Origin of the sequence: Pseudomonas nitroreducens NBRC 12694, assembly GCF_002091755.1 — a bacterium.
GTDB lineage: Bacteria > Pseudomonadota > Gammaproteobacteria > Pseudomonadales > Pseudomonadaceae > Pseudomonas > Pseudomonas nitroreducens.
The window spans coordinates 280,475-336,654 of sequence record NZ_BDAI01000002.1; the positions used below are offsets into that span (position 1 = coordinate 280,475).

Consider the following 56,180-nt stretch of genomic DNA (forward strand, 5'->3'; position numbering starts at 1 on the left):
CCTGCTGGAGCGCCTGGTGTTCAACCACCGTGCGCTGTTCATCGCCCTGATTGCCCTGGTCACCCTGGTGCTGGGCTACATGGCCGTGACCCGCCTGGAGATGCGCCCGGCCTTCGAGAAGATGATCCCCCACGGCGATCCCTACATCCGCAACTACCTGGACAACCGCGCCGCGCTGCGCGGCCTGGGCAACTCGGTGCGGGTGGTGGTGGAGAACCCCAACGGCGACATCTTCGACCCGGCCTACCTCTCCAGCCTGCGGCAGATCAGTGACCAGCTGTTCCTCAGCCACGGCGTCGACCGCGCCTGGATGAAGTCGCTGTGGTCGCCGGCGGTGCGCTGGACCGAGGTCACCGAGGAAGGCTTCCAGGGCGGCCCGGTGATGCCCGACGGCTACGACGGCAAGCCCGAGGCCATCGGCCAGTTGCGCCAGAACATCGCCCGCGCCGCCATCGTCGGTAGCCTGGTGGGCAACGACTTCCGCTCCAGCATGCTGGTGGTGCCGCTGCTGGACCGCGACTCGGCCACCGGCAAGGGCATCGACTACCGCGAATTCTCCCGTGCCCTCGACGAGCTGCGCCTGAAGTACGAATACCTGGGCGATGCCCGGGCCTTCGCCGCAGGCGAAGAGGGCAAGGGCGCAGTACGCCTGCACGTGATCGGCTTCGCCAAGCTGGTGGGCGACCTGATCGATGGTCTGCTGCGGGTGATGCTGTTCTTCGGCCTGGCGGTGGTCACCGCCTTCGTCATCATCGTCCTCTACACCCGCTGCCTGCGCAGCAGCCTGCTGGTGATCGGCTGCTCGCTACTGGCGGTGGTCTGGCAGCTCGGCCTGGTGGCCTGGTTGGGTTACGCGCTGGACCCGTACTCGATCCTGGTGCCGTTCCTGATCTTCGCCATCGGCGTGTCCCACGCCACCCAGAAGATGAACGGGATCATGCAGGACATCGGCCGTGGCACCCACAAGCAGGTGGCCGCGCGCAACACCTTCCGCCGCCTGTTCCTGGCCGGCGTCACCGCGCTGCTGTCGGATGCGGTGGGCTTCGCCGTGCTGATGCTGATCGACATCCCGGTGATCCAGGACCTGGCCATCGCCGCCAGCATCGGTGTGGCAGTGCTGATCTTCACGTCGCTGCTGATGATGCCGGTGGCGCTGTCCTATGTCGGTGTCAGCCAGCGTGCCGCCGAGCGCGCCCTGCGCGAGGAACGTCAGGTGGATCGCCGGCAGGGCCTCGGCAAGCTGTGGGCGCTACTGGATCACTTCACCGAGCGGCGCTGGGCGACTATCGCCCTGGCCGTGGCGGCGCTGCTCGGCGCGGGAGGGCTGCTGGTCAGCCAGCACCTGCAGATCGGCGACCTCGACGCCGGCGCGCCGGAGCTGCGCGCCGACTCGCGCTACAACCGCGACAACGCCTACATCACCAGCCATTACGCGCTCTCCAGCGACCTCTTCGCGGTAATGGTGAAGACCGCGCCGGAAGGCTGCCTGAACTACCGCACGCTGATCCTCGCCGACCGCCTCGGCTGGGCGCTGCAACAGCACGACGGTGTGCAGGCGACGACCTCGCTGGTCAACGCGGTGCGCCAGATCACCGCCGGCACCTACGAGGGCAACCCCAAGTTCGCCAGCCTGCAGCGCAACCAGGACGTGCTCAACTACGCCGCCCAGCAGGCCTCGGTGAACACCCCGGAGCTGTTCAATACCGAATGCTCGCTGATGCCGGTGATCGCCTTCCTCAAGGACCACAAGGCGCAAACCCTGGACGAAGTGGCCGGCATCGCCGAGAACTTCGCCCGCGCCAACAGCACCCCGGACCGCCAGTTCCTCCTCGCCGCCGGCAGCGCCGGCATCGAGGCGGCGACCAACCGCGTGGTGCGCGAGGCCAACCACCGCATGCTGTTCTACGTCTATGCGGCGGTCGGCATCTTCTGCCTGATCACCTTCCGCAGCTGGCGCGCAACCCTGGTCGCGCTGCTGCCGCTGGTGCTCACCTCGATTCTCTGCGAGGCGCTGATGGTGATGATGGGCATCGGCGTGAAGGTCGCCACGCTGCCGGTGATCGCCCTGGGCGTGGGGATTGGAGTGGATTACGCGCTCTACCTGCTCAGCGTGCAGCTGCAGTTGCAGCGGGCCGGGCTGCCACTGTCGGTGGCGTATCAGCAGGCGGTCGCCTTCACCGGCAAGGTGGTCGCGCTGGTTGGCGTGACCCTGGCAGCGGGTGTGATCACCTGGGCCTGGTCGCCGATCAAGTTCCAGGCGGACATGGGCATCCTGCTGACCTTCATGTTCCTCTGGAACATGCTCGGGGCGCTGATCCTGATTCCGGCGTTGTCGCATTTCCTGCTCGGTGGGCGGAAGCTCTGAGGACATAGCCGCCCGCCACAGCGGGTCTTTGTTCGCGAGCAAGCTCGCTCCTACAGGGTGCGCCATGGTGCTCTTTGTAGGAGCGAGCTTGCTCGCGAACGCCCAACGCGGGCCCTGCCGGATAGCCTCCACCCATCCTACAAGAGCATTTCGCTCCTCAATCAAACGCCGGAATCGCCTCCAGCTCGTGCAGCAACCAATCTGCGAACTCTCGCGCCAGGGCCTGGTTGCCGTGGGGCGGGATGATCAGGAAGTAGGGGTGGGGCGCTGGGAAGTCGATGTCGAACAGGCGCACCAGGCGGCCCTCGGCCAGCTCCTCGCCGGCCAGGATGTGGTCGCTGATGGTCACGCCGCCGCCGGCCAGCGCGGCGCGGATGGTCAGGTAGGCGTCGGGCAGGAAGACGTTCTGCCGCGCCTGCAGGCCGGGTACGCCGGCGGCGAGGAAGTAGCGGCTCCAGTCGAAACCATCGTCCTCGTGCAATAGCACCTGGCGCGCCAGGTCGCGCGGTTTGCGCAGGTGTTCCTGGGTGTTGAGCAGGCGGGGGCTGCATACCGGGAAGTAGCGGATGTCACCCAGCGCGGCGAAGCGCTGGCCTTCGATGTGCGTCTCGCCGAAGGAAATCACCATGTCCACCTGGCCCAGGTCGCTGCTCATCGGCAGCAGGTGCAGGGCGACTTCCTGGTAGTTGCGCAGGAATTTCTCCAGCAGCGACGACACCCGTGCCAGCAGCGCCGGGGCGCAGGCGATGCGCAGTTCGCCGGCGGGTTCCTCGCTGGGCAGGGCACGGCGGATGTCGCGCAACTGGTCGAAGGCGCTGCTGATCTGCTGGCTCAGCTGGCGCCCGGCGGCGGTCAGTTTCACGCCCTTGCCCTGGCGCTCCACCAGCGCCATGCCCAGCTCTTCTTCGAGCTTCTTCACCTGGTGGCTGACCGCCCCGTGGGTGACGTGCAGCTCCAGCGCCGCACGGCTGATGCTGCCTTGCCGGACCAGCGCCTCGAAAGCGCGCAGGGCGATGAGGGAAGGCATTCGGAACGCACTGTTCTGACGCATGGAAGACCTTTTTGTGTGAATTTGACTAACGATTCAGGTGGAAATCTATTGAATTGTCGTTAGTTAAATTTGCACAGAAGATGGCCCCAAGCCAATCCAAAAAAAGCACCAAGCCAACACCGATCAACAAGAAAAACGGCTGGAGACCCGCCATGCAGCATTTCGTCGACTTGCTCGGCCTGGGCAAGCGCTACGGCAACCTGCAGGTCCTGAGCGACCTCAGCCTGAGCATTCGCCAGGGCGAATTCCTCACGCTGCTCGGCCCTTCGGGCTCGGGCAAGAGCACCACGCTGATGATGCTCGCCGGCTTCGTCGAGCCCAGCGAAGGGCATATCGAGATGGACGGCCGCGATATCACCCAGCTGTCGCCGGACCAGCGCGATTTCGGCGTGGTGTTCCAGGGCTACGCGCTGTTCCCGCACATGAGCGTGGCGCAGAACGTCGCCTACCCGCTGCGCATCCGCAAGGTGCCGGGCGCGGAGATCGAGCGCCGGGTGGCCGAGGTGCTGGAGCGCGTCGGCCTGGCCGGCATGGGCAATCGCGGCATCGCCCAGCTCTCCGGCGGCCAGCAGCAGCGCGTGGCGCTGGCCCGTGCGCTGGTGTTCAAACCCAGGCTCTTGCTGCTCGACGAACCGCTGTCCGCCCTCGACCGTCGCCTGCGCCAGGAAATGCAGGGCGAGCTGGCGCGCATGCACAAGGATTTCGGCACCACCTTCGTCTTCGTCACCCACGACCAGGAAGAAGCCCTGGCGCTGTCCGACCGTATCGCCGTGTTCAACAAGGGCCGCCTGGAGCAGGTCGGCACCCCGCGCGAAGTCTACGAACGCCCGGCCAGCCGTTTCGTCGCCAATTTCCTCGGTGACACCAACCTGCTGGAGGTCGGTGTGGTACGACGCGAAGCCGAGGCCACGCTCTGCGATTTCCGTGGCCAGCACCTGCGCGTGGCCCATTCGGCCCAGGCGAGCCAGGGCGGCAAGAGCTGGCTGGCCGTGCGCCCGGAGCATATCGACCTGCGCCCGCTGCAGGACGCCGGCCGCGACAACTGCCTGTGCGCCACCGTCGGCAATGCCACTTACCAGGGGGCCCACGTCAACCTCGAACTGACCCTGGAGCAGGGCGAGCGCCTCGACCTGCGCCTGCCGGTCGCGCACCCGCTGCTGGCCGATCTGCGCAGCGGCCAGCGCTACTGGTGCAGCTGGTCGCCGCAGCACTGCCACCTGTTGTCCGCCTGACAACCACATAACGAAAACAACGATCGGGGAGCAATCACCATGAAAGAACGCCAAGGCTTCATCGAAGACGCCATCGAAATCGCTGCCCAGAAGGGCGAGCGCGCCGGCATCAGCCGCCGTGATTTCAACCGCAGCCTGCTGCTGCTCGCCGCCGCCAGCGCGCTGCCGTTCGGCACCGGCGGCCGCGCCTTTGCTGCCGGCGGCAACCTGGTGGTGGCCAACTGGGGGGGTGATGCGGTGCCGGCCTTCGAGAAGAGCTTCGGTGGCTTCAACGAGGTGGCAGGGCTGGCGCTGAAGATCGATGGCAGCGGCCCCACCGAGGGTGCGCTGAAGACCCAGGTCAGCAGCGGCGCGGTGCGCTGGGACGTGTGCGACGGCGAGATGTATTCGTCCTATCGCCTGGGCAAGGACAAGTTCCTCGCGCCCATCGATTTCGGCATCGTCGACAAGTCGCTGATCGGCTACGGCGACGTGCATGATTTCGGCCTCGCCAACTACACCTACAGCTACGTGATCGGCTACGACCACGAGCAGTTCGGCAAGAACCCGCCCAAGTCCTGGGCCGACTTCTGGGACGTGAAGAAGTACCCGGGCAAACGCACCCTCTACAAATGGATGAGCGCCAACCTCGAATGCGCGCTGCTGGCCGATGGCGTGCCGCCGGAGCAGCTCTACCCGCTGGATGTGGACCGCGCCCTGCGCAAGATCGAGGAACTGCTGCCGCACATCGCCACCCACTGGTCCACCGGAGCCGAGTCGCAGCAGCTGATCCGCGATGGCGAAGTGAGCATGGCACAGATGTGGCACACCCGCGCCGAGCTGGTGAAGAACGACACCGGCGGCAAGATCGACTGGAGCTTCGACGGCGGCATCGTCTCGCCTTCGGTGTGGATGGTGCCCAAGGGCAACCCGGCCGGCGCCAAGGCGGCCATGGAGTTCATCGCCTACGCGCTGCGGCCGGAAGTGCAGGCCAAGCTCATGGAGGTCTACAACATGGGCGCGGTGAACCTTGCGGCCAACGACCTGCTCAGCGCCCAGCTGCAGGCGATCAACCCCACCGCGCCGGACAACCTGAAGAAGCAGGTGTCGCTGAACAACAAGTGGCATGCCGAACACTACGGCGAAACCCTGGAGCGCTACCTCGCGCTGATCGGTGGCTGAGATGCGACGTTTCGCACCGGGCGTGCTGCCGGTCTACGGCCTGCTGATCCTGCCGCTGCCATTGCTGGTGGTGGTCGGCTACCTGCTGCCGACCCTCGGCGTGCTGGGCTGGAGCTTCAGCCTGCCGGAGTGGGGCACGCAGAACTACGCGGCGATTGCCGACAACGCCAACCTGCAGGCCGTGATCTGGCGCACCCTGCGCATCTGCCTGCTGACCACCGCGATCAGCGTCGCCATCGCCTACCTGATCGCCTACCGCTGGCGGTTCGCGACGCCGCGCGGCCGGCAACTGATCGAGCTGTTCGTGCTGCTGCCGTTCTGGCTGTCGATGCTGATCCGCGCCTTTGCCTGGCTGGTGCTGCTGCGCAACGGTGGGCTGGTCAGCCAGGGGCTGATGGCCACCGGCTGGTTCGACGCGCCGCCGCCGCTGGTGCGCAACGAACTGGGCGCGCTGATCGGCATGGTGCACTTCATGGTGCCCTATGCGGTGCTGCCACTGCTGTCGTCGCTCAAGCAGGTGGACGACAGCCTGCTGCGCGCATCCAGCAGCCTGGGCGCCAGCCACTGGCAGACGCTGAAGGACATCTTCATCCCGCTGACGCTGCCCGGTGTGGTCGCCGCATCGGCCATCGTCTTCGTCTTCAGCCTCGGCTGCTTCGTCACCCCGGCGCTGCTGGGCGGCGGCAAGGCGGCAATGCTCGCGGAGTACATCTACGTGCAGATGTTCCAGCTGTCCAACTGGGGCCTGGGCGCCGCGCTGAGCATCGTGCTGATGCTGCTGGTGGTCGGTTGCGCGCTGCTGTTCGGACAACTCATCGGCTACCGCCGCCTGCTTGGGAGGGCTGAGCTGTGACTCCGCAGGGAACCTATCTCTCCGCCATGCCCAAGGGCGTGAAAAAGCCGCAACTGCCACGCCCGCAGGTCGGCCGCTGGCTGTCCTGGGCCGCCCTGGCGCTGTCCGCGCTGTTCCTGCTGCTGCCGATCCTGGTGATCGTCCCGCTGTCGTTCGGCAACCAGCGCTACCTGGCCTTCCCGGACGGCGGCTGGTCGTTGCGTCACTATGCGACGCTGTTCGACGGCGCCTGGCTGGTGTCGATCCTGCAGAGCCTGGGCCTGGCCCTGGTGGTCGGTGCGCTCTCCACGGCGCTGGCTTTCCTGTTCGCCACCGGCATCTGGCTGCAGCGCCGGCACCGCACGCTGCTGACCGCCATCGTGCTGCTGCCGATGATCGTGCCGCAGGTGGTCTCGGCCATGTCGATCTACTACCTCGATGCGCGCCTGGGCGTGCTCGACAGTCTGCTGGGCGTCGGTTTCGGCCACCTGCTGATGGCGCTGCCGTACTCGGTGATCGCCATGCTGGTGGCCTACGCGCGGCTCGACCAGAGCCTGTACAAGGCCTCGCGCTCCCTCGGTGCCGGGCTCTGGCCGACGCTGTGGAACGTGCTGCTGCCCAACGTGCGCGGCGGTGTGCTCGGCAGCTTCTTCATGGGCTTCGTGATGAGCTGGGAAGAAGTGGTGGTGACCCTGTTCACCAGCGGCCTGAACGTGGTGACGCTGCCCAAGCGCATCTGGGACGGCCTGCGCTACAACCTCGACCCGGCGATTGCCGCCGTGTCCACCCTGATGATCGTCCTCACCCTGGTGGTGATGCTGGTACGCCTGTACCTGGCGCGACAGCAACCACCCAGCTGACTGTTTCAACCCCGCATACGGCCGCTGGATGGCGGCCCCAAACAACAACACCTGTGTCGCTTGCACCTTGTCCCTGAGGAGGGAATCCCCATGCTTACTGCTTTCCCCGCTCGCACCTACCGTCAACGCGTCGAAGCCGTCAAACGCCGCATGGCCGACCGTGGCCTGGATGCCCTGGTGGTCAACTACCCGGACAACATCAACTACCTGAGCGGCTTCGACAGCCTGGGCTTCCTCTGGTACCAGGCGCTGATCATCTCGCCGAAGCTGGCCGAGCCTGTGTTCCTCACCCGCACCAGCGAAGAGCCCTGCACCTGGGAGCTGTCGTGCATCAACGAGGCGATCTTCTATGACATCGCCAAGCAGGACCCGCTGAAGATCGTTGCCGACGTGCTGGCCCAGGCGGGTTTGAGCCAGGCGCGCATCGGCCTGGAGATGACCGCTTCGACCTTCTCTCCGGCACAATACAACGCGCTGCTCGGTTATATGCCAGAAGCCCGTTTCGAAGACGCCGGCCCGCTGGTCGCCGAGAACCGCCTGATCAAGACTGCCGAGGAAATCGAGTACCAGCGCAGCGCCGCACGCATGGCCGACCAGGGCATGCTGGCCGCCTTCGAGGCACTGCGGCCGGGCATCTCCGAGGTGGAAGTAGCGGGCATCGTCGCCAACGCCCTGGGCCGCGCCGGCAGCGAGTACTCGGCGATCAGCCCGATGTGCGCCACCGGCCGTCGCAGCACCATGACCCACGCCATGCCGCACCGCCAGACCATCAGCCATGGCGACGTGGTGATCCTCGAACACGCCGGCGTGTGCAACCGCTATCACGCCATCCTCATGCGCACCGCAGTGATCGGCAAACCCAGCCCGCGCGTGAAGGAAGTCGCGACCCTGCTCACCGAGGCGTTCAACGCCGCCATCGAGATCGCCAAGCCGGGCACCCCGGTGGGCGAGGCCAACCGCGTGTGCAACCAGATCCTCGACCGCATCGACCTCTCGCGTACCCGCGTGCACCGCATCGGCTACAGCCTGGGCCTGGCCTACCCGCCGACCTGGCTGGAAGCGATGATGGTGGACGAGGCCGACGACCACGTGTTCCAGCCGAACATGTCGTTCTCCATCGAGCCCAACCTGTCCTTGTACAACGAAGGCTTCGGTATCAAGCTCGGCGACACCGTGCTGTGCGGCGAGAAGGGCTCGGCGAGCCTTTCCGAGCTGGCGCCGGAACTCACCATCATCGATTGATGGGCGTTCGCCCCCGGTCTGGCCGGGGGCGAACTTGTGTCAGTTGTCTGCGCCTGCGCGCGCAGTGATGGAAACCGAGGGCTTCTGATGAGTCACACGATGGATGTTTTCTGGCACGACGACGTGCTGCGCCACGACACCGCCGCCGGCGTGTTCGAGGCGCCGCCCAGCGACCTGCTGGCCGAACAGCTGCTGCACCCGGAGAGCAATCCCCGGCTGCTCAACATGCGCGCCATCCTCCAGCGCGGGCCGGTGGCCGGCTCGCTGCGTTGGCACGAAGGCCGCCACGCCAGCGAAGAGGATCTGCTGAGCTTCCACGATGCCGACTACCTGAGCGGCATCTTCGAGGCGGACGCCGCCGGCAAGCGCTTCAGCAGCACCACGCTGATGTCCGCCGGCAGTCTCGCCGGGCTGCTGGCCGCTGCCGGCACCAGCCTGGCGGCGCTGGAAAGCGTATTGGCCAGCGGCCATCCGGCCATGGCCCTGGTGCGCCCGCCGGGTCACCACGCCGCGCCGGCCATGGCGGACGGCTACTGCTTCTTCAACCACGCCGGGATTGCCGCGCGCGCCGCACAGGCGGCTGGCCTGGAACGCGTCGCCATCGTCGACTGGGACGTGCACCACGGCAACGGTACGCAGGAAGGCTTCTACGACGATCCCTCGGTGTTCACCGTCTCGCTGCACATGGACCACGGCGCCTGGGGCCCGAGCCACCCGCAGACCGGCGCGGTGGACGAGCGCGGCTTTGGCGCGGGACTGGGCAGCAACCTCAACCTGCCGCTGCCGATGGGCTCTGGCGACCAGCTCTACGAGATGGTCTTCAGCCGCTTTGTCGAGCCGGCGTTGCGCGCGTTCAAGCCCGATCTGCTGATCATCGCCAATGGCCTGGACGCCTCGCAGTTCGATCCCAACGGCCGCCAACTGGTGACCATGCAGGGCTTCAACCGCCTGGCCCGCCGTGCCCGTGCGCTGGCCGACGAGCTGTGCGCCGGGCGGCTGCTGGTGGTGCAGGAGGGCGGCTACAACCCGGCGTATAGCGCTTACTGCCTGCACGCGGCGACCGAAGGCTTCCTCGGCCAGCCGTCCTCGCTGCCCGATCCGCTGGCCTACATGCCGGAACCGGCAGCGCGGGTGGAGGCCGACCTCGCCACGCTGGATGCGCGGCTGGCGGCGGCGGGGTGGAAGTTCGGCTGAAGCCTTGGCGCCCTTCGTAGGGCGCATAACGCGTCAGCGTTATCCGCCGAAAAGCCGGCGGACAACCTGTTCCAGGTTATGCGCCCTACATGCTTGCTCGCGAGCCGCCTCCGTCCCCGGCGCCCTACGGATGGTTGCGATAGCGCTCGGTCAGGGACTGCACGCGGGCGACGTAGGTTTGCGTCTCGGCGTAGGGGGGTATCCCGTTGTACTTGTCGACCGTCATTTCACCCGCGTTGTAACTGGCCAGCGCCAGCCGCTGATTGCCGTTGAAGCGCTTGAGCAGCCACGCCAGGTAGCGCACGCCGCCTCGGATGTTCTGCCGCGCGTCGAACGGATCGCTCACGTTGAAGCGCTCGGCGGTGTCGGGCATCAACTGCATCAGGCCCTGGGCGCCGGCGATGGAAATGGCATTGGGCTGGAATGCCGATTCGGCATGGATGACGGCGCGCACCAGCGCCCTGTCGACACCGTAGCGCACCGATGCGGCCTCGATCTCCCGGCGATAGGAGCGGGTGTCCAGGCGCAGTGTGGCGACGTTGAAATCCTTCGGCGCCATGCACAGATAGCAGCCCTTGATGTAATACACCTCGATCACATCGACTCGCGCTGAAATGCCGACCGGGCGTCGGCTCACATACTGGCGGACGCCCTTGTGAACGAAGGTGTACACGCGAATCCGATCTGCCCCCTGGCTGGTGCCCCGCTCCAGCGTGGATGCGGTCCTTGCCCGGGTGCTGCCAGCGGTGCTCGCCGGGTCTTTCTGGCGAGTGCAGTGCGCGCCGGCGATGGCCTGGCTGCTGAGGCTGACGGTTCCGTCCCGTGCGTGGCACTTGAACAGGGCGTTGGCGTAAAGCGGCGCGACCAGCAATGCCAGTCCGATGCAGCCAGGAAGGCTCCTGCGAGCCCATCGCCAGGTTCTGGAACTCATCACACCGCTCCGCGCCGCGGGCGCCGATCAGGCTGGGGCGCCTGATCCGGGCAAATGGGAAATGCCAATAGGGGCTGCCGTTGCAGGGTTCATCCCCGGCAGCCCGCCGTTTCGGTTCGCTAGTTATAGCCCTTTCAAACGGCAGTGGAACTTTGGGGGACGTACGGCCTGCGGGGAATGTGGGGCAAGGCGTACGTCTGCGCGGAGGAGGCAGGTTCGGGGGCGCAGTAGAGGCAGGTCGGAATCGTCAACGGCGATGCCAGTGTGCAGGCTGTTCGCGAGCAAGCCCGCACCTGCCGGCAAGCTCCGAAGCTGGCCGCACCGGTAGGACCGAGGGAACGTCTGGGCCTTGCTCGCGAACAATAGGCAAACGCTGAAGCTACCCGAGAATGAAATACACCTTGCGCACCGGCGTGAGGTTTTCCCAGGTGCCCTTGAAGCCCGCTGCCACGACGAACGAGTCCCCCGGGCCGAAGGTCTTCGCCACGCCGTCGGCGTCGGTCAGGCGCACGGTGCCTTCGAGGATGTGGCACAGCTCGTCGTAGTCGCACTCGCAGCGCTCCAGGTGCACGCCGGCTTCCCAGATGCCGGCGATGGCGTTCTTTTCGGGGGCGCTGAAGTGCCGCCAGCTGCGGCTCTGGTAGGGCGCATCGACGATGGCCGGGTCGTTGATCTCGCGCTCCTGCGGGGCGAGGGCGGGGTTGGCGAAGTCGATGACGTGGCGGGGCAGGGTGGACATGAAGTTCTCCATCAGGAATCGAAACCGATGCCAAAGGCATCGCAGGTCTTGAGCAGCAGGTCGCGGCGGCCGGTGCGGTCTTCCTTGGCCAGCGAGCGTTGGGCGAGCTTCACGCCGAGGTAGCGCAGCGGCTCGGGCGGGAAGGGGAAGGGCTTCTGCGAGGTCATGCGCAGCTGGGTGCGTTCGGTGCGCTCGCCACCCAGCTGGTCGAGCATGTTCAGCGCGGCGAAACGGCTGGCCGACACGCCCTGGCCGGTGAAGCCCAGCGCATAGGCGACGCGGCCGCCCAGCACGCAGCCGGTGAACAGCGTGGTGCGCGCCGAGGTGTCGATGATGCCGCCCCAGGCATGGCTGAACTCGACCGGGCCGAGCTGCGGGAAAGCCTCGCGGAACTGTCCGGCCAGGCGCTCGAAGCTTTCCGGGCGCTGGGTCAGGGACTCGTCGCGGCGGTTGCCGAAGTGGTAGATGGCGTCGAAGCCTGCCCAGAGGATGCGGTTATCAGCGGTCTTGCGCAGGTAATGGAACTGGTTGCCGGCGTCGGCGATACCGTAGCGGTCGACCCAGCCGATGGCACGCAGCTGCTCGTCAGTGAGCGGCTGGGTGACCAGCGAATAGTCGTACACCGGGATCACGCTGGAATTCAGGTGGCCGAGCAGCGGCGGTGCAATATTGGTCGCCAGGGCGATCTGCCCGGCCTCCAGCTCGCCACGATCGCAGCGCAGCATCAGGCGGTCGCCGCGCTGGTGCAACTCGTGCACGGGGGTGTTCTCGAACAGCTCGACGCCTTGTTTCAGGCAGACGCGACGCAGCTCGGCGGCCATTTTCGCCGGGTTGAGCAGTGCATAGTTGGGCTCGAACACGCCGGCCTGGTAGGCGGGTGAGTCCAGTTTGTCGGCCAGTTGCGCCTTGTCGAGGAACTCCGAGGCGATGCCAAAGCGCTCGTAGTTGCGCTGCATGCTGCGCAGGCCGTCGACCTGCCAGGGTTGGGCGGCAACGCTGAGCTTGCCGCGGCGCTCGAATTCGACGTCCATGCCGAAGCGCTTCAGGTCCGCTTCGAATTCGTCGAGGTTCTGTCGGCCCAGGCGTACCAGGGTTTCGGCTTCTTCCGGCCAACGGCGCAGTGCATTGCCGACACCGTGGGAAATGCTCGGCGCGCAGAAGCCGCCGTTGCGCCCACTGGCTTCGCCGCCGCAGCGCCGCGCCTCCACCACCGCGATGCTTGCACCAGGCCAGCGCAGGCGGGCGTGGAGGGCGGTCCAGAGACCGGTGAAGCCGCCGCCGACCACCACCAGGTCGAAGCGGCGATCCGCTTCCAGCGCCGGTGCGGCGGGAGCGGGGTCGAGGGTGTCGAGCCAGTAGGGTCTGGGAGTGGCGTGCGCAAGTGGGGCGGATGTCATCGGAAAACTCCGGCAGAATGTCGGAAGAAAAAGCGGTCTTCGGGCCGCGTCCGAGTTTTGTAATCGCTCCGGGGGGCCAGGCATACGGTCCGCTGCTCTTTGCGGGCACGCCCGGAGCAGGAAATGCCGGCCGAGACCGGCAGGGGAAAACAATGATCGAAGAACAGGGCTGGAGCTCCACGCTCGACGGCACGACTCACCAGCCCGACCCGGCCAGCGCCGCTACTCACGCGGTGGTCATGCGTTACCACCAGGCCTGGCGCCGGCATGACATCGAGGCGCTGATGGCGCTGTTCGACCCGCAGGTGGAGTACAACGATTTCTTCCAGGGGCGGCGGATCGCGCCGAGCGAACTGCGCGAGTACCTGCAGACCAGCATGCCGGCGGCGGGAGATGAGTCGCAGGTCTACACCGATCGCCTGCGGGTGGACGGTGACACGGCCTTCCTGCAGTACCAGGTGACCCTGCGCGGCACGCAAGGGCTGGTGTCCTTCCGCACCACCGAGGCCTATACCGTGCGCGATGGCCGGATCATCCGGGTCAACGAGCACGCCGCGTTGATCGGTCAGCCGCAGAAAGCGGCCAGTGAGCCGCAACCGCGCATGGCCGACAGCCGGCTGGGGCTCTCAGCGCGGCAGCTGAGCCAGCTCGGCGGCGATATCCAGCAGTATTTCCAGCAGACCCGGCCGTTCCTCAATCCCGACCTGGACATGCCCCAGGTCGCAGCGGCCACCGGCTATACGCGCAACCAGATTTCCTACTTCCTCAACCAGGTGCTGGGCCTGAGCTTCTACCAGTACCTGAACCAGCTGCGCCTGCGCCACCTGCTCGGCCAACTCGACGGCGCCACCAGCGTCACGCGCATCGACGAACTGGCTCGGGCGGCGGGCTTCCGTTCGCTGTCGACCTTCTACCGATGCTTCCGCGAGGAGACGGGGCTGTCGCCCAAGGCCTATCTGGAGCAGAAGGCAGCGCTGTAGTTGAAGGTGCTGCCCCTGGCTATCCTGCTGTAGGCGGCAAGGGGCGGCTTACTTACCCATCAAGGATGATGCTATGAACCTGTTGAAGTGGGCGATCTGCCTGATCATGCTCGCTGCCTTCGCGAAGATGTGCAGCATGGAGTCCGATAGCCGCAATGGTCCCAGGGCCGATGCCGTGGTGGAGAGCACCGAGGTAGTGCGCGAGTTGGGGTCGAAGAACAGTTCTCCGCCAGCGAAATACCACGTCTACGCACACTACGTTTATGAGGTCGGCGGCAGGGAGTATCGTGCCCGCTATCTGGTCGCAATCACGGCACGCGAGTCGCGCGCTAACCAGGAAGCAGCCCAGTTTCCCGCTGGGCGGCCGATTACGATTGGCTACAACCCGAAGAAGCCTGCTTATTCGGTCATCGTCGTGCCGGAGATTCCACGCTTCCACGCGGTTCTTTGAGGTCGGGTGCGGGTCGTTGCGCGCTTCCCGGGCGTCCGCTCCGCGCGTGCCCGCATGCACGGCGTCCGCGTTATCAACCCCGTGTCCATTTCCCTATGCTCGCCCGACAAGCATTCCAACAAGCTCAGGAGACCTTCGCATGCGCGACCAGCTCTATATCGATGGCCAGTGGCAGGCACCCGCACAGGGCGGCCGCTTCGAGGTGTACGAACCGTCCAGCGAAGCAGTGCTGACCGAGGTTGCCGCTGCTACCGGTGAGGATGTGGATCGTGCCGTGAAGTCTGCGCGTCGGGCCTTCGATGAAGGCGAATGGGGCCGGAGCACCGGCAAGGAGCGCGCCGGCTACCTGCGCGCCATCGCCGACAACCTGCGTGGCCGCCGCGAGGACCTGGCCCGCCTGGAAGTGCAGGACAACGGCAAGCCGCTTCCCGAAGCACAGTGGGATATCGACGACGCCATTGGCTGCTTCGACTACTACGCCGAGCTGGCCGAGGGGCTGAACGGCGAGGGCGAAGTGGTGGCGCTGCCCGACGAGCGTTTCGCCTGCCGCGTGCTGCGCGAGCCGGTCGGCGTGGCCGGGCAGATCATCCCGTGGAACTACCCGCTGCTGATGGCTTCGTGGAAGGTCGCGCCGGCGCTGGCCGCAGGCTGCACCGCCGTGCTCAAGCCTTCGGAACTGACTCCGCTGACCGCTCTGGAACTGGCCGCCGCCGCCGATGCCGTGGGCCTGCCCAAGGGCGTGCTCAACGTGGTCACCGGCCTGGGTCGCGGCGCCGGCTCGCCGCTTTCGGCGCATCCGGGCGTGGACAAGCTGGCCTTCACCGGCAGCGTGCCCACCGGGCGCGCGATCATGCAGGCGGCAGCCCAGGACATCAAGAACGTCAGCCTGGAGCTGGGTGGCAAGTCGGCCTTCATCGTTTTCGATGATGCGGATGTCGAAGCGGCCGTGGAGTGGATCCTGTTCGGCATCTTCTGGAACCAGGGCCAGGTGTGCAGCGCCACCTCGCGCCTGCTGGTGCAGGATGGCCTGCATGACCGGCTGATCGAGCGCCTGGTGGAGGAAACCCGTCGCATCACCATCGGCAATGGCCTGGAGCCGGGCGTGCTGCTCGGCCCGCTGGTCAGCGCCGGCCAGCACGCCAAGGTGCTGCAGGCCATCGAAGCCGGCGTGCGCGATGGCGCAAAGCTGGCCACCGGCGGCAAGCGCCCGGCGCATCGGGACAAGGGCTGGTTCGTCGAGCCGACGGTGTTCATCGATTCGCCGCTGGAGAGCGCCCTGTGGCGCGAGGAAATCTTCGGCCCGGTGCTCGCCGTGCGCCGCTTCAAGGATGAAGCCGAGGCGCTGCGCCTGGCCAACGACAGCCAGTTCGGCCTGGCGGCAGCGGTAATGTCCGCCGACCCGGCGCGTTGCCAGCGCGTGAGCCGTGGCCTGCGCGCCGGCATCGTCTGGGTCAACTGCTCGCAACCGACCTTCACCCAGGCGCCCTGGGGCGGCTACAAGCAGAGCGGCATCGGCCGCGAGCTGGGCGTGTGGGGCCTGGACAACTACCTGGAGACCAAGCAGGTCACCGAGTACCTCAGCGACCAGCCTTGGGGCTGGTACATCAAGTAAGCTGAAACTACCGGCTCAACGTCGGGCATTTGCGTATGAGCGGACTTCGTCCGCGATCGATACCCGGCGGCTCTGGGCTGGCCGGTGACACATCGCGGACAAAGTCCGCTCCTGCGTTCGACGGGAGCCGCGCCGGTTTCCTGTAGGAGTGGGCGATGCCCGCGATCACGCTTACGGCGTGCTCCTTCAGGTCAGTGCCATCGTTTCGGCTAAATCAGCCCCTTCCCCTGCAAATGCTCGCGCAGGTAGTCGATGAACACCCGCACCTTGCGCGTGCTCCTTCGGTGCGGCAGGTAAAGCACATGCACCCATGGCCCGAATGCACTCTGGTCGCGCCAGCAATCCGGTAGTTGCTCCACCAGCTCGCCGCGTTCGAGGTAGGGCAACGCGCTCCATTGCGGCAGGAATTGCAGGCCCTGGCCATCCAGCAGGCACGACAGCAGGAAGTCGTAGTTGTCGCTGGCCACGCGCGGTATCGGCTGGCGGATACGGATGCGCTCGCCGTCCCGCTGCACCCACCAGAAATTCCGGTTCAGCAACGGGTGGCGGAAGATCAGCCAGTCGTGCTGCTCGTAGTTCTCCAGGGTCACATCCAGGCCCTTGCGTGCGAGGTATGTCGGGCTCGCGCAGAGCAGCAGGCGGTTTTCCAGGAGTGGCTGGGCGATCACGTCCGGCAGGTCGATGGGGCCGTCGCGCAGGGCGAGGTCGTAGCCGCCTTCCACCAGATCGGCGAACTCGTCGGCCAGGTCGACCTCCAGGCGCACTTGCGGGTGTTCGCGCAGGAAGCGGCAGCACACGGCATTGAAGAAGGCCGGCGCGAAGGAGGGCGGGGCGGCGATGCGCAGGCTGCCGCGCAATTCGGTCTGCAACTGCTCCACTTCCTCCTCGGCTCGCTGCAGTTGCACCAGCGCCTGGCGCGCACCTTCCAGGTAGATGTGCCCGGCCTCGGTCAGCGCCATGCGCCGCGTGGTGCGTTCGAACAGGCGCTGGCCCAGTTCGGCCTCCAGCTGTGCGACGCCCTTGGTGATCGCCGAGGGCGTCTTGCCCAGCTGTTCGGCGGCGCGGCTGAAGCCGCCATGGTCGGCGGTGGCGACGAACATCGTCAGGGCGGTCATCTTGTCCATGAATTGCTTCCTGGCAGGAACAGAAGTTGTGCGGGAAGTCGGTGTTAAAGGCGCCGGGGCTTTTGCTTAACCTTCTTCGCAGACCAACAATAACGAAGGCTTTGCGATGAAACTACTGATTCCGGCGCTGGTATCCGCCGCTTGCGCTTTTTCCTCGATGGAAACGATGGCCGCCGCCGACCTGATCTTCCATGGCGGCAAGGTCTACACCGCCGAACCTGGCCAGGCATTGCAGCAGGCGGTGGCGGTGGAGAACGGCCGCATTCTCGCCGTCGGTTCCGACGCGCAGATCCTCAAGCTCAAGCAACCGGAAACGACCGTCATCGACCTGCATGGCCAGGTGCTGATGCCCGGTTTCATTGACGCTCATACCCACCTGGTCAAGGGCGGCCTGCAGATGCTCCAGGCCAACCTGGACAACCAGGACCTGCCGCTCGCCGAGTTCGAGGGCAAGCTGCGCCAGTGGCGCGAGGATGGCCGCGCGCGACGTGGCCGGTTCCTCTATGTCGGCGGCGTGCCCACGGCGTACTGGGACGAAATCGGTGAGCTGCAGCGGCGCTTCAACCAGGGCGAATGGGCTGATCAGCCGATCCTCCTGGCCGGTGGCGACTACCACACCGGCTGGGCCAACCAGGCGTTGCTGAAACTGGCCGGCATCGACGCCGCCAAGGTCAAGTCGTTGCAGGGTGAGGAGCAGGCCACCATCGGCCACGGTGCCGACGGTACGCCCAATGGTTTCCTGGTGGACGCCGGTCTCTATCCGGTGCAGGCACTGCTGCCGCTGCCGAGCGATGACGAGCTGCTCAAGGCGCTGAAAGGCGCGCAGAGCTATTACCATGAGCTGGGTATCACCGGCTGGATGGAGCCCCTGGCGAACGAGAATCCCGGTGGCGACATCCACAACGACTCTGTTGGCGTGCTGCCGGCCTACAAGCTGCTGGCGGAGCAGGGCGGGCTGACCGCGCATGTCGCTGCGCTGCTGATGGCCGATTCGAAGGCGACCCCGGCTGACCTCGACGAACTGGACAAGGTGCGCCAGCAGTTCATCGATGTCCCCAACCTGACGCTGCCGGGCATCAAGATCTTCGCTGACGGCGTGGCCGAGGTGCCGGCGCAGAGCGCGGCAATGCTCGAGCCCTACAGCAACTCGAAGAAGTACGGCGAACTGCTGATCGACCCCAAGCACTTCGGCGAACTGGTCAGCGCCGCCGACGCCCGCGGCTGGCTGGTGCACATCCACGCCATCGGCGACCGGGCGGTGCGCGAATCGCTCAATGGCATCGAGCAGGCGCGCAAGGATCGCCATAGCGGCATCCCGCACTCGATCACCCACCTGCAGATGGTCAACCCGAAGGATTTCCCGCGCTTCAAGGCGCTCGACGTGATCGCTGCCATGCAGCTCTATTGGGCGGCCGCCGACGAGAATAGCGTCGATCTGGTCAAGCCCTACGTCAGTGCCATGGCTTTCCTGCACATGTACCCGGCACGCTCGCTGCTGAAGCATGGCGCGACCATCTCCGGCGCCAGCGACTGGCCGATCACCACACCCGATCCGTGGAAGGCCATCTACCAGGCGATCCAGCGCGTCGGCCCGAAAGGCGTGCTCAACGCCGCCGAGGACATCGACCGGCAGACCATGTTCCAGGCCTATACCCTCAACGCCGCGCGCACCATCCGCCTGGAGGACCGCATCGGCTCGCTGAAGCCGGGCAAGCAGGCTGACCTGATCCTGCTCGACCGCGATGTGTTCACGGTCAAGCCGGAAGCGCTGCGTGACACCCGGGTGCTCAAGACCTGGTTCGCCGGCCGCGAAGTCTATAGTCGTTCGAGCGACAAACTCTGATCCAGCCAGAGCGCCGCGGCGCTCTGGCTTCTTGAAATAAAGCAATTGCAGGAGCCTTGCCGTGATCCTTCACACCTTCACCACCGACATCCGCGACCCGCTGCAGCGTGGCCGGCAGATCGGCGAAACCTTCTCCGAGCAGATCCGCCAGACCGTGGCGCTGTACCTGGACTTCTTCCCGCGCGTCGGCGTGGAGATCGACAAGGCACGGGCCATCGGCGAGGGCAGCCTGTCCGCGCTGGCCGACTGGTGCCCGGCGCTGGCGAAGGAAGTGGAGGGCCTGGCCCTGGGCGCCGGCCTGCCGCTGTGGCAGCTGGCAGCGCTGAATGCGCGCACCGAAGTGCTGGCGGTGATGCCCGCACAGCCGGTGGAGGGCGAGTGCTCCACTTCCGTCCATGCGCCCGCCGGCGCCATCGCACCGCGCAGCCTGCAGACCTGGGACTGGCACGACAGCCTGGTGCCCCACGGCCTGCTGCTGGGCTTCACCGGCAGCACCGGCCTGACCGCCAAGTTGTTCACCGAGTTCGGCATGCTCGGCAAGATCGGCGTGAACAGCGCGGGCCTGGGCGTGCACTTCAACATCCTGCACCACGAGAGCGACAACGGTAGCGCCGGTGTGCCGGTACACGCCATCGCCCGCCGCGTGCTGGAAGAAGCCACCAGCGTCACCGAGGCCATCGACATGGCGCGCTCGGCGCGGGTCAGTGCGTCCACCGTGCTCAGCGTGTTCACCCGCAACGATGTGCGCGCGCGTGCCGCGAGCATCGAGATGAGCCCGGCGCACACCGCCGTGGTGGTGCCGCGCGAAGATGGCTGGCTATTGCATACCAACCACTTCCTCGACGGCGAACTGAGCTGGGGGGAGCGTACCGCGGATGTCTCCACCACCTACGCGCGCCTGGAGCACCTCAAGGCGGCCACCACCGGCATGACCGGCAAGGCCCTGGGCGAACGTGCCGACGCCTTCTGTGGCGCCGGCGGCGACCAGGCGGTGGTGTGCTTCCATCCGGACATGTCCGAGCCGGACACCGAGCGCTGGGAAACCCTGCTGAGCATCGGCCTGGACACCGCCGGTTGCGCGCTGGAGTACGTGGCTGGTACGCCGAAGAAAATGGCCGATGAGGGCTTCCTGCGGTTCTAGAGGCAAACGGGTGAGGGCAATGTCCGAGCGCTGAAGTTCGCTTCACCGCCGATCGTAAAACGTCACAACGCAACTACTCAATTTCAGAACTTACGCCCCCGTGGCAGCCCACCGGCCGCCGCGCAGGTTTCGTATTGCCACAAAAACAAGAGTGAACCGCCATGATCGACCACACGCCCGCCGCGCCGGGCTCGCGCTCGGCCTTTCGCACCTTCTGCGTCTCCGGCATGGGCACCGCGCTGGAGTTCTACGACTTCGTCATCTACGGCTACGCCGCCGCGCTGATCTTCCCGCAACTGTTCTTCCCTGGCATGGACCGGCTGACCGCCGTACTGGTGGCCTTCGCGGCCTTTGGAGCCGGCTTCTTCGCCCGGCCATTGGGCGGCGTGGTGTTCGGGCACCTGGGCGATCGTTATGGCCGGCAGAAGGCGCTGGTCGCCACCCTGGTGCTGATGGGCCTGAGCACCTTGCTGATCGGCTTCCTGCCGACCCACGCCAGCATCGGTGCCGCCGCGCCCGTCCTGTTGGTGTTGCTGCGCCTGGTGCAGGGTTTCGCCGCCGGTGGCGAGTGGGGCGGGGCGGCGCTGTTCGGCATTGAGGTCGCACCTGAAGGCCGCCGCGGCCTGTGGGGCAGCTTCACCAGCATGGGTATCGGCATCGGCGGCATCTTCGGTTCGGCGGTGTTCGCCATCGTCAGCTTCGCCTTCGACGATGACCTGAGCGGTATTGCCTGGCGCATTCCGTTCTGGCTCGGTGGCCTGCTGGTGCTGATCGGTCTCTACGCGCGCCTGCAGAACACCGCGCCGCAGCCCAAGGCCGCGCCGAAAGCCGAGGCGCGCATGCCGCTGATGGAAGCTTTCCGCCGCCGGCCGCGCGAGCTGTTGCTGTGCATCGGCATCGCCTTCGGTTACGTCACCATCGCCTACATCGGCAGCACCTTCTTCCTCGCCTACGCGACCGACATCGGCTACAGCAGCAGCCACGCCCTGCTGTTCGACTTCTCGCTGTCGGTGGCCATCGTCGCGTCCGCGCCGTTCTTCGGTCACTTATCGGACCGTTTCGGCAGGCGTGCAGTGATGATCTTCGGCGCGGCGATCATGGCGCTCGGGCTGTTCGCCTTCTTCCCGCTGATCGGCTTGCACAACCTGCCGCTGGCGATGCTGGCGTATATCGCCGTGGGCTTCTTCATGGGGGCGACCCAGGGGCCGATCCCGGCTTTCCTCGCCGAGCAGTTCCCGCGGGAGATGCGCTACTCGGGGATTTCCTTCAGCTACCAGATCGGCGCGGCACTGGGTGGCGGCACGGCCTCGAGCATCGCTACCGCCATTCTCATCGCTACCGGGCGCAACCCGTTCGGCGTCGCGCTTTACGGCGCGGCAGCGCTATTGCTGGTGGCGATCTGTTCCTGGCTGCTGCGCGAAACCTCGCATCTGCCGATGGAGCTGATCGACCGCGACGACGCCTCGCCGGGTGTCGCCCAGGCTCAGGTCGGTTAAGTCACGGCGCGGGCTTTGGTGCCGGGCACCAGGCCGAGCACCAGGGCGCAGCCGATCAGGATGATCAGCGCGCCCACGCCCTGCACCAGCGACAGGCTCTCGCCCAGCACCAGGGCGCCGATCAGGACGGCGACCACGGTGACGACGAACTCCACGCTGATGGTTCTGGTCGCGCCGATTCGCGAGACGAGCTGGAAGTAGACGACGTAGTTCACCGCGCTGAATATGCAGCCGCAGATCAGCAGGAAGAACACATCGATCGGTTGCGGCGTGCCGGGCACCGGCACCCAGATCAGCAAGGGCAGGGTCAGCAGGCCGCCGATCCCGAACGCGCCGCAGGTCACTTCCCAGGGGCCGGCGGTGCGCAGCTTCAGGCTGGCGTAATTGCTGCCGAAGGCCGCGCAGACGGCGCCGAACACGGAGGCTGCGCTGCCGAGCATGAACTCGTGGGTGATCGGCACCGCCGGGAAGCCCACCAGCAGCACCATGCCGAAGAAACCCAGCACCAGCCCGCCGAGGCCGCTCCAGGTGATGCGTTCCAGGCCCCAGAGGCGGCCGATGAGCATCGAGAACAGCGGAATCCCGGCGACGAAGATCGCTGCCATGGCGGTGCCGATGCGCGGGGTGGCGTAGGTCATGCCGATCAATTGCCCGGCCACCGTGGTGGCGCCAACCACGCACAGCGGCTTCCACATCCCTGCGAAGTTCAGCTGGCGCCCGGCCAGCCGTGCCACGGCGAACAGCGTGAAGCTGGCGATCAGCGCGCGGAAGCTGACCGCGCCAACCCAGCCGAAGCCGGCGATGGCCTTGAGCAGCACAAGGAAGGACAGCCCCCAGCCGACGGCGAGGAACAGGTAGGCGGCAAGGTCGCGCGGTTGCATACGACTTCGGTGGCACAAGGCAGCAGGGGCCGCCAAAGCGTGGCAGCGAATGCCGCTATCTTGCCGGTCGCGCTTGACGCTTGGGAAGGCAGCACGCCGAGGTTTTCCGCCTGCCTGTGCCGCCCTGCGCTGGCGGTGGCGGCGCCAGGTGGCTGGTACTATGATTTTCAGCTCCTCACTTCAGCACGTCGCTGTCCTGCCACTCCCGCCAAGCGAGCCTTGTGAAGCCTTCGACCATCTGTGCAGCCTTGCTCTGTTCATTGCTCAATGCCGGGGCCTGGGCAGGGGACTATCGGGTCGTCACCGAAGAGTGGGCGCCTTACAACTACGTCGAGAACGGCCAGCTCACCGGCATGGCGACGGACATCGTCAAGGCCATCATGGGGCTGACCGGCGATGATTTCGCGATCGAGCTGTTGCCCAGCATGCGCACCAGCCTGGCCCTGCAGTCGCAGCCGAAGACCATCATGTTTTCCATGTTCCGCACGCCGGCGCGCGAGCCGCTGTACAAATGGGTAGGCCCGATCGTCGAAGAGTCGATCCATCCCTATCAGTTGGCCAATGCGCGCCAGCCGGCGAATACCCTGAGCGACCTGCGGGGCGCTCCGCGCATTACCACCCGGCATGCCGGGCTGGTTCCGGAGACATTGGAGGCCATGGGCTTCGACAATCTCGACAAGCGCGCCACCGGAAGCCCGCAGCTCTATCTCATGTTGCTAGCCGGGCGTACCGACATCATCGTCGGCGACACCGATGCCGGCGTCGCGTATTACAGCCGCCAGTTGGGCCTGTCGCCCGGCACATTGCGCCAGGTGCCGGTCGAGCTGTTTCGCTCCACGCTCTACATCGCCTTCAGCCGCGACAGCGACGACCAGCGAGTCGCCGCCTGGAGTCGCGCGCTGGAGCGGTTGCGCGAGTCCGGCGAGCTGGCGCGCATTCAGCGTCGATACGAGAGCCCGGACCTGCAGTGAGATCGTCCGGGTACTTGCGTCGCGCCTTGTCCGTGTGCGGGAGGCTCAGCCCGCGATGTCCCGATACGGACGTGGCTCGCCGGGGGACTGGCTCGGCGGGCCAAGCTCAAGACGCCAGTAGCCCACGTCGTGCCATTGGCCGAGCTTGAAACCGACCTGCGGGAAGGTGCCGACATGCTGGAAACCCAACCGCTCATGCAGGCCGACACTGGCTGCATTGGGCAGGGCAATGCCGGCATAGGCGGCGGTGAATCCCTGCCTGGCCAGGATGGGGAGCAGCTCGGCATAGAGGCTGCGGCCCACACCCGAGCGCCGCTCGCTCTCCGCGATGTAGACCGTGACATCCACTGCCCATCGATAAGCAGCGCGCGCCCGGTGCTGGCTCGCATAGGCGTAGCCGGCCATGCGCCCATCGCGTAACGCAACCAGGTACGGGTAAGTCTGCAGGGTCGTGCAGATCCTCTGCCGAATCTCTGCGGCACTCGGCGGCACCTCTTCGAAGGAGATCGCCGTTCCACTCACGATCGGCGCGTAGATGGCCTGGATTGCTGGTGCATCCTCGGGGCGCGCCTCCCTGATTTCGCTGGGCATGGTCACCTCAGATCGAGCGCTGATTCACACGGGCGGACAGCTGCTCGGCATTCTCCTTGCGCTCCGAATAACGATCCACCAGGAACTCCTGGCGATCCCGCAGCAGCAGGGTGAACTTCACCAGCTCCTCCATGACGTCGACCACGCGGTCGTAGTACGCCGAGGGCTTCATCCGGCCCGCCTCGTCGAACTCCAGGTAGGCCTTGGGAACCGAGGACTGGTTGGGGATGGTGAACATGCGCATCCAGCGGCCAAGGACGCGCAACTGGTTGACCACGTTGAACGACTGCGAGCCGCCGCAGACCTGCATCACCGCCAGCGTCTTGCCCTGGGTGGGGCGCACGGCGCCGAGGGCCAGGGGGATCCAGTCGATCTGTGCCTTGAACACCGCCGAGAGTGCGCCGTGGCGTTCCGGCGAGCACCAGACCTGGCCCTCCGACCACCGCACCAGGTCACGCAGTTCCTGCACCTTCGGATGCTCCACCGGCACATCGTCCGGCAGCGGCAGGCCTGAGGGATTGAAGATGCGCGTCTCGGCACCGAAGTGCTGCAGCAGCCGTGCGGCTTCCTCCACCAGCAGGCGGCTGAAGGAGCGCTCGCGCGTCGATCCGTAAAGCAGCAGGATGCGCGGTTTGTGCTCGCTGGCATCGGCGGCGGCTGGTAGCGGATCGATCAGCGACAGGTCGAGGTTGGGCAGTTGTTCGGACATGTGTCCTCCTGATCAAAGGGCGCCGATACGATCCAGCTCGCGCTTGAGTTCGTCGCGGCCGAGGGTGGCGAAGGGCAGGGCGAAGAAGGCGCGGCAGCGCAGTTCGATGCGCGCCAGCGTGGCGCGGAAGGCGGCGTCGATCGCGGCCTCGTCACCCTCGGCATCCGATGGATCTTCCAGCCCCCAGTGGGATTTCACTGCCGGGCCGAAGTAGACCGGGCACGCCTCGCCGGCGGCCTTGTCGCAGACGGTGACGACGATATCCGGCGGGTTGCCTTCGAAGGCGTCGTTGCCCTTGCTGCTCAGGCCTTCGGTAGAGATGCCGGCCTGCTCCAGGGTGGCGAGGCTGCGGGGCAATACCTGGCCCTTGGGAAAACTGCCGGAGCTGACCGCCTCGAAGCCTTCGGGCGCCAGGTGATTGAACAGCGCCTCGGAGAGGATGCTGCGGCAGCTGTTGGCCGTGCACATGAACAGGACTCGCATGGAAGGCTCCTCCGCTTCTGGGCGGGACGTCAGAGGCTCAGGCGCAACGCCAGGGCCGAAAGGGTGATCAGCAGAACCGGCAAGGTCAGGAGGATGCCGACCTTGAAGTAGTAACCCCAGGTAATCCGCACGCCCTTGCGTTCCAGCACATGCAGCCAGAGCAGCGTGGCGAGGCTGCCGATGGGGGTGATCTTCGGGCCGAGATCGCAGCCGATGACGTTGGCGTAGATCATCGCCTCGCGCACCAGGCCTTCCGCGCCGCTGGCCTGGATCGACAAGGCGCCGACCAGCACGCTGGGCATGTTGTTCATCACCGAGGACAGCAGCGCCGAGAGCAGGCCGGTGCCGAGGGCGGCGACCCACAGCCCCTGTTGGGCAAGACGGTCGAGCAACTGGGCAAGGAAGTCCGTGAGGCCGGCGTTCTTCAAGCCGTAGACCACCAGGTACATGCCGAGGGAAAAGATCACTACCTGCCAGGGCGCTTCGCGCAGTACACGGCGGGTGGAGATGCGCTGGCCGCGGGCGGCGACAGCGAAGAGGAGCGCGGCACAGGCGGCGGCCACGGCGCTGATCGGGATGCCCAGCGGCTCCAGGGCGAACAGGCCGACCAGCAACGCCAGCAGCGTCCACCAGCCGACGATGAAGGTGGCGCGGTCATGGATGGCGGCCTTGGGTTCCTTCAGCGCATGGAGCGCGTACTGCCTCGGGATGTCGCGGCGGAAGTACAGAAACAGCACCAGCAGGGTGGCGGCAATGCTGGCAAGACTCACCGGCAGCATCACCGAGGCGTATTCGGCGAAGCCCAGGCCGAAGTAATCCGCCGAAACGATGTTCACCAGGTTGGACACCACCAGCGGCAGGCTTGCGGTGTCGGCGATGAAGCCGGCGGCCATGACGAAGGCCAGGGTCGCGGCGGGGGAGAAGCGCAGGGCGAGCAGCATCGACATGACGATGGGCGTGAGGATCAGGGCCGCACCATCATTGGCGAACAGCGCCGAAACGGCCGCGCCGAGCAGCACGCAGAAGGCGAACAGGCGATGACCGCTGCCGTTGGCCCAGCGCGCCACGTGCAGTGCGGCCCACTCGAAGAAGCCGGCCTCATCCAGCAGCAGGCTGATGACGATGACCGCGATGAAGGTGGCGGTGGCGTTCCAGACGATGGCCCAGACGACCGGGATGTCGTGCAGCGAAACCGCGCCGGCGGCCAGGGCGATGATCGCACCCAGGGCGGCGCTCCAGCCGACGCCAAGGCCCCTGGGCTGCCAGATGACCAGAACGAGGGTGAAGATGAAGACTGCAATGGCGACCAGCATGGAGGATTCGCTCGGTGGGGATCAGCAGCAGGCGGCGTCACGGACGGGTCGGCCGTCCATGTTCTGCAGGCGCAGGGTGTTGTCGGCCAGCCACTGCCCGTTGGCCAGCAGGGTGACCTGCAGCATGTCGTGCACCCAGGTGGGTAGGTCGGGGTTGAGGCGGTAATACACCCACTGCCCCTGGCGGCGATCCAGCAGCAGGCCGCTGCTGCGCAGTTGTGCCAGGTGGCGGCTGATCTTCGGCTGGCTGTCGTCCAGCGCGCACATCAGCTCGCAGACACACAGTTCGCCCAGGCTGGCGATGAGCAGGGTGGCGCGAGCGCGGGTCTCGTCGGCCAGACACTTGAAGACGTCGGGTGGGGTAATCATGGCGCTGCCTAAATATATGGAAAATCGAATATACGTATTTCCATATATTAAGCGCAAGCCCCACGAAGCCTGATCCCGGCGGAGAGGGCAGTTCATCGTATTTTCTAAATTTAAATTGAATTTAGATTTAACCTGCTTCAGGCTTCCTGGCACTGTCCGCTGTTCAGGAATAATCATGGCCTCCCGCGAAGCTCGAAAAGATGGTGAAGCGACCCGCCTGCGCATCCTTGAAGCCGCCGGCGAACTTTTCGCGACGCTCGGCTTCGGCGAAACCAGCAACAAGGCCGTCGCCGCCAAGGCGGAGGTCGACCTGGCGTCGATCAACTACCACTTCGGCAGCCGCAACGGTCTCTATCAGGCCGTGCTGGGGGAGGCCCGTCGACGCTTTCTCGACATCGCCGACCTGCAGCGGATCATCCAGGGCGAGCAGGCGGCGCCGGACAAGTTGTTTGCGCTGACCGAACTGGTTGTGCGCAAGGCCGCGCGCGGGAGGGAGAGCTGGCACCTGCGGGTGCTCGCTGCCGAAGCCCTGGCGCCCAGCAGCCACGGTCAGGAGTTTCTGCACCCCGAAAAGGCGCTGAAGCTGACGTTGCTCAAGCAACTGTTCAGCGAGATTACCGGGATCCCCCCCGAAGATCCCACATTGGTGCCCTGCATCCTCAGCGTCACGGCGCCATGGGCGATGCTGCTGATCGGGCCTCGTGGAGGGCATGGCGCCCTGCGCGACATTCTCGACATGCCGGGTCCTGTGGTCGTCGCCCAGCTCTACAGCTTCACCCTGGCCGGCCTGCAGGAAGTGGGGCGGCAGCATCGCCAGCGTGCACTCTGCGCGGGCGAATGAGCCGACTCCATTCCTTCCCTGTCCCACGCCACCTCATCTCATCAGGTCCGCCCCATGCAAACGGCCTCCGAAAAAAGCCTGGCCACGAAGCTGAGCCCCCCGGACGACGCTCAGGCGACGCAGCCGTCCATTCCACTGTTGCTGGCGGCGTTGCTGCTGGTGATGTTCCTCGCGGCGCTGGACCAGACCATCGTGTCCACCGCGCTGCCCACCATCGTCGGCGAACTGGGCGGCCTGCACCTGTTGTCCTGGGTGGTGACCTCCTACCTGCTGGCCTCCACGGTCGTGGTCCCGCTGTATGGCAAATTCGGCGACCTGTACGGCCGCAAGCTGGTGCTGCAGACCGCCATCTTACTGTTCCTGGCGGGCTCGGCGCTCTGCGGGCTGGCGCAGAACATGACCCAGCTGATCCTCCTGCGCGCGCTGCAGGGCCTGGGCGGCGGTGGCTTGATGGTGGTGGCGATGGCGGCCATCGGCGACGTCATTGCGCCGGCCGAGCGTGGTCGCTACCAGGGGCTGTTCGGTGGCGTATTCGGCCTCGCCACGGTGGTCGGTCCGCTGGTGGGCGGCTTCCTGGTCGAGCAGTTGTCCTGGCGCTGGATCTTCTACATCAACCTGCCGCTGGGCCTGCTCGCCCTGCTGGTGATCGGCAGCGCGTTCAAGCCCCACGTCGCGCGGGTGAAACACGTCATCGACTACTTTGGCGCCTTCTTCCTGACCCTGGCCCTGGCTTCGCTGGTGTTGATCACCAGCCTGGGCGGCAGCACGCTCGAGTGGACCTCGATCGACATCCTGTGCCTGTCGCTCTTCGCCGTTGTCGGTGTGATCGGCTTCGTCCACGAGCAGCGCATCGCGGCGGAACCGATCCTGCCGCTGCACCTGTTCCGCCACCGGACCTTCGTGCTCGCCGGGCTGATCGGGTTCACCGTCGGTGTTTCGCTGTTCGGCTCGGTGACCTTCCTGCCGCTCTACATGCAGGTGGTCAAGGACGCCACGCCGACCAGTGCGGGCCTGCAGATGCTGCCCCTGATGGGTGCGATGCTGATCGTCTCGGCTATTACCGGTCGCCTGATCAGCCGCTGGGGGCGTTACCGGGTCTTCCCCATTCTTGGCACACTGCTGCAGGTCGTCGCTCTGGCGTTGCTGAGCCGTCTGGACCTGCAATCGTCGATGTTGCAGATGAATCTCTACATGGCCTTGCTCGGCGCCGGGCTGGGCATGGTGATGCAGGTCCTGATCCTGGCGGTGCAGAACAGCGTCGAATTTCGCCACATGGGCGTGGCGACCTCCGGGGCGACCCTGTTCCGCTCCATCGGCGGCTCCATTGGCGTCTCGGTGTTCGGCGCATTGTTCTCTCACGAGCTGATGAGTCGGCTCGTGAGTGCCTTCCCGGCCAGCGTCGGCTCACCGGCCAACCTGTCGCCGGCCGCTGTGCATGCCTTGCCCGCAGCGTTGCGGCAGGCTTACCTGGAAGCCTTTTCCGGATCGATGCACTGGGTCTTCCTGGTGGCGTGCATGGTCAGCGCCGTGGCCTTCGCGCTGTCGTGGCTGCTGCAGGAAGTACCACTGCGCAAAGCCTGAAGACGCCTGGGTCACCGGTCCTTCACCGGGTGTCCGGCCCAGGTTCCGGGCGAGTTGGCGGCGCCGGAGAGGCGTCGAAATCCTCGCTGCGCAGTGGGCGAAGTTGCAGGGAGTCGCCGAGCAGGGCTGGCTGGTCATTGAAGCTTGTCATGCCTGGTTCCAGGGACATGGAGCCAGGCTTATGGGGCGACCGGAAACTTGCACAGAGCCAATGGCACGTCCTTGCACGGTGCCATTGGCCGCTTAGTCGCTGCAGATGCCAAGAATCGCCCGCGCGGCCGACGCTGTGCCGCGCGAGGCCTGCATCTGTTCGCGTACGCTGGTCAGCCGTTGCTGCATCGCCTTGTCGCAGAGCAGGTCGGCCAGTGCGCCGGGCAGCGCCGCCAGCGGGTTTTCGAAGCGCGGCAGGTAGCGCGCCACGCCCACTTCCTCGGCGCGCCGGGCGTTGTCATGGCCGTCCCAGCAGTAGGGGATGATCACCGACGGCAGGCCGAAATACAGTGCCTCGCAGAAGCTGTTGTTGCCGCCGTGATGGATGAACAACTGGCATTCGCGCAGCACGGCCGGTTGCGGGTACCAGCTGTCGAGGTAGACGTTGTCGGGCACGCTGTCGTAGTGCTCGCGGTAGGCGCCGACGTTGATCAGGAAGCGGTAGGGCAGTTGCGCGACGGCATCGATCAGCTTGCGCATCATCTCGATATCGGCCGCGCCGAGGCTGCCGAAACTCACATAGATCAGCGCAGCATCGTCGTGCCGCGGGAACTGCGGCGGGATATACGGCGCCTCGCTGCGCACGCAGCCGTCGAGGTACAGATAGCGCTCGGCCGGCAGCGGATTCTGGCGCTCGTAGCGCACCGGTGTGGGTGAGAGCAACAGGTTGAGCCAAGGCGAATCTTCGAGGAATTGGCCGGCGGGCAGGGCAGGGTGACCGCACTCGGCGAGGAAGCGGGCGAAGCGTTCGTGCGCCGGCTTTGTCGCTTGCAGGTAGTGTTCGCGGTAGGTGGCGCAGGCTTGTGGATCGCTGCTGCTGGCGCCGGACAGGTAGGGCGGCACCGCGGGGTCGGGTAGTTCGGTTTCCGCGCAGGAGATCATCCGCACCCAGGGACAGCCGGCGGCGGAGATGGCCGGGAAGCTGACCACGTTGTCCAGCACGATGGCATCGGGCTTGAGCCGGGCGAGCAACTGCTGCAGCGGTTTTTCCGATTCGATGGCGGTATCGATGATGGCTTCCCAGGCCGGCGCCACGTAGCTGTCGATCTGCGCCAGGGGCGGCTGGTCGAAGTAGGGCACGTTGCGCTCGATGAAGCGCTCCCAGTAATGCTGGTGGTCGGCGGCGGAGAGCGGCGAGTCCAGTTGCAGCGGGTACTCGGCGAAGCCGTACTCGGCGAAGATGCCCTGGAAATGCGCATGGCAGATGAACACCGGGCGTGCGCCGAGTTCGCGCAGGGCCTGGGCGATGCCGATGCAGTTCAGCGCGGCGCCGAAACTGGCCTCGGGGAAGAAGGCGATGGTTCTTGTTCTTTGCGTCATGGGCACATCCGGGTGTTGCTCACGGGCACTGCGTGAAACTGATACTGCATTTTTTCGTTAAAAAAAACACTGTGTGAGAAAAATAATCAGCGACGCCCCTGGGCGAACGACTGTGGAATCCCGCGGTTGGCGGTCTGCGGGCGTTGCGCGAAGGACAGCCGCAGGTGCAGGCGCATCAGGTCGGCGGCGACTTCCAGCTGGCCGCGCTCGATCTGCTCGATGATTCGCAGGTGCTCGCGCAGGGCTTCCTGCAGGCGGTGCACGCTGACCATCGGCAGCAGGTTGGGCAGGCGCCGCAGACGCTGGTGCTGCAGCAGAGCGTCGCCGACGAAACGGTTGCCGCAGCCCTGGGCGATCAGCTCGTGGAAGCCGATGTCCAGCTCGCGGAACTGGGCCACGTCGAAGCGCTCGATGGGCGCCGCCAGCAGTTCCTCCATGGCCCCGCGCAGCAGGGCGAGGCGCGCCAGGTCTGGCTCGAAGCCGGGGGCGAGGAGGGCTTCGGGTTCGAGGATCAGCCGATAGCGCAGGCTGTCTTCCAGCGCTGCGAGGTTGTTCAGCAACGGGCGGAACGACCAGCTCTGCCCGGCGCCGCGCTCCAGCACCTGGTCCTCGCTGAGTTGCGCCAGGACCTTCTGTGCCGCGACTCGGCCGATGTCGTAGCGGCGCATCAGCTCGCTGGCGCTCAGGCTGTTGCCCAGGCGACCGGCCATGCGATCCCTCAGTACCGAGGCGGCCAGGGCTTCTTCCTCGGCCTGGGGCAATGCCGAGCCGAGCACCTGGGCGGACGGATCGGCGGCGAGGCGATAGCCCTTGCCCGGCTCGTGGGCCACCAGTTGCTGCTCCTGCAGCAGGTCGAGCCCGGCGCGGATCAGCGTGCGCGACACGCCGAAGGTGCGCGCCAGTTGCTGCTCGGACAAGGCGTCGCCATCGGCGAGACCGGTGTCCTGGGCATGCTCGATGATCCGCCGGGCCAGTTCCAGGTGGTTGGTGCGCGGTCTTTTCTCGGTGTCCTTGCTCAAGCGGCTTCTCTCCGGCAGGCGTCGCAGGCTTGTGGGCGCGGGGCGCCCCCTTATGCCACAGCGAGGAGGGTCCAACAAGAATGCAAGAAATGGTTGACTTCGCCAGTGGTTCAGTTTTTATTTTGAAAAAAAGACATGTAGTACGCTTTTCGTTCCGCTGCCGTTGACACACAAAAACAACCATCGTCAGGTGCGCAAGATGAAGCTGAAGACCATGCTCTACGCAGGGGCAACCCTCGCGCTCACGCTGTCCGCCACCACGGCCAGCGCCAAGGATCTGGTGATCTCCATCTGGGACGGCTACATGGCCCCGGACAACCTGGAGAAGTTCCAGAAGGCCACAGGCCTTGAAGCCGACAAATCCCTCCACGCCACCAACGAAGAAATCATGGGCAAGCTCATGGCTTCCGGTGGCGAAGGCTATGACGTGGTGTTCGTCTCTTCGCCCTTTGCCGAGATCCTGCACAAGCAGGGCCTGCTCGCCGAGATCGATCCGGCCAAGGTTCCGAACCTGAAGAATCTCTACCCCGAAGCGCAGAAGCTCGAGTACGACGTCGGCAACCACTTCTCCGTGCCCTACACCTGGGGCACCACCGGCATCTGCTACCGCTCGGACAAGGTCAGCCCGGCGCCTTCGAGCTGGAGCGACCTGCTCAAGCCCTCCGACGCCCTCAAGGGCAAGACCACCATGCTGGCCACCGACCGCTGGCTGCTCGGCGCCGGCTTCCTCGCCAACGGCTGGTCGGTGAACGACGGCAACCCGGACCAGATCAACGCGGTGCGCGACCAGTTGATCGCCACCAAGAAGCGCCTGCTGTCCTTCGACGACACCACCTTCTACTCCAAGCTGGCTTCGGGCGAGGCGCTGATGGCCCACGCCTGGGATGGCTGGTGCAACTACGGCACCCAGGCCAACGAGTCGATCAAGTTCGTCGTGCCCAAGGAAGGTTCCGACCTCTGGGTGGACACCATGGTCGTGCTGAAAAGCTCGAAGAACCCCGACGCCGCCTACCGCTTCATCAACTACATGCTGGAGCCGGCGAACCACGCCTGGGTCGCGGAGAACATCCTCTACAAGGTGCCCAACCAGGCGGCGATGGCGACCCTGAAGCCGGACCTGCTGGCCAAGTACCCCAACCTCACCACCACGCCGGCCGAGCTGGTCAAGCAGCAACAACTGCGTGACGTGGGTGGCTCGACGCAGAAGGCGTACACCCGCGCCGTAACGGAAATCATGGCCGCGCAGTAAGGCCGATGGGGCGTCGCACTGGCGCCCCGCAATTCTCTCCGGAATAACCCTGAAGCACCCCGCCTGGCGTGGGGTTGGGGGAACTACGCATGACCGCTTTATCCGCCGACCGCAAATTGTCGGCCTGGCTGCTCGCGCCCGGTCTGGGCTGGCTGGCCCTGTTCCTGCTGCTGCCGTGCCTGCTGGTGTTGGTCTACAGCTTCCTCGAGCGCGGTGCCTACGGCGGCATCGACTACGTGTTCACCTGGGAAAACTACCGCCGCGCGGTGGACCCGCTGTACCTCGACATCCTCCTGCGCTCGGCGAAGATCGCCGGCCTGGCCATGCTGTTCGCGGTGATCATCGGCTACCCGGCGGCCTACGCCATCACCCGCACCACGCCGCGCCGGCAGGCGGTGTACCTGTTCCTGGTGATGCTGCCGTTCTGGAGCAACTACCTGATCCGCACCTACGCCTGGATCGTCCTGCTCAACCGCGAAGGCCTGCTCAACCGCCTGTTCAGCCTGCTGGGCTACAGCGGCGAGCCGATCAGCCTGCTCTACACCGACGCCACCGTGGTGCTCGGGCTGGTCTACAACTACATCCCCTTCGTCATCCTCGCCATCTACAGCTCGCTGTCGCGCATCGACAATGAGCTCTGGGAAGCCTCGCGGGACCTTGGCGCGTCCGGCTGGACCACTTTTCGCCGGGTGATCCTGCCGCTCTCGGTGCCCGGCGTGGCGGCCGGCGCGGTGTTTGTCTTCGTGCTCTCCATCGGCAACTTCATCACCGCCGACCTGCTGGGCGGCAAGCAGGTGCAGATGGTCGGCAACCTGATCTACGCACAGTTCCTTACCGCGCGGGACTGGCCGTTCGGCGCGGCGCTGAGCTTCTTCCTGATCGGCATCATGCTGCTCCTGCTGTTCATCCAGGCCATGGTCTCGCGCCGGGCCCAGGGCGCGGAGGGCGAACGCCATGCGTAATCCCTCCGGCATTGCCCTCGGCACGCACCTGTGGCTGGTGTACGCCTTCCTCTATGTACCGATCCTGGTGCTGATCCTGCTGTCGTTCAACGCCAGCGGCCTGCCCACCGCGTGGGGCGGCGCATCGCTGAAGTGGTACGCCAAGCTGCTGGCCAATGCCTCGATCCAGCACGCGGCGCTGAACACGCTGATCGTTGCACTGACCTCCACCTTCATCGCCTGCGTGCTCGGCACGTTGCTCGCTCTCGGCGTGGAGATGCGCGCCCGCAGCAGCGGCAAGAAGGGCAGCAACATCGCCGACACCCTGCTGATGGCGCCGATGATCATCCCCGACATCGTCCTGGCCATCGCGCTGCTGAGCTTTTTCAACCTGCTGAAGATGAGCCTGGGGCTGCACTCGATCATCCTCAGCCACGTGGTGTTCAACATCGCCTTCGTCTGCGCGGTGGTGCGTACCCGCCTCAAGCACTTCGACTATTCGATCCTCGAAGCGTCCATCGACCTGGGCGCCGGCTGGTTCACCACCGCGCGCCGGGTGCTGCTGCCGGCAATCTTCCCCGGCGTGCTGGCCGGCGGGCTGCTGGCGTTCACCCTGTCGGTGGACGAATTCATCATCGCTTTCTTCAACTCCGGCTCCGGCAGCGCCTCCACCACGCTGCCGATGCAGATCTATTCGATGATCCGCTTCGGCGTGACCCCGGAAATCAACGCCCTCGCCACCCTGGTGATGCTGGTCAGCTTCACCGCGCTGTTCGCCTCCCAACGTCTGAACAAGGTGCCCAAAGCCCATGACTAAGTCATCCGACCTGCTCGTGCTGGAGCAGGTGAGCAAATCCTACGGCGAGGGCCTGACGGCGGTGGACCAGGTGTCCCTGGCGATCCGCGAGAACGAGTTCTTCGCGCTGCTCGGCCCGTCCGGCTGCGGCAAGACCACCCTGATGCGGATGATCGCCGGCTTCGAGACGCCCAGTTCCGGCGCCATCTATCTCAACGGCCAGGACATCTCGCCGCTGCCGCCGAACAAGCGCCCGCTGAACCTGATGTTCCAGTCCTACGCGCTGTTCCCCAACATGACCGTGCGCGGCAACATCGCCTACGGCCTGGAGATGGAGAAGCTGCCCGCTGGCGAAATCCGCCAGCGCGTCGACGCGGTGCTGGACACCGCGCAGCTCGGCCCGCTGGCCAACCGCCGGCCGGACCAACTCTCCGGCGGCCAGCGCCAGCGCGTCGCCCTGGCCCGCGCCTTGGTCAAACGCCCGCGCGTGCTGCTGCTGGACGAACCCCTCGGCGCGCTGGACAAGAAGCTGCGCGAGAAGATGCAGCTGGAACTCAAGCGCCTGCAGCACGAGAGCGGCATCACCTTCATCATGGTCACCCACGACCAGGAAGAAGCCCTGGTGATGTCCGACCGCATGGCCGTGCTGCGGGACGGCAAGGTCTGCCAGTGCGGCAGCCCCAGCGAACTCTACGAGAACCCGGGCAGCCGCTTCGTCGCCGACTTCATCGGCGTCAGCAACCTGATCGAGGGCCGGCGCGTGGGCACCAATCGCCTGCAGGCCGGCGACCAGGTGCTGAGCATCGAGACCACCGCCGAGTCCAGCCCCGAGAGCGTGACCCTCGCGCTGCGCCCGGAGCGCCTGCGCGTGCTGACCGATGCCACGCCTGCCACTGACAACCAGATCCAGGGCCAGGTGGCGGAGGTCGCCTACCACGGTCTGGACACCAACCTGCACGTGAACACGGCGCTGTCGAGCAAGCCGCTGATCGTCCGCGTGCCGTCCTCGGACTACGACTTCCTCCGCCTCGCCGCCGGCATGCCGGTGCGCCTGGGCTGGGATGCGCGGCACGGCCGCGTGCTGACTCACTGATTGCCAAGAACAAGACCTACAGGAGAGCACCATGAGTAGTGAACGCAAGGTCATCGCCTTCTTCCCCGAGGCCGCCTACGGCCCGGCCCTCAACTCCGTCGGCATCGCCCAGGCCTGCGAGGCGCTGGGGCACAAGGCGGTGTTCCTCACCGATCCGGGGATGACCGGAGTGTATTCTGCCTACGGCTTCGAGGAGCACTACGTGAACATGTCCGAGCCGATGCCGGCCGAGGAGATGGCGCGCTACTGGACCGACTTCATCAACGGCCACATCCCCAACTTCCGCAAGGCGCCGATCGACCAGCTCGACAACTACGTGAAGGAGTGCTGGGAGGCCATCGTCTCCACAGCCAAGTGGGCGCAGAAGGAGCTGCCGGCGATCCTCGACAGGATCAAGCCGGACCTGATCTGCGTGGACAACGTGATCCTCTTCCCGGCCATCAAGCACTACGGCAAGCCGTGGGTGCGGATCATCTCCTGCTCGGAGAACGAGGTGCACGACCCGGATATTCCGCCGTATCTGTCGGGCATGAGCGTGGACGACAAGGAGGGCCACGCGCGCTTCCAGAAACGCTTCGAGGAGGTGATCGCGCCGATCCACGCCGACTTCAACGACTTCCTCGCCCAGTGTGGCGAGCGACCGTACCCGCTGGGCACCTTCTTCGAAGAGTCGCCCTACATGAACCTGTTGCTGTACCCGGACCCGGTTAAGTTCCAGCGCCGCCATCCGCTGCCGGCGCGGCAGTTCCACTACCTGCAGGGTTGCGTGCGCACCGACAAGCCCTACGAGATTCCGCAGTTCAAGGCGCACAACGACAAGCCGCTGCTGTACGTCAGCTTCGGCAGCCTCGGCTCGGGCGATGTCGACCTGCTCAAGCGCCTGGTCACCGCTATCGGCAAGCTGCCGTACCGCGCGCTGTTCAATGTCGGCGAGCACGTGGAGAAATACGACGACCTGCCGGACAACGTGATCGTTTCCAACTGGTACCCGCAGCCCTCGGTGATCGCTCAGGTCGACGGGGTGATCCACCACGGCGGCAACAACAGCTTCACCGAGTGCCTGTTCTTCGGTAAGCCGGCCATCGTCATGCCCTACGTCTGGGACGGCCACGACAACGCCATGCGTGCCCAGGAAAGCGGCCACGGCCTGCGCATGGACCGCTACGACTGGAGCGAGGAAGACCTGGCGCGCAACATTGCCCAACTGCTCGGCGATGACCTGATGAAAGAGCGCCTGGCGCGCACCAGCGACTACATGCGCTCGCGCAAGGGCCCGGAAGACGCCGCGCGCATCCTCGACCAACTGATGGGTGGCAAGGCGGTGAGCCATGGCTGAGTTCAAGGCCGACAGCACGGCGCCGCACATTCGCGGCGCCCGCGAGTACGACGACCTGGTGGACTGGGGCGTGCAGTCCGATGCGCTGGAGGGCGTCTCGCACTCCAGCGGGCGCCTGCTGTTCAAGGGGCCGAACAACAGTCCCGAGACCGGTCTGTGGGTCTGTACCCCCGGCCGCTGGCGGCTGTCGATCCCGCGCGACGAGCTCTGCCATTTCGTTGCCGGCCGCGCCACCTACCGCTCCGACGAGGGCGAAGTGATCGAGGTCGAGCCCGACACCCTGGTGCTGTTCCCGGCCGGCTGGACCGGCGAATGCACCGTGCACACCACACTCCGCAACCTCTACATGTTGGCGTGATTTCGTAGGGCGCATAACGCCTCAAGCGTTATCCGCCATCGACCTTGCGCCGAAGCTGTCGGCGGATAACCGCAAGCGGTTATTCGCCCTACGCCTTAACCGGCTGCCCGTGCGGGTGGCCATCGCTGGAGAAAGACATGAAAACCCCCGTTATCCATCGCCCGCTGCAAGTCACCGAACTCAAGGACTGGGGCGTGATCCCGACCATGCTCGAGGGCGAGTCCCACGTCAGCGGCGTGGTCCTGCACAAGGGGCCCGAAGGCCAGTCCGAATGCGGCATCTGGCATTGCACGCCGGGCAAGTGGTTCTGCCACGTGACCAGCGACGAGTTCTGCCACTTCCTCGAAGGCCGCTGCACCTACGTGCACGAGTCCGGCGAGGTGATCGAGATCGAGCCGGACACCGCGGCCTTCTTCCCCAAGGACTGGAAGGGCGTGTGCACCGTGCACGAGACCATCAAGAAGGTCTACATGATCCGGTGATGCCATGAACCTGCCTTGTGAAACCACCCGCGCCGCTGCCCGCGAGACCTTTCTCGCCGGCAGCGGCCTGGCCGGAGAGACGCTGACCGCGCTACCGGCCGACGCCTCGGCGCGGCGCTATTTCCGGGTCGACGGCAAGGGTCTGCTGCTGATGGATTCGCCACCCGGCGCCGAGCCGCTGGCGCCGTACCTGCGGGTGGCACAACTGCTGCGCGACTGCGGGCTGTCGGCGCCGAACGTGCTGGCCGCCGACCGTGAGCTGGGCCTGGCGCTGATCGAGGACTTCGGTGACGCCACCTATACCCGGCTGTTCGCGGCCGGCCACAGCGAGACGGCGCTGTACCGTCTTGCCGTGGACGCCCTGGTGCGCCTGCACCGCGCCGGCCCGCAAGCGGCCGAGGGCGTGCCGGCCTACGACGGGCAGAAGCTGGGCGAGGAAGCGGCGCTGTTCATCGATTGGTACGCGCCGCTGCTCATCGGCGAGAAGGCCGCCGCGCAATTGCGCGAACGCTATCTGGCCGAGTTCGCCGCGCTCTGGCGAGACGCCTCGATGCGCCGCGAAGTACTGGTGCTGCGCGACTATCACGTCGACAACCTGATGCTGCTGGAGGGCAGGGAGGACGTGGCGGCCTGCGGGTTGCTGGACTTCCAGGACGCGCTGTTCGGCGCGCCGGCCTATGACCTTATGTCCCTGCTCGAAGACGCGCGCCGCGACATTCCCGAAACGCTGCGCGTGACCCTGCTCACCCATTACCTCGGCCAGCGCCCGGAAGTGGACGGCCGGCGCTTCCTGGCCGACTTCCAGGTGCTCGCCGCACAGCGCCACGCCAAGGTGCTGGGCATCTTTGTGCGCCTGGCCAGGCGCGATGGCAAGCACGGCTATCTCAAGCACCTGCCGCGCGTACTGCGGCTGTTCCAGCGCGCGCTGGATAACGAGCAGCTGCGCCCGCTGGCAGCGCTGCTCGACTCTCACTTGCCGAACTGGCGCCAGCCGCTGGAGAGCGACGTGATCGCCCAGCGCCTGGCTTCATCCGAATCCCTGCGGAGCATTCCATGACCGACTTCCACAGCGACGTGCCCCTGCGCTTCATCGGCCCTCACTACCAGGGCGTGGCCACGCAGCGCCTGCGCGACATCATCAATCCCGCTGACCTCACGCCCGTGGGCCGCATTGCCCTGTGCGATGCCGAGGATGTGGACGCCACCATCGACGCCGCCAACGCTGCCCAGCGCGAGTGGAAGCGTGTCGATGCGAAATCCCGCGCGGCGATCCTTCACCAGTTGGCCAACGCCATCGAGACCGACCAGGCGACCCAGCGCGAAGTGGCGCGGCTGATGACGCTGGAGATGGGCAAGCCGTTCCCCGAGGCCATGGGCGAGCTGGCCAACTGCGCGCCGATCTTCCGCTACTACGCCGAGATGGCCCGCGACGAGGCCGGCAAGGTAGCCGGCACCACCCAGCTCGGGTCGTTCCAGCATGTGCGCTACGAACCCTATGGCGTCAGCGTGCACATCATGCCGTTCAACTTCCCCATCCTGCTGATGTGCTGGACCCTGGCAGCCTCGCTCGCGGCGGGCAACGCCTGCATCGTCAAGCCGGCGGAAAGCACCACGCTGTGCACGCTGAAATTCATGGAGCACTTCAAGGTGCTGCCGGCGGGGATGGTCAGCTGCGTGCCGGGCGATGCCAGCACCGCGCAGCGTCTGGTGCAGTCCGAGCGTACCCACGCCGTGGCCTTCACCGGCAGCGTCGCCGCCGGCAAGGCGGTGGCGGTGGCCTGTGCCGAACGGATGAAGCCGGCGGTGATCGAGGCCGGCGGCAGTGACCCGATGATCATCTCCCGCCACGCACCGCTGGAAGTCGCGGCGGCCGGCGCAGTGACCGCGGCGTTCCACCTGAGCGGGCAGATCTGCACCTCGGCGGAGCGCTTCTATGTGGTCGACGAAGTGCATGACGAGTTCGTTGCGCGTTTCGCCGAGCGGACTCGCGCGTTGCGCATCGGTCACGGGCTGGAGCGCTCAGAGATCGGCCCGATGGTCAGCGAAGCGGCACGCGCCAAGGTGATTCGCCTGGTGGACGACGCCATCGCCAAGGGTGCCACGCTGGTCTGCGGCGGGCGCATTCCGCCGCAATTCCCGGTGGGCTGGTACTACGAACCGACCATCCTCACCGACGTCACCCCGGCGATGGCCATCTTCCACGAGGAGTGCTTCGGCCCGGTGGCGGCGATCTGCAAGGTGAAGGATTTCGATGAGGCCGTGCGCCTGGCCAATGACTCGCCCTTCGGCCTGGGCGCCTCGCTGTTCTCCACGGACCTGGCCGAAGCCATGGAAGCGGCGGACCGCCTGGAGGCGGGGATGGTCTGGGTGAACAATCCGCTGATCGACAACGATGCGCTGCCGTTCGGCGGCTGGAAGATGTCCGGCATGGGCCGCGAACTCGGTCGCCAGGGGCTGGATGCGTTCCGCCGCTCGAAGATGGTGATCATCGACCACCAGCCGCAGATTCATTCCTGGTGGTACCCCTACAGCGACGAGGTGTTCTACCAGGGCTGATCCTTCAAGCCGAGGTGCGGCCCAGCCTTTGCTGCAGCCGCGCCTTCACCTCGGACCACTCGCTGTCGATGATGCTGAAACGCACCGAGTTGCGCTTGCGGCCGTCGGGCATGATGCGTTCGTGACGGACGATGCCTTCCTGCACAGCGCCCAGGCGCAGGATGGCGGCGCGGGATTTCTCGTTCAGCTCGTCGGTGGTGAACTGCACGCGCACGCAATCGAGCTGCTCGAAGGCGTAGGTGAGCAACAGGAGCTTGGCCTCGGTGTTGATCGGTGTGCGCTGCGCCGACAGGGCGAGCCAGGTGTGGCCGATCTCCAGCTTGCGGTTGGCTCGGTCGACCTTCCAGAAGCGCGTGCTGCCGACGATCTTTCCACTGCGCCGGTCAAGGATGGCGAAGGGCAGGACGGTTCCTTCCTCCAGGCCCTTTTCGGCCTTGGCGATATAGCCCGCGACCGTGTCCGGCCCGGGTACCACGGTGACTTTCAGGTTCCACAGTTCGCCATCGGCGGCTGCGTCTAGCAGGGCCTGCGCGTGTTCGGCGCGCAGGGGGAGGAGTTCGACGTGGTCGCCGATCAGGTGGGGACAGGTGAGGGCGTGCATGCTGTGCGGCTCTTCAGGACGAGGCTACAGCCTACCGGATGCCACGCGGTTTTCGTAGGAGCGAGGGGGACGCCGGGGCCTTGCTCGTGAACCGGCGCGATATGTGGATCGCCGCTGAATCCGTTTGCGAGCAGGCTCCACCGTACGGCGGATAACGCTGAAGCGCTATGCGCCCTGCGAGGGCGTTTCAGCCGACGAAGCGATAACCCTTGCCGCGCACCGTCAGGATCAGCGGATGCGAGGGCGCTTCGCCCAGCTTGGCGCGCAGGTGGGCGATGCGCACGTCCATCGAGCGGTCCAGGCCGTCATAGGTAATGCCGCGCAAGGCGAGGAACAGCTCATCGCGGCTCAGTGTCTGGCCGGCGCGGCTGGCGAGGTACCAGAGCAAGTCGAACTCGGCGCCGGTGAGGTCGATGCGCTGGTCATCGCGATGGACCTCGCGCTGCCGTGCATCGAGGAGCAGGCCGGCGATTTCCAGTCGTTCGGAAGTGGTTCCGGGAGCCTCGCGACGCCGTAGCAGCGTGCGCACGCGGGCCAGTAGCAGGCTGGGGCGCACCGGTTTGCAGACGTAGTCGTCGGCGCCGTTTTCCAGGCCGTCGATCTGCTCGGTGTCTTCCGAGCGCGCGCTGAGCATGAGGATGGCCCCCGAGTAACCGGGGCGGATGCGCCGGCAGACGGACAGGCCGTCTTCGCCGGGCAGCATGCGGTCGAGGATCACCAGGTCCGGGCGTTCGTCCATCACCCGGGCGGCGGCGCGGGCGCCGTTGGCTTCGATGCTGGCGGTGAGACCGTGGTGCTCGAGAAAGTCGCGGGTGAGTGCGGCGAGACGCAGGTCGTCCTCGACGATGAGAATGCGGGTGGTTGTCATGGCTGCGGGAGTCAGAGGGCGCCGGGCAGCTTGTGGCTGCCCGGCGCTGCGGCATCAGAGTGTGATGCGCGCAATCGAGCCGTCGATCGACAGCCGAGTACCGTAGGGCTCCGACAGCGCGGCGAAGCGCTGCAGGATCGCTTGTGCATGGTCGCCTTCGGCCAGGCGCGGACGGCCACGGCGGTGCACCGCCTCGCCCAGGCCCAGGCTCACCGGGTGCAGTTCGATGCCGGTCAGGCGACGGCCGTCGAACTGGCACACCGGCACCAGGCTTTCCCAGAAGCGCGAGTCGGAGGGAAAGCTGCGGGTGTCGTTCTGGGTGCGCTGCAGGAAGACTTTCGACGGCGTCTGGTTGCGGTCCACGCGGAACTGCTCGTAGCTGTCCGCCGGCAGGCGCGACACCAGTTCGTTCTGACCGATGAAGTTGCCCAAACTGTAGAAGATCGGCTTGCCGTTGTAGATCTCCATGCCGCGCAGCAGGTGCGGGCCGTGGCCGACCACGATGTCGACGCCGGCATCGATCATGCGCCGCGCCACCGGCTGGACGAATTCGGCCGCCACTTCCAGGTCCCACTCGCCGGCGGCGTCGTGGCCCAGTTCGTGGGCGTGGATGCTCAGCACCACCACGTCCGACATCAGCCGCGCTTCCTCGACCCAGCGCAGGATCTCGTCCATGTCCTTCTTGCGCGGCAGGGTGCGCAGGCGCGAGGACTCGCCCTGGCGGAACAGCAGCGGGGTGAAGGGGCCGAATACCGCCAGCGACGGATCGGGAATCGGATGGGCGAAGCCCAGGTCCACCGCGCCCTGGTAGAGGCGGTCCAGGCCGAGGCTGGCGATGATGCCGCGCATGGCTTCCATCTGCGCGCCGTCGAGCTGGTGCACGGTGTCGTAGCGCAATGGGTTGAGGCCGGGTCGGCCGGGCATGTCGCGGGTCTGCTCGCTGGCTTCCTGGCCCTTGCCGAAGGTGGAGGTGCAGGCCAGCAGCGAGACGGTGCCGGCGGGTTTGGTGCAGTACACCGGGCGGCGGGCTTCCTCCAGGTTGCGGCCGGTGCCGGCGAACAGCAGCTCGCGCTTGTTCAGCTGGGCGTGGGCGGCATGCAGGCCGGCGATGCCGTAGTCGAGGCTGTGGTTGTTGGCCGTGGAGAACAGGTCGATACCGCCCTCCACCAGTTCATCGAGGATCCACGCCGGCGCGCCGAAGTGCGAGCCGCCGCTTTCCAGCACGGCATCGCCCTGGAAGTCGTTGGGCAGCACTTCCAGGTTGGTGAAGCTGACGTCGGCGCCGCGCAGCAGGTCGAACAGCGGGCGCAGGGTTTCGTCGTCGCGGCTGTTCAGGCGGCGTTGCAGGATGCTGTCGCCGGTCAACGCAATCTTCATGGTCCACCTCATCGTTGGGGAGTCGCTGATGGCGGCGGACTTTAGGGCAACTCAAGGCTGCGGTCGGCTGAATCCTGGGTATCGCAATAGCCGTCGGTTATCGCTCGCGGAGCTTCGCGCGGGGGGGATGGTCGCGAGCTTGCATTCTGGCTATGGGCATCACTTTTTTTCAGAAGTCAGGCTCGTGACCGCGCTCTTACCATGCGACCGCCTACCGGCCGACGAGCCGGGGGCAGGGGTGGCGCGGCTTGCCGTGACCAGCACGATCCAGGCGGAGAGCAGCATGAAAAGAACAATAACCGGCGCCGCAGGCTTCAGGCCGCACGCGCTGGCGCTGGCGACCAGCATGGCCCTTGGCGGGGCAACTTCGGCTCAGGCGGTGAGCTTCAACGTGGGGGAAATCGAGGGACGCTTCGACTCGACGCTGTCCATCGGTGCGAGCTGGGCGATGGACAGCCCGGACAAGAAATTCATCGGTACCCGCAACGGCGGCACGGCGTCCAGCCAGACTTCCGACGACGGCCGCCTGAATTTCAAGAAGGGCGAAACCTTCTCCAAGATCTTCAAGGGCCTGCACGACCTGGAGTTGAAGTATGGCGACAGCGGTCTGTTCCTGCGGGGCAAGTACTGGTACGACTTCGAGCTGAAGGACGAGCATCGCCCGCTCTACGATATCGACGACAGTGGTCGAGACAACGCCGCCAAGTCCTCCGGCGTCGAGCTGCTCGATGCCTTCATCTACCACAACTACGACTTCCGCGATCTGCCCGGTACCGTGCGTCTGGGCCGCCAGGTGGTGAGCTGGGGCGAGAGCACCTTCATCCAGAACGGCATCAACTCGATCAACCCGGCAGATGTCGCCGCGCTGCGTCGTCCCGGTTCCGAGGTGAAGGAAGCGCTGATCCCGGTGAGCATGCTGTATTTCAACCAGGGGTTGACCGACACCCTGTCCATGGAGGCCTTCTACCAGCTCGAATGGGAGAAGACCGTGCCGGACAATTGCGGCACCTTCTTCGGCAGCGATGTGGCGGCCAAGGGCTGCGACATCAACATGGCGGTGAACGGCAGCGACTTCGACCGCGACATCGACGGCACCGGCATCAGGGGTGGCTATGGCTACGTGCCGCGCACCAGGGACCATGACGCCCGCGATGGCGGTCAATTCGGCGTGGCGTTGCGCTGGATGGTCAACGACACCGAGTTCTCCGCCTACGCGATGAACTACCACAGCCGCACGCCGACCAGTAACTGGGTGGTGGGCAAGGGCGCGCTGGCCGACCCGGTGGGGGGCCTGATCGGGCAGGGCGGGCGCAGCACCGCCAGCTGGTACCTGGATTACCCCGAAGATATCCGCCTCTACGGCCTGGGCTTCAACACCACCTGGGGCAGCACGGCGGTGCAGGGCGAGATCAGCTACCGGCCGAACATGCCCATGGGCATCAACTCAAGCGACGTTTCCGGTGCCGCGACGCTCGGCTCCGCGGCGACCAGCCCGCTGGTCAACGGCGGCCTGCCGATCTTCTCCAGCGGCTGGGCGGACTCGAGCTACGGCTCGCTGATCCAGGGCTACAAACGCCTCCCTTACACACAGGCGCAGATGACCTTCACCAACACCTTCGACCAGATCCCGGTGATCGGCGCCGAACGCCTGACCCTGGTCGGCGAGATCGGCTTTGGCCATATCGCCGACCTGGGCTCCACCGACGGCTCGGACCTGCGCTTTGGTCGCAGCAGCGTCTATGGCAATGGCGAACTGGCCAGCGCCGGCACCTCCGCGTTGCTGGGACTGTCGGGCAATGCGATCTGCCAGAAGGTGGTGAACACCGCCAACCCCGGCCAGTGCGACGACAAGGGCTTCTACACCCAGAATTCCTGGGGTTACCGCGTGCGCGCCGGCCTGGAATACAACGACCTGATCGGCGGCATCTCGTTGCGCCCGAACCTGGCCTTCTCCCACGACGTGGAAGGCTACGGCCCGACCTTCAACGAGGGCGACAAGTCAGTCAGCGTCGGCGTCGATGCCGAGTACCTGAGCCGCTACACCGCGAGCATCAGTTACACCGATTACTTCGGCGGTGATTACAACGTCAACACCGACCGCGACTTCCTCGCCGTCAGCCTGGGCGTCAGTTTCTGATGCCTATCCGTCCCAGAGGTACAAGCATGAACAACAAGCAATGGTTGCAGGCGGGTTGCCTGACGCTGAGCCTGCTCGCCGGGCAGGTCATGGCCGCGGTCGGCGCCGACCAGGCCGCGCGCCTGGGCAATGAACTGACGCCTGTGGGTGCTGAAACAGCGGGCAACGCCGATGGCAGCATTCCAGCCTGGACCGGTGGCCTGGCGCCCAATGCCGGCAAGGCCGACGCTGGCGGCTTCCTCGCCGATCCGTATGCGGCCGACAAGCCGCTGTTCACCATCACCGCGCAGAATGCCAGCCAGTATCAGGACAAACTCACGCCCGGCCAACTGGCCATGTTCCAGCGTTTCCCGCAGACCTATCGCATCCCGGTCTACCCCAGCCACCGCAGCGCGAGCTACCCGCAGGCGGTGATCGATGCGGCGAAGAAGAACGCCACCGCCACCTCGCTGGCCGAAGGCGGCAACGGCCTGACCAACTTCCAGATGACCGTCCCGTTCCCTATTCCGCAGAGCGGCCTGGAAGTCATCTGGAACCACGTTACCCGCTACCGCGGCAATGCGATGCTGCGCACCACCGCGCAGATGAACCCGCAGACCAACGGTGACTACACCATCAGCTACATGAAGGAGCAGTTCGCCTTCCCGTTCGGGCTCAAGGACTACGACCCGGCGAAGATGAACAACATCCTCTACTACTTCCGCCAGGAAATCCTCTCGCCGCCGCGCCGCGCCGGCAGCGTGATGCTGGTGCTGGAGACCATCGATCAGGTCAAGGAACCGCGCATGGCGTGGATGTACAACGCCGGCCAGCGCCGCGTGCGCCGCGCCCCGCAAGTGGGCTACGACAGCCCCGGCGCGGAAGGCATGCGCACCTACGACGACTTCGACATGTTCAACGGCGCGCCGGATCGCTACGACTGGAAACTGGTGGGCAAGAAGGAGCTGTATATCCCCTACAACAGTTTCGCGCTCGACTCGCCGACGCTGAAGTACGAGGACATCGTCAAGCCCGGCCACCTCAACCCGGACCACACCCGCTACGAGCTGCATCGCGTGTGGCATGTGGTAGCGACCCTTAAGCCGGGCCAGCGCCATATCTACAGCAAGCGCGACCTGTACATCGACGAAGACAGCTGGCAGATCGCCGAGGCCGACGCCTACGACGGTCGCGGCAGCCTCTGGCGTGTGTCCGAGGGCCATGCGCGGCCGTTCTATGACCAGCAGTTCACCTGGCTGACGGCGGAGACCCACTATGACGTACTGTCCGGCCGCTATACGGTGTCCGGCCTGCGCAACGAGGAGAAGAGCAGCTACGACTTCGCGGTGAAGTCCAGCAGCAACGACTTCACCCCCAATGCCTTGCGCGCCACCGGCATCCGCTGACGGCGGGCTCTACTGGCGCTCACCGGCGCTCCTTGTGTTGACTCAGCGGCCTTCGGGCCGCTTTTTTCGTTCGCCATAACCCTGGACAGGATCGTAGGGCGAATAACCTGGAACAGGTTATCCGCCGCTCCTGAATGGCGGATAACGCTGGCGCGTCATGCGCCCTGCGAACTGACCCCTGCGCAATTTGTAGGATGGGTGGAGCGCAGCGATACCCATGCTGTCGTTGTACGGGATCGATGGGTATCGCTACTCTCCACGCCATCCTACGAAAGGCACGCTGCGCGACCCGCCGGTCCGGCGCCGTTTACCAACCGTTACTCACGCCGGCCTCGATTTTGCTTTATGTTCCGACCTGTTACCGATCTCCGAGCCGTCGCCCACGCCATGAAGTTGCATCAACTCCGCGCCATCGTCGCCATCTGCGAGAGCGGCAGCATCCAGGAGGCTTCGCGCCTGCTGCATATCTCACAGCCCGCCCTGTCCAAGAGCATCAAGGAGCTGGAGGCCGAGCTGGGCGTGCCGCTGCTGGTGCGTTCCAATCGCGGCATTACCGCCACCGAATACGGCGAGCGCCTGGTGCGCCGGGCGCGCCTGGTGGTGGAGGAAGTGCGCCGCGCGCGGGATGAAATCGAGACGCTCAAGGGCGCGATGGACGGCCGCGTGGCCATCGGGGTGTCGCCGGTGACCCCCAGCCAGCAGTTCGCCAGTTGCCTGCTGCGTTACCGCAAGCGCTACCCCAAGGTGCAGTTGCAGATCAGCGAACTTCGTCCGGCCAAACTGCTCGAAGGCCTGCGCGAAGGTCAGCTGGATCTTGTGCTCACCTCGCAGCCGGCCTCGCGCAATGTCGATGGTTTCCACTGGCAGGAGCTCTACGCCCAGCCCACTACGTTGGCAGTTCGCAAGGGACATCGACTGCGCAGCGCCCGCTCGCTGCACGAACTGCTCGACGAGGAATGGCTGGTGCCCGACTCGCTGGATGTCTCCCTCGCCGGGCAGATGTTCGAGCAGTACCAGGTGCGTTATCCGGAGCGTGTCATCGAGTGCGCCTCGGTGGTGCTCTACGCGGAGCTGGCGGCCAATACGGATGCGGTGAGCTTCTGGTCGCGGAGGGTGTTCGACCTGCCCATCGTGTCCAGCACCCTGGAGGCGCTGGACATCGCCGAGACCGTGCCGGGCACCGACATCTCCCTGGTCTGCCGGCCGCCGGAGCTGATGACCCGCGAGGCGCAGACTCTGGTGGACGAGCTGGTCTACGCCTTCAAGGGCCCGCACCTGCGCAAGGCCGACTGATTCTGGCTCGAAAACGGCTGTCGATAACCAGCCTCGATAAGCATGCGTGAAGGTCATTATTCAGCATCGCGCGCGTGGGGCATCCTGCCGGCCACATCAGAACAATGAGCAGGATGCGGCATGAGTCAGCACCCCACGATAGAACGACTTGCGGCAAGCACCGAGGACTTCGCGCGGATTCGCCGGGACCTCCACCAGCATCCCGAACTGGGCTTCGAGGAGGCGCGCACCAGCGCCATCGTCGCCGGCTACCTGCGCGAATGGGGCTATGAAGTCCATGAGGGCATCGGTGGTACCGGCGTTGTCGGCGTACTGCGCCAGGGCAACAGCGCGCGCAGCATCGGCATTCGCGCCGACATGGATGCATTGCCCATCGACGAGGCCAGCGGTGTCCCCTACGCCAGCCAGCACGCCGGGCGCATGCACGCGTGCGGCCACGACGGCCATACCGCCATCCTGCTCTGTGCCGCACGCGACCTGGCCGCGCAGCGCCACTTCGACGGTACCCTCAACCTGATCTTCCAGCCCGCCGAGGAAACCCTCGGCGGCGCCGTGGCGATGATGGACGATGGCCTGTTCGAGCGCTTCCCCTGCGATGGGGTGTACGCGCTGCACAATGCGCCGGGCCTGCCGGTCGGTTGCTTCCTGACCCGCGAGGGCGCGCTGACGGCATCCTCCGACCGCGTGTCGATCCGCCTGACCGGTGTCGGCGGTCATGGCGCCATGCCGCACCTGACCAAGGACCCGATTGTCGCCGCCGCCGAACTGGTACTGGCACTGCAAAGTATCGTCGCGCGCAATGTGCCGTCCACCGAAGTGGGCGTGGTGACGGTCGGCATGCTCAAGGCAGGGGAGGCGGCCAACGTCATTCCCGACCATGCCGACCTGCGCCTGAGCGTACGCGCTACCAGACCCGACGTGCGCGAGCTGCTCAAGCGGCGCATCGGCGAGATCACCCGTGGCGTTGCCGCGGTGCACGGCATGGAGCTGCAGTACGAATACGAGGAGCTGGTGCCGGTGCTGGTCAATACGCCGGAAGAAACCCGCCTCGCCCGCGAGGTACTGACCGAGCTGGTCGGTCCGCAGCGCCTCCTGTCCGAGATCCCTTCGGGCTTCCTCGGCAGCGAGGATTTCGCCTGGATGCTCGAGCGCCGCCCCGGCTGCTACATCGCCCTGGGCAACGGCAACAGCGGCCCCAGCGGCTGCATGGTCCACAATCCAGGCTATGACTTCAACGACGCCGCCATCCCCTTCGGCGCTGCCCTCTGGGTGCGACTGGTGGAAACCTTCCTGGGCACGGGGGCCAGAGCATGAATCGACGTAATGGGGTACTCATTCTGTTGATGCTGGTGATGGTCATCAGCGTGCTGGACAAGACCATATTCGCCTTCGCCGGCGCACAGATCATCGACGAACTGAAGCTCTCGCCGACAGAGTTCGGCTTTGTCGGCAGCGCGTTCTTCTTCCTCTATTCGATCTCCGGTGTGCTGGTGGGCTTCCTCGCCAACCGCTTCCCGACGCGCTGGATTCTCGCCGGCATGTCCGTGGTGTGGATGGCCTCGCAACTGGTCGTGGCGCTGTCCAGCGGCTTTGCCGCGCTGGTCGCCGGGCGCCTGTTGCTGGGCGCCGGCACCGGCCCGGGCACGGCGGTGACCCAGCATGCCTGCTTCAAGTGGTTCGGGCCGAAAGAGCGTGTATTGCCCTCGGCGCTGATCCAGGTGTCGATCATGCTGGGCGCCGTGCTCGGCGCGTTGAGCCTGCCGCTGGCGATCCAGCATTTCGGCTGGCGCACCGCGTACTTCCTGTTGGCGTTGCTCGGGCTGGTCTGGCTGGTCGTCTGGCTGATCTTCGGCCGGGAAGGGCAGCAGACCGAGCAAGAGGGGCCGGGCGCGTCGCTGCGTCTGCCGTACAGTCGCCTGTTACTGAACCGCAGCTTCCTCTGGATCACCCTGATGGGCTTCCTCAGCTATTTGCCCACCGCACTGGTGTACAGCTGGGTGCCGGTCTATCTGCAGAAGGGCCAGGGCATGACGCCGATGCAGTCGGGCTACACAGTGATGGTGGTGACGGTCGGGGTGATACTTGCCAACCTGCTGCTCTCGACGCTGTCGCAGCGGGCCATGCAGCGCGGCACCTCGGTGCAGCGCGCCATGGTGCTGCCGCCGATGGCCTTTGCGGCGGTCGCCGGCATCGCCTTCTGCGCGCTGACCCTGCTGCATGGCGATCGTCTGGCGATCCTGGTGCTCTATGCACTGGGCGCCATCCTGGTGAACGTCCTGCCGACCTTCTGCAACACCCTGGTCGCCTATATCGCCCCGAGCTCACAGCGAGGTTCGATGCTGGCGATCCATATCGGCGGCATGACCAGCGCCGGCATGCTCGCGCCATGGATAGTCGGCCAACTGGTCGAGCTGCGCGGTGGTGACATTGCCCATGGCTTCGAGACGGCGCTCGGCCTGTTCGGCGTGCTCACCGTCGTCTGCGCCATCCTCGGCTGCCGGATCATCGCTCCCGAGCGCACTCGCCAGTCCCTGCAGGGCGGGCACAGCGAAGCGCCGCTCCCCGGTGCTGTCGGCCACGCCTGATCTCTTTCAAAGGGCCCGCATGTCGGGCCCATATTCCTGACTCGAATCCAATCATCCGGAGTGGTGATGAAGCCGTCTGCCTGTTTTTCCCAGAGCTACGCCGAGGCGCGTGGCAAGTTTCTCGCCGCCTGCCTGTCCGCCGGCCTAGTCGTCGAGTCCCACCGCCACCCATTGCCAGGCCGAGATGGCGAACCGCTGGCGCTGGATGTGGCTCGCGGCGGCCCAAGCGATGCGCAGAACCTGCTGATCATCAGCAGCGGCTGCCATGGGGTGGAAGGCTTCTGCGGCTCGGCGGTGCAGGTCGCGCTGCTCAACGACCCCGATTGGCTTGAGCTATGCGCCAAGGCCGATTGCGCGGTGCTTTACCTGCATGCCGCGAACCCCTATGGATTTTCCTGGTGGCGGCGTTGGACCCACGAGAACGTCGACCTGAATCGCAACTTCATCGACTTCTCCCAACCGCGCCAGCGCAACCAGGCCTACGCAACATTGGACCCCATCCTGATACCGCGCCGCTGGCCATCTTTCGCCAGCCACCTGCGCCTGCTGCGCTACGCCATGCGCCATGGGCGCAAGCGATTGCAGGCGGCCATTTCCAGCGGCCAGGACAGCCACCCCAACGGCCTGTTCTATATCGGCGCCAAACCGACCTGGAGCAACCAGGCGGTGCGCCAGGTGCTGCGCCAGCATGCACGTCAGTGTGCTCGCCTGGGTTGGATCGACGTGCACACCGGCTTGGGCCCTAAGGGGCATGGCGAGCGTATCTACGTGGGGAGTGACGACCCGCGAACGCTGGCGCGCACGCGTCGCTGGTGGGGAGCCGAGGTGACTTCTGCGAGGGAAGGAGGATCGGTGTCGGTGCAGTTGCAGGGGCAGATGATCCTGGCCGCCGCCAGCGAGTGTCCGCAGGCCGAGCTGACCGCCATCGCCCTGGAGTACGGCACGCTGCCAGGGCTCAAGGTCCTCAAGGCGCTGCGCGCCGACCAATGGCTGGCCAACAATCCCGGCGTGCCGGCAGACAAGGCCCGGCGTATCCATCGCCAACTGCGTGATGCCTTCTACGTCGACGAGGATGGCTGGAAGCGCCAAGTGCTGGAGCAGGCCGGCCAAGCGGCGCGGCAAGCCCTTGCCGGGCTGGGCGAGTCTCAGGCACTGCCGGCGCGCGCGTCGAGGTAGCAGACGGTGATGCACCGCGCCCCTTCGGGAGCGGAGCTGCCGGTCGGCCATGGGTTTTCCCTCGACGTCGAGACTAACGCCTCCAGCCACTACCGCTGCATGCGGGCAGGCCCAGTGGCTTGGGAAAACGCTGGGGGGATCGGATCAGCGGCCGGGCAGCATCGGCGTCAGGTGCAGGATGTTCAGCAAGTGCGGAACGCGTAGCGGGTAGCAGGCCTGCAGGCGCACCCGCGCCTCGGAGAGGGTCATCTGACGGGAGAACGAGCGCAGCACAGTCTTGCCCAGGCAGTGACCGTCCTGAAAATGCACGAGGAATTCATTCATGGCAAAGCGACAACGAGGAAACACGCACGAGGAGGCGCACAGGGCGCGAATAATAGCGGCTTCAGCGCGTTCATCGTTGCCATAAATCATCCTTTGCAGGAACTGTCCGACGGAACGCTTTGTCCGCCACCGGCCGAATCGACGACCGGAGGTGTCGGAAATGGCCTAGAGCCCGGAGGCATGCTCGTAAGAGTAGTCCAGGCGCAGAACGTTGTAGTCCAGGCGCATGCCGAAGGCGTGCATGAAGAAGGCCTCCAGCTGCAGCTCCAGCGAGCGCGAGGTCAGCGTGGCCAGGCGCGCGCCCTGGCGGCGCGTGCGGCGGTTCACGGCGGTGAATTCCTCGTGGACTATGCCCTGGGCGGCCGGGTCGGCAATCAGGCGATAGCAACTGTCCGGCAGGTCATCGCGCTGGGTGGCCGACAGGCTGAGCTCGGGGTGCCCTTCGGCATTGGTGATCAACTCCACGCAGCAGCGCAGACCTCGGTCGCGGGCGAAGCGCGAGGCCTCTTCGAAGGCCGGCAGGGCCTTCTGCAGGACCTGGATCTCGAAGGCGAGGAAGAATTGCTCGTCGAATTCAACGTCCTGGGTATCGCGGGGTGCCTGGTTCAACATCGCCGGCATCTCCTGTGTCGATGAAGCCATGAAACGTCCGGAAGCGACCGTCGGGATCGCCGAAGTTTCGTCATCGCGGCATTGCGGATACAACGCACACAGTCAGTCGGCAATGCCATTTGCCTGAACGAAAGGCCATCTCACTGAAGCCACGCAGGACTGTCAACGAGCATTTCCATATAAGGACGGCCCCTCGCAATAGCCAAGCGTTCACCTCGGAGAGGCGAGACCAGCCGGTGGCGCGATTGGCGTGGTCAACACGAGGTGTAATGAAGTCTTTACAGAGAATGGCCGCCCATCCTTGATTCGGATGGGCGGCCAGGACGGCTGTCTACTGCGCGTCACTCACCTTGAACGGTGAACTCGATGCGGCGGTTCTTGGCCCGGCCTTCATCCGTCGCGTTGTCGGCAATCGGCTTGCTGGAGCCGCAGCCTTTGGCGCTCAGCGAGGACGGTTGGACGCCCAGCTCCACCAGCTTCGCAACTACGGCGTCGGCACGTTTCTGGCTCATGTCCAGGTTGCCCTGGTCGGTACCGACGCTGTCACTATGGCCGCTCACCTCGATGTGCGTTCCCTGCGGGGCGGCCTTGATCGCTTCGGCGGCGCGGGAAAGGATTTCCAGGCTGTCGGCGGTGATCGCGTTGGAGTTGGTATTGAAGTAGACATTCATCAGGTTCAGCGCCTGAACCAGGTCCTGGGCACTGAAACCGGCTTGCAGTCCCGCCAAGGCTGCGGTCGCGCGCTCCCACAGGCCACTGATGGAGTAGCCGTTGAACAGCGTACGCAATTGCTGGCTGATGTCGAACCGCTTGTCTTCCGGCAGAGCCGATGTATCGATGGACAGCTCGTCGCCGTCGAAGCCGATCTTCAGGCCACTGGCATTGAGTTTCGGCAAGGCGGCGATGAGCCTGTCCAGCCAGTCGGCCGGCAAGGTCTGCGGTTCGACCTGGATATTGCCGGAGAGGTTGCCGGCGCCGAACTGGGCATTGAGCGCATCCCATAGCCGTTGCTTGTCCGCCTCACTCGCCAGGCGGCCATGAACGGTGATGTGGCCGTCCTGATTCGCCAACTGGAATTGAGCGGGCTCCGGTGCCGGCTGCACAGGCTCCTGGACGGCCGTTTCCTCCACCACCGGCGCAGGTACATTCTGCGTTACCGGAGCGGGGCTGGTGGGCGGGGTTTGCTGTGCCAGCAGAGCAGGGCGGCATTGGCTGATCGCCATGATGAACAGGGCGATCAGCAGGGCGAGAATCAGCCAGAACACCCAGCCCAATCCTTCGCGACGAGTTTGTTGAGGAGTTTCGTTTTCGCCGATAAGGACTGCCAGCGGCGCCGGCAGGGTGCCGGGGGTGGGGTATCTGCCGTCGGTGGTGATCAGCGCAACTAGCCTGGGTAGCGTTTCCGCACCTGCCATGTTGACCGCTCCCGGAGTCACACCGAGCAACTGGGCGATACGGTTGCTTTCCTGCTGGCCGAAACCTGCGCTGAACTGGTCGGGGTGCAGAACGTGGTCCGCTGGGTGGGCACCGATCCACGATTGCAACAGATCGCCAAGTCCAGCGTCCTCGAAGCGCTTCGTGAGCCCTGCGAAGCCGCCAGTGCGAGTGTTGACGAGCGAGTCCGCCAGCAGGCCGACAAAACGTCCGGCCTGGTTACCCATGCCCCGCTGGGCGGCCTGGTGAATGAGGGTGTCTAGCATCAGAATCTCCGTGGGAAAGGATGCCGGTCCGTGCTTGTGCCGCGGACCGTTTAGCTCGGCGCAATTCCGTGATGAGCCGAAAGCGGTCTCATTCTTGGATGCACCACATGCCGAGTCAGTCAGTCATTTCCCATTTGGATCATCTTCATGCCGCAATTCGCCAGGCGCCGCGGGTTTCAGAACGAGAAGTCTTCCATCGTCAGGGCTGCATCTCCTCCGTCCGTGATCGTTTGCGCCAGCCCTGGCGCGCGTGTGAGGTAGTGCCCGGCATAGAACTGAGCAGTGCGCAGTTTGGCGCGGTAGAACGCGGTATCGCCGGTTGCCTCAGCCAGGCTCTGCCGGGCGACCTGGGCCGAGCAGGCCAACTGCCAGCCACCGCCGACGATACCGAACAGCTCCAGCAGCGGGACCGAGCCCAGTGCAACCTGGCGTGGCTGCTCGGCATAGTGCTGGACGACGAACCGCACGGCATCGTCCAGGGCGTTGATCGCGGAGAAGAATCGGTGGCGGATCGCGGCCAGGGCCGGATCGTCATCCGGTAGCAGCCGCTGGACATCGCGCATGCGGGCGATCAGGGCGAATGCGGTGGCGCCCTTGTCACGGGCGATCTTGCGGCCGATCAGGTCGCTGGCCTGGATGCCGGTGGTGCCTTCGTAGATCGGCGTGATGCGGGCATCGCGCAGATGCTGAGCGGCGCCGGTCTCCTCGATGAAGCCCATGCCGCCGTGGACCTGCACGCCGAGGGAGGCGATATCCACGGCGTTCTCGGTGCACCAGCCCTTGAGCACCGGGATCATCAGCTCGACATAGGCCTGGCGTTCCTCGCGCACCGCGGTGTCGGGGTGCCCGTGGGCCATGTCGGTGGCCAGTGCGACATCGCAGGCCAGGGCGCGCATGGCCTCGATCCGCGAGCGCATGGACATCAGCATGCGGCGTACGTCCGGATGGCGGATGATCGCGGCCTTGTCACGGCCGGGCACGCCGATCTCGCTGCCCTGCACGCGCAGCCGCGCGTAGGCTGCGGCGCGCTGGTAGGCGCGTTCGGCCAGGCCGACGCCTTCGATCCCCACGGAGAAGCGGGCGGCATTCATCATGATGAACATGTATTCCAGGCCGCGATTCTCTTCGCCCACCAGCCAGCCCGTGGCACCGCCCTGGTCGCCGAACGCGAGCACGGCGGTCGGGCTGCCGTGGATGCCGAGCTTGTGTTCGATGGATACGCAGTGCACGTCATTGCGCTCGCCGGGGGCACCATCGGCATTCAGCAATACCTTTGGCACCACGAACAGCGAGATGCCTTTCACGCCTTCGGGTGCGCCGGGGACGCGGGCCAGCACCAGATGGACGATGTTGTCGGTGAGGTCGTGCTCGC

General features: G+C 65.9%; 52 protein-coding genes (2 of these 52 running past the window's edge). 31 read left to right on the forward strand and 21 right to left on the reverse strand.

Annotated elements, in window-relative coordinates; translation table 11 throughout:
• On the forward strand, positions 1–2,365 hold the 3' portion of the coding sequence (locus PNI01S_RS07175; RefSeq protein ID WP_084357696.1) for an efflux RND transporter permease subunit. 71 nt of this gene lie to the left of the window's left edge; the window shows 2,365 of its 2,436 coding nt (coding positions 72–2,436); its start codon lies beyond the left edge, outside the window; it ends in the stop codon at positions 2,363–2,365.
• A gap of 157 nt (positions 2,366–2,522) precedes the next feature.
• Here PNI01S_RS07175 and PNI01S_RS07180 read toward each other — a convergent pair whose 3' ends face one another.
• Positions 2,523–3,392 carry a LysR substrate-binding domain-containing protein gene (locus PNI01S_RS07180; protein ID WP_045207678.1) on the reverse strand — a complete coding sequence of 290 codons (870 nt, stop codon included), beginning with the start codon at positions 3,390–3,392 and terminating at the stop codon, positions 2,523–2,525.
• A 176-nt stretch (positions 3,393–3,568) separates the two neighbouring features.
• Between PNI01S_RS07180 and PNI01S_RS07185 the strand changes: the two genes are divergently transcribed.
• From PNI01S_RS07185 to PNI01S_RS07210, 6 genes are all read left to right on the forward strand, one after another.
• Positions 3,569–4,648 carry an ABC transporter ATP-binding protein gene (locus tag PNI01S_RS07185; RefSeq protein ID WP_084357697.1) on the forward strand — a complete coding sequence of 360 codons (1,080 nt, stop codon included), beginning with the start codon at positions 3,569–3,571 and terminating at the stop codon, positions 4,646–4,648.
• 39 nt (positions 4,649–4,687) lie between these two features.
• Entirely contained in the window at positions 4,688–5,809 is a 1,122-nt protein-coding gene (locus PNI01S_RS07190; protein ID WP_084357698.1) for an ABC transporter substrate-binding protein, read from the forward strand.
• 1 nt (position 5,810) lies between these two features.
• The gene (locus tag PNI01S_RS07195) at positions 5,811–6,662 is read left to right on the forward strand and encodes an ABC transporter permease (RefSeq protein ID WP_054909776.1); all 852 of its coding nucleotides are present in this window, start codon (positions 5,811–5,813) and stop codon (positions 6,660–6,662) included.
• Positions 6,659–7,501 carry an ABC transporter permease gene (locus PNI01S_RS07200; protein WP_196913645.1) on the forward strand — a complete coding sequence of 281 codons (843 nt, stop codon included), beginning with the start codon at positions 6,659–6,661 and terminating at the stop codon, positions 7,499–7,501. The genes PNI01S_RS07195 and PNI01S_RS07200 overlap by 4 nt, the downstream gene beginning before the upstream one ends.
• Positions 7,502–7,591: 90 nt before the next feature.
• On the forward strand, positions 7,592–8,743 hold the full coding sequence (locus PNI01S_RS07205; RefSeq protein WP_024762764.1) for a M24 family metallopeptidase: 1,152 nt from the start codon (positions 7,592–7,594) through the stop codon (positions 8,741–8,743).
• Between the two features lie 99 nt (positions 8,744–8,842).
• On the forward strand, positions 8,843–9,937 hold the full coding sequence (locus tag PNI01S_RS07210; protein WP_051445556.1) for an arginase family protein: 1,095 nt from the start codon (positions 8,843–8,845) through the stop codon (positions 9,935–9,937).
• A 124-nt stretch (positions 9,938–10,061) separates the two neighbouring features.
• Here the strand turns inward: PNI01S_RS07210 and PNI01S_RS07215 are convergent, their stop codons facing one another.
• From PNI01S_RS07215 to PNI01S_RS07225, 3 genes are all read right to left on the reverse strand, one after another.
• Positions 10,062–10,868 (reverse strand): lytic transglycosylase domain-containing protein, encoded by an 807-nt coding sequence (locus tag PNI01S_RS07215; protein WP_084357699.1) that lies wholly within the window; start codon positions 10,866–10,868, stop codon positions 10,062–10,064.
• 379 nt (positions 10,869–11,247) lie between these two features.
• Complete coding sequence (locus PNI01S_RS07220; protein ID WP_084357700.1) at positions 11,248–11,607, reverse strand: cupin domain-containing protein; 360 nt, start codon at positions 11,605–11,607, stop codon at positions 11,248–11,250.
• 11 nt (positions 11,608–11,618) lie between these two features.
• Positions 11,619–13,004 carry an NAD(P)/FAD-dependent oxidoreductase gene (locus tag PNI01S_RS07225; RefSeq protein ID WP_084357701.1) on the reverse strand — a complete coding sequence of 462 codons (1,386 nt, stop codon included), beginning with the start codon at positions 13,002–13,004 and terminating at the stop codon, positions 11,619–11,621.
• Positions 13,005–13,243: 239 nt separating this feature from the next.
• Between PNI01S_RS07225 and PNI01S_RS07230 the strand changes: the two genes are divergently transcribed.
• From PNI01S_RS07230 to PNI01S_RS07240, 3 genes are all read left to right on the forward strand, one after another.
• Positions 13,244–13,984 carry a nuclear transport factor 2 family protein gene (locus tag PNI01S_RS07230; RefSeq protein WP_084357950.1) on the forward strand — a complete coding sequence of 247 codons (741 nt, stop codon included), beginning with the start codon at positions 13,244–13,246 and terminating at the stop codon, positions 13,982–13,984.
• A 73-nt stretch (positions 13,985–14,057) separates the two neighbouring features.
• Complete coding sequence (locus tag PNI01S_RS07235; RefSeq protein WP_024762768.1) at positions 14,058–14,435, forward strand: DUF3592 domain-containing protein; 378 nt, start codon at positions 14,058–14,060, stop codon at positions 14,433–14,435.
• A 139-nt stretch (positions 14,436–14,574) separates the two neighbouring features.
• Complete coding sequence (locus PNI01S_RS07240; protein ID WP_084357702.1) at positions 14,575–16,047, forward strand: aldehyde dehydrogenase family protein; 1,473 nt, start codon at positions 14,575–14,577, stop codon at positions 16,045–16,047.
• A 209-nt stretch (positions 16,048–16,256) separates the two neighbouring features.
• Here the strand turns inward: PNI01S_RS07240 and PNI01S_RS07245 are convergent, their stop codons facing one another.
• Positions 16,257–17,171, reverse strand: a complete 915-nt coding sequence (locus tag PNI01S_RS07245; protein WP_024762770.1) for a LysR family transcriptional regulator — start codon at positions 17,169–17,171, stop codon at positions 16,257–16,259.
• A 106-nt stretch (positions 17,172–17,277) separates the two neighbouring features.
• Here PNI01S_RS07245 and PNI01S_RS07250 point away from each other — a divergent pair, with 106 nt between their 5' ends.
• From PNI01S_RS07250 to PNI01S_RS07260, 3 genes are all read left to right on the forward strand, one after another.
• Positions 17,278–19,014 (forward strand): amidohydrolase, encoded by a 1,737-nt coding sequence (locus PNI01S_RS07250; RefSeq protein WP_084357703.1) that lies wholly within the window; start codon positions 17,278–17,280, stop codon positions 19,012–19,014.
• A 61-nt stretch (positions 19,015–19,075) separates the two neighbouring features.
• The gene (locus tag PNI01S_RS07255; protein WP_084357704.1) at positions 19,076–20,155 is read left to right on the forward strand and encodes a C45 family autoproteolytic acyltransferase/hydrolase; all 1,080 of its coding nucleotides are present in this window, start codon (positions 19,076–19,078) and stop codon (positions 20,153–20,155) included.
• Positions 20,156–20,316: 161 nt separating this feature from the next.
• Entirely contained in the window at positions 20,317–21,651 is a 1,335-nt protein-coding gene (locus PNI01S_RS07260) for an MFS transporter (RefSeq protein WP_084357705.1), read from the forward strand.
• Here PNI01S_RS07260 and PNI01S_RS07265 read toward each other — a convergent pair.
• Positions 21,648–22,532, reverse strand: a complete 885-nt coding sequence (locus tag PNI01S_RS07265; RefSeq protein WP_084357706.1) for a DMT family transporter — start codon at positions 22,530–22,532, stop codon at positions 21,648–21,650. The genes PNI01S_RS07260 and PNI01S_RS07265 overlap by 4 nt on opposite strands.
• 221 nt (positions 22,533–22,753) lie before the next feature.
• Between PNI01S_RS07265 and PNI01S_RS07270 the strand changes: the two genes are divergently transcribed.
• Positions 22,754–23,503 (forward strand): substrate-binding periplasmic protein, encoded by a 750-nt coding sequence (locus PNI01S_RS07270; RefSeq protein ID WP_065086633.1) that lies wholly within the window; start codon positions 22,754–22,756, stop codon positions 23,501–23,503.
• Positions 23,504–23,548: 45 nt separating this feature from the next.
• Here the strand turns inward: PNI01S_RS07270 and PNI01S_RS07275 are convergent, their stop codons facing one another.
• Genes PNI01S_RS07275 through PNI01S_RS07295 form a run of 5 tightly spaced genes read right to left on the reverse strand, consistent with a single transcriptional unit; the run spans position 23,549 to position 26,968 of the window.
• Positions 23,549–24,094, reverse strand: coding sequence for an arsinothricin resistance N-acetyltransferase ArsN1 family B (locus PNI01S_RS07275; protein WP_024762774.1), 546 nt, complete (start codon positions 24,092–24,094; stop codon positions 23,549–23,551).
• A gap of 7 nt (positions 24,095–24,101) precedes the next feature.
• The gene (gene arsH, locus PNI01S_RS07280) at positions 24,102–24,803 is read right to left on the reverse strand and encodes an arsenical resistance protein ArsH (RefSeq protein ID WP_024762775.1); all 702 of its coding nucleotides are present in this window, start codon (positions 24,801–24,803) and stop codon (positions 24,102–24,104) included.
• 12 nt (positions 24,804–24,815) lie between these two features.
• On the reverse strand, positions 24,816–25,286 hold the full coding sequence (locus tag PNI01S_RS07285) for an arsenate reductase ArsC (protein WP_024762776.1): 471 nt from the start codon (positions 25,284–25,286) through the stop codon (positions 24,816–24,818).
• Between the two features lie 29 nt (positions 25,287–25,315).
• Positions 25,316–26,599, reverse strand: a complete 1,284-nt coding sequence (locus tag PNI01S_RS07290; protein WP_084357707.1) for an arsenic transporter — start codon at positions 26,597–26,599, stop codon at positions 25,316–25,318.
• Positions 26,600–26,620: 21 nt separating this feature from the next.
• Positions 26,621–26,968 (reverse strand): metalloregulator ArsR/SmtB family transcription factor, encoded by a 348-nt coding sequence (locus tag PNI01S_RS07295; protein WP_024762778.1) that lies wholly within the window; start codon positions 26,966–26,968, stop codon positions 26,621–26,623.
• Positions 26,969–27,143: 175 nt separating this feature from the next.
• On the opposite strand from PNI01S_RS07295, the gene PNI01S_RS07300 reads away from it, so the two are divergent.
• Positions 27,144–27,809, forward strand: a complete 666-nt coding sequence (locus PNI01S_RS07300; RefSeq protein WP_084357708.1) for a TetR/AcrR family transcriptional regulator — start codon at positions 27,144–27,146, stop codon at positions 27,807–27,809.
• Positions 27,810–27,863: 54 nt separating this feature from the next.
• Positions 27,864–29,390 carry an MDR family MFS transporter gene (locus PNI01S_RS07305; RefSeq protein ID WP_084357709.1) on the forward strand — a complete coding sequence of 509 codons (1,527 nt, stop codon included), beginning with the start codon at positions 27,864–27,866 and terminating at the stop codon, positions 29,388–29,390.
• Positions 29,391–29,412: 22 nt separating this feature from the next.
• Here PNI01S_RS07305 and PNI01S_RS28615 read toward each other — a convergent pair whose 3' ends face one another.
• The 3 genes from PNI01S_RS28615 to PNI01S_RS07315 all read right to left on the reverse strand — a co-directional run bounded on the left by PNI01S_RS28615 (position 29,413) and on the right by PNI01S_RS07315 (position 31,939).
• Positions 29,413–29,541, reverse strand: coding sequence for a hypothetical protein (locus PNI01S_RS28615; protein WP_256576562.1), 129 nt, complete (start codon positions 29,539–29,541; stop codon positions 29,413–29,415).
• 92 nt (positions 29,542–29,633) lie between these two features.
• The gene (locus tag PNI01S_RS07310; RefSeq protein ID WP_024762781.1) at positions 29,634–30,920 is read right to left on the reverse strand and encodes a glycosyltransferase; all 1,287 of its coding nucleotides are present in this window, start codon (positions 30,918–30,920) and stop codon (positions 29,634–29,636) included.
• An 86-nt stretch (positions 30,921–31,006) separates the two neighbouring features.
• A complete protein-coding gene (locus PNI01S_RS07315; protein WP_037016097.1) occupies positions 31,007–31,939 on the reverse strand; it encodes a GntR family transcriptional regulator in 933 nt (310 codons plus the stop codon).
• A gap of 199 nt (positions 31,940–32,138) precedes the next feature.
• On the opposite strand from PNI01S_RS07315, the gene PNI01S_RS07320 reads away from it, so the two are divergent.
• The 9 genes from PNI01S_RS07320 to PNI01S_RS07360 all read left to right on the forward strand — a co-directional run bounded on the left by PNI01S_RS07320 (position 32,139) and on the right by PNI01S_RS07360 (position 40,750).
• Positions 32,139–33,188 carry a polyamine ABC transporter substrate-binding protein gene (locus PNI01S_RS07320; protein WP_017519222.1) on the forward strand — a complete coding sequence of 350 codons (1,050 nt, stop codon included), beginning with the start codon at positions 32,139–32,141 and terminating at the stop codon, positions 33,186–33,188.
• Positions 33,189–33,277: 89 nt separating this feature from the next.
• Entirely contained in the window at positions 33,278–34,150 is an 873-nt protein-coding gene (locus PNI01S_RS07325) for an ABC transporter permease (RefSeq protein WP_084357710.1), read from the forward strand.
• Complete coding sequence (locus PNI01S_RS07330) at positions 34,143–34,946, forward strand: ABC transporter permease (RefSeq protein WP_024762784.1); 804 nt, start codon at positions 34,143–34,145, stop codon at positions 34,944–34,946. The genes PNI01S_RS07325 and PNI01S_RS07330 overlap by 8 nt, the downstream gene beginning before the upstream one ends.
• Positions 34,939–36,018: an ABC transporter ATP-binding protein gene (locus tag PNI01S_RS07335; RefSeq protein ID WP_024762785.1), complete on the forward strand. Its 1,080-nt coding sequence runs from the start codon at positions 34,939–34,941 to the stop codon at positions 36,016–36,018. Before PNI01S_RS07330 ends, PNI01S_RS07335 begins: the two co-directional genes overlap by 8 nt.
• A 31-nt stretch (positions 36,019–36,049) precedes the next feature.
• Complete coding sequence (locus PNI01S_RS07340; RefSeq protein ID WP_024762786.1) at positions 36,050–37,354, forward strand: nucleotide disphospho-sugar-binding domain-containing protein; 1,305 nt, start codon at positions 36,050–36,052, stop codon at positions 37,352–37,354.
• Positions 37,347–37,712: a cupin domain-containing protein gene (locus tag PNI01S_RS07345; protein WP_024762787.1), complete on the forward strand. Its 366-nt coding sequence runs from the start codon at positions 37,347–37,349 to the stop codon at positions 37,710–37,712. The genes PNI01S_RS07340 and PNI01S_RS07345 overlap by 8 nt, the downstream gene beginning before the upstream one ends.
• A gap of 137 nt (positions 37,713–37,849) precedes the next feature.
• Entirely contained in the window at positions 37,850–38,194 is a 345-nt protein-coding gene (locus PNI01S_RS07350) for a cupin domain-containing protein (RefSeq protein WP_017519228.1), read from the forward strand.
• Between the two features lie 4 nt (positions 38,195–38,198).
• Positions 38,199–39,251 carry an aminoglycoside phosphotransferase family protein gene (locus PNI01S_RS07355; protein ID WP_024762789.1) on the forward strand — a complete coding sequence of 351 codons (1,053 nt, stop codon included), beginning with the start codon at positions 38,199–38,201 and terminating at the stop codon, positions 39,249–39,251.
• Positions 39,248–40,750: an aldehyde dehydrogenase family protein gene (locus PNI01S_RS07360; RefSeq protein WP_038803180.1), complete on the forward strand. Its 1,503-nt coding sequence runs from the start codon at positions 39,248–39,250 to the stop codon at positions 40,748–40,750. The genes PNI01S_RS07355 and PNI01S_RS07360 overlap by 4 nt, the downstream gene beginning before the upstream one ends.
• 4 nt (positions 40,751–40,754) lie before the next feature.
• Here the strand turns inward: PNI01S_RS07360 and PNI01S_RS07365 are convergent, their stop codons facing one another.
• The 3 genes from PNI01S_RS07365 to PNI01S_RS07375 form a co-directional block, all read right to left on the reverse strand.
• The gene (locus tag PNI01S_RS07365; protein ID WP_024762791.1) at positions 40,755–41,351 is read right to left on the reverse strand and encodes a GNAT family N-acetyltransferase; all 597 of its coding nucleotides are present in this window, start codon (positions 41,349–41,351) and stop codon (positions 40,755–40,757) included.
• Between the two features lie 187 nt (positions 41,352–41,538).
• Entirely contained in the window at positions 41,539–42,219 is a 681-nt protein-coding gene (locus PNI01S_RS07370; protein WP_024762792.1) for a response regulator, read from the reverse strand.
• Positions 42,220–42,273: 54 nt separating this feature from the next.
• Positions 42,274–43,596, reverse strand: a complete 1,323-nt coding sequence (locus PNI01S_RS07375) for a CapA family protein (RefSeq protein ID WP_038803181.1) — start codon at positions 43,594–43,596, stop codon at positions 42,274–42,276.
• 283 nt (positions 43,597–43,879) lie between these two features.
• Between PNI01S_RS07375 and PNI01S_RS07380 the strand changes: the two genes are divergently transcribed.
• The 6 genes from PNI01S_RS07380 (at position 43,880) to PNI01S_RS07405 (ending at position 52,172) form a co-directional block, all read left to right on the forward strand.
• Positions 43,880–45,733 carry a DUF1302 domain-containing protein gene (locus tag PNI01S_RS07380; protein ID WP_024762793.1) on the forward strand — a complete coding sequence of 618 codons (1,854 nt, stop codon included), beginning with the start codon at positions 43,880–43,882 and terminating at the stop codon, positions 45,731–45,733.
• Positions 45,734–45,759: 26 nt separating this feature from the next.
• The gene (locus tag PNI01S_RS07385; protein ID WP_084357711.1) at positions 45,760–47,118 is read left to right on the forward strand and encodes a DUF1329 domain-containing protein; all 1,359 of its coding nucleotides are present in this window, start codon (positions 45,760–45,762) and stop codon (positions 47,116–47,118) included.
• Between the two features lie 387 nt (positions 47,119–47,505).
• Positions 47,506–48,411, forward strand: coding sequence for a LysR family transcriptional regulator (locus PNI01S_RS07390; RefSeq protein WP_024762795.1), 906 nt, complete (start codon positions 47,506–47,508; stop codon positions 48,409–48,411).
• Positions 48,412–48,531: 120 nt separating this feature from the next.
• Entirely contained in the window at positions 48,532–49,725 is a 1,194-nt protein-coding gene (locus PNI01S_RS07395; RefSeq protein WP_084357712.1) for a M20 aminoacylase family protein, read from the forward strand.
• The gene (locus PNI01S_RS07400) at positions 49,722–50,996 is read left to right on the forward strand and encodes an MFS transporter (protein WP_065084693.1); all 1,275 of its coding nucleotides are present in this window, start codon (positions 49,722–49,724) and stop codon (positions 50,994–50,996) included. Before PNI01S_RS07395 ends, PNI01S_RS07400 begins: the two co-directional genes overlap by 4 nt.
• Positions 50,997–51,062: 66 nt before the next feature.
• Entirely contained in the window at positions 51,063–52,172 is a 1,110-nt protein-coding gene (locus PNI01S_RS07405; RefSeq protein ID WP_024762798.1) for a M14 family metallopeptidase, read from the forward strand.
• 144 nt (positions 52,173–52,316) lie between these two features.
• Here PNI01S_RS07405 and PNI01S_RS28210 read toward each other — a convergent pair whose 3' ends face one another.
• The 4 genes from PNI01S_RS28210 to PNI01S_RS07420 all read right to left on the reverse strand — a co-directional run.
• Positions 52,317–52,496 (reverse strand): hypothetical protein, encoded by a 180-nt coding sequence (locus tag PNI01S_RS28210; RefSeq protein WP_024762799.1) that lies wholly within the window; start codon positions 52,494–52,496, stop codon positions 52,317–52,319.
• Between the two features lie 165 nt (positions 52,497–52,661).
• Complete coding sequence (locus tag PNI01S_RS07410) at positions 52,662–53,108, reverse strand: hypothetical protein (RefSeq protein WP_024762800.1); 447 nt, start codon at positions 53,106–53,108, stop codon at positions 52,662–52,664.
• Positions 53,109–53,449: 341 nt separating this feature from the next.
• On the reverse strand, positions 53,450–54,808 hold the full coding sequence (locus tag PNI01S_RS07415) for an OmpA family protein (RefSeq protein ID WP_084357713.1): 1,359 nt from the start codon (positions 54,806–54,808) through the stop codon (positions 53,450–53,452).
• Positions 54,809–54,984: 176 nt separating this feature from the next.
• Positions 54,985–56,180: the 3' portion of an acyl-CoA dehydrogenase gene (locus PNI01S_RS07420; protein WP_084357714.1), read on the reverse strand. The gene runs 598 nt beyond the window's last position; the window shows 1,196 of its 1,794 coding nt (coding positions 599–1,794); the start codon falls outside the window, past its right edge; its stop codon occupies positions 54,985–54,987.

Bases quoted from the DNA above. Each gene is read 5' to 3' on its own strand.
- PNI01S_RS07180 (WP_045207678.1), bottom strand. From the start codon at position 3,392: ATGCCTTCCCTCATCGCCCTGCGCGCTTTCGAGGCGCTGGTCCGGCAA.
- PNI01S_RS07185 (WP_084357697.1), top strand. From the start codon at position 3,569: ATGCAGCATTTCGTCGACTTGCTCGGCCTGGGCAAGCGCTACGGCAAC.
- PNI01S_RS07190 (WP_084357698.1), top strand. From the start codon at position 4,688: ATGAAAGAACGCCAAGGCTTCATCGAAGACGCCATCGAAATCGCTGCC.
- PNI01S_RS07195 (WP_054909776.1), top strand. From the start codon at position 5,811: ATGCGACGTTTCGCACCGGGCGTGCTGCCGGTCTACGGCCTGCTGATC.
- PNI01S_RS07205 (WP_024762764.1), top strand. From the start codon at position 7,592: ATGCTTACTGCTTTCCCCGCTCGCACCTACCGTCAACGCGTCGAAGCC.
- PNI01S_RS07210 (WP_051445556.1), top strand. From the start codon at position 8,843: ATGGATGTTTTCTGGCACGACGACGTGCTGCGCCACGACACCGCCGCC.
- PNI01S_RS07215 (WP_084357699.1), bottom strand. From the start codon at position 10,868: ATGAGTTCCAGAACCTGGCGATGGGCTCGCAGGAGCCTTCCTGGCTGC.
- PNI01S_RS07220 (WP_084357700.1), bottom strand. From the start codon at position 11,607: ATGTCCACCCTGCCCCGCCACGTCATCGACTTCGCCAACCCCGCCCTC.
- PNI01S_RS07225 (WP_084357701.1), bottom strand. From the start codon at position 13,004: ATGACATCCGCCCCACTTGCGCACGCCACTCCCAGACCCTACTGGCTC.
- PNI01S_RS07230 (WP_084357950.1), top strand. From the start codon at position 13,244: ATGCGTTACCACCAGGCCTGGCGCCGGCATGACATCGAGGCGCTGATG.
- PNI01S_RS07235 (WP_024762768.1), top strand. From the start codon at position 14,058: ATGAACCTGTTGAAGTGGGCGATCTGCCTGATCATGCTCGCTGCCTTC.
- PNI01S_RS07240 (WP_084357702.1), top strand. From the start codon at position 14,575: ATGCGCGACCAGCTCTATATCGATGGCCAGTGGCAGGCACCCGCACAG.
- PNI01S_RS07245 (WP_024762770.1), bottom strand. From the start codon at position 17,171: ATGGACAAGATGACCGCCCTGACGATGTTCGTCGCCACCGCCGACCAT.
- PNI01S_RS07250 (WP_084357703.1), top strand. From the start codon at position 17,278: ATGAAACTACTGATTCCGGCGCTGGTATCCGCCGCTTGCGCTTTTTCC.
- PNI01S_RS07260 (WP_084357705.1), top strand. From the start codon at position 20,317: ATGATCGACCACACGCCCGCCGCGCCGGGCTCGCGCTCGGCCTTTCGC.
- PNI01S_RS07265 (WP_084357706.1), bottom strand. From the start codon at position 22,532: ATGCAACCGCGCGACCTTGCCGCCTACCTGTTCCTCGCCGTCGGCTGG.
- PNI01S_RS07275 (WP_024762774.1), bottom strand. From the start codon at position 24,094: ATGCCCAGCGAAATCAGGGAGGCGCGCCCCGAGGATGCACCAGCAATC.
- arsH (WP_024762775.1), bottom strand. From the start codon at position 24,803: ATGTCCGAACAACTGCCCAACCTCGACCTGTCGCTGATCGATCCGCTA.
- PNI01S_RS07285 (WP_024762776.1), bottom strand. From the start codon at position 25,286: ATGCGAGTCCTGTTCATGTGCACGGCCAACAGCTGCCGCAGCATCCTC.
- PNI01S_RS07290 (WP_084357707.1), bottom strand. From the start codon at position 26,599: ATGCTGGTCGCCATTGCAGTCTTCATCTTCACCCTCGTTCTGGTCATC.
- PNI01S_RS07295 (WP_024762778.1), bottom strand. From the start codon at position 26,968: ATGATTACCCCACCCGACGTCTTCAAGTGTCTGGCCGACGAGACCCGC.
- PNI01S_RS07300 (WP_084357708.1), top strand. From the start codon at position 27,144: ATGGCCTCCCGCGAAGCTCGAAAAGATGGTGAAGCGACCCGCCTGCGC.
- PNI01S_RS07305 (WP_084357709.1), top strand. From the start codon at position 27,864: ATGCAAACGGCCTCCGAAAAAAGCCTGGCCACGAAGCTGAGCCCCCCG.
- PNI01S_RS28615 (WP_256576562.1), bottom strand. From the start codon at position 29,541: ATGACAAGCTTCAATGACCAGCCAGCCCTGCTCGGCGACTCCCTGCAA.
- PNI01S_RS07310 (WP_024762781.1), bottom strand. From the start codon at position 30,920: ATGACGCAAAGAACAAGAACCATCGCCTTCTTCCCCGAGGCCAGTTTC.
- PNI01S_RS07320 (WP_017519222.1), top strand. From the start codon at position 32,139: ATGAAGCTGAAGACCATGCTCTACGCAGGGGCAACCCTCGCGCTCACG.
- PNI01S_RS07325 (WP_084357710.1), top strand. From the start codon at position 33,278: ATGACCGCTTTATCCGCCGACCGCAAATTGTCGGCCTGGCTGCTCGCG.
- PNI01S_RS07330 (WP_024762784.1), top strand. From the start codon at position 34,143: ATGCGTAATCCCTCCGGCATTGCCCTCGGCACGCACCTGTGGCTGGTG.
- PNI01S_RS07335 (WP_024762785.1), top strand. From the start codon at position 34,939: ATGACTAAGTCATCCGACCTGCTCGTGCTGGAGCAGGTGAGCAAATCC.
- PNI01S_RS07340 (WP_024762786.1), top strand. From the start codon at position 36,050: ATGAGTAGTGAACGCAAGGTCATCGCCTTCTTCCCCGAGGCCGCCTAC.
- PNI01S_RS07345 (WP_024762787.1), top strand. From the start codon at position 37,347: ATGGCTGAGTTCAAGGCCGACAGCACGGCGCCGCACATTCGCGGCGCC.
- PNI01S_RS07350 (WP_017519228.1), top strand. From the start codon at position 37,850: ATGAAAACCCCCGTTATCCATCGCCCGCTGCAAGTCACCGAACTCAAG.
- PNI01S_RS07355 (WP_024762789.1), top strand. From the start codon at position 38,199: ATGAACCTGCCTTGTGAAACCACCCGCGCCGCTGCCCGCGAGACCTTT.
- PNI01S_RS07360 (WP_038803180.1), top strand. From the start codon at position 39,248: ATGACCGACTTCCACAGCGACGTGCCCCTGCGCTTCATCGGCCCTCAC.
- PNI01S_RS07365 (WP_024762791.1), bottom strand. From the start codon at position 41,351: ATGCACGCCCTCACCTGTCCCCACCTGATCGGCGACCACGTCGAACTC.
- PNI01S_RS07370 (WP_024762792.1), bottom strand. From the start codon at position 42,219: ATGACAACCACCCGCATTCTCATCGTCGAGGACGACCTGCGTCTCGCC.
- PNI01S_RS07375 (WP_038803181.1), bottom strand. From the start codon at position 43,596: ATGAAGATTGCGTTGACCGGCGACAGCATCCTGCAACGCCGCCTGAAC.
- PNI01S_RS07380 (WP_024762793.1), top strand. From the start codon at position 43,880: ATGAAAAGAACAATAACCGGCGCCGCAGGCTTCAGGCCGCACGCGCTG.
- PNI01S_RS07385 (WP_084357711.1), top strand. From the start codon at position 45,760: ATGAACAACAAGCAATGGTTGCAGGCGGGTTGCCTGACGCTGAGCCTG.
- PNI01S_RS07390 (WP_024762795.1), top strand. From the start codon at position 47,506: ATGAAGTTGCATCAACTCCGCGCCATCGTCGCCATCTGCGAGAGCGGC.
- PNI01S_RS07395 (WP_084357712.1), top strand. From the start codon at position 48,532: ATGAGTCAGCACCCCACGATAGAACGACTTGCGGCAAGCACCGAGGAC.
- PNI01S_RS07400 (WP_065084693.1), top strand. From the start codon at position 49,722: ATGAATCGACGTAATGGGGTACTCATTCTGTTGATGCTGGTGATGGTC.
- PNI01S_RS07405 (WP_024762798.1), top strand. From the start codon at position 51,063: ATGAAGCCGTCTGCCTGTTTTTCCCAGAGCTACGCCGAGGCGCGTGGC.
- PNI01S_RS28210 (WP_024762799.1), bottom strand. From the start codon at position 52,496: ATGAATGAATTCCTCGTGCATTTTCAGGACGGTCACTGCCTGGGCAAG.
- PNI01S_RS07410 (WP_024762800.1), bottom strand. From the start codon at position 53,108: ATGTTGAACCAGGCACCCCGCGATACCCAGGACGTTGAATTCGACGAG.
- PNI01S_RS07415 (WP_084357713.1), bottom strand. From the start codon at position 54,808: ATGCTAGACACCCTCATTCACCAGGCCGCCCAGCGGGGCATGGGTAAC.